This window comes from Pseudomonas sp. WS 5146, from assembly GCF_012985495.1.
Lineage (GTDB): Bacteria > Pseudomonadota > Gammaproteobacteria > Pseudomonadales > Pseudomonadaceae > Aquipseudomonas > Aquipseudomonas edaphica.
The window spans coordinates 230,687-287,242 of the sequence record NZ_JAAQWL010000007.1; the positions used below are offsets into that span (position 1 = coordinate 230,687).

The window sequence follows — 56,556 nt, forward strand, 5'->3', positions numbered from 1 at the left end:
GGCGCGGTAACGCAGTTGAGGATCACCCCACGCGCATCGGTGAGCAGCACCGCATGGCCGGCGCCGGAAAGTTGTTGATGCAGGCTGTTCATCTCACTGCCGGCAATGCGCAGCACTTGCTGCAAGCGCTCGCGACTTTCCAGCAGGCGCCCGTGTTCCAGCACGGTGGGCGCCATGGTCAGCGCGGGGTCGAGGTGATAGTCCTCAAGGCACCGCAACCAGGACCGGGCGATGGACGGGTCGCTGCCGGGGCCGTGGGCGAGGTCTTGCCCGCGGGTGACGGTGAGGACCTGTTGAGCATGGCGACTGAAATGATCGTTGTGCATGTTCTTATTATTCTCCCTGCGTGAGAGCAGCCAGCATCCCCCAGCCATCCGGCCATTGCAATCCCGCGCCGACCCACCGGTCACAGGGTGTATCGCTTATGGCACAAACTGTCACACCGACTGTGCCAGCCTTGTCACCGCAACACCTCGCAACAAAGCTCAAACCCTTGATTTAACAGGTGTGTAAAGCGATGGCCCAACCTTTGCTCTACGCTTTATCACGCGCAACACCGCTGTACTCCAATAAACATAAAAGCAGGAGATACCCACCATGCGTTACGCACATCCCGGCACCGAAGGCTCGATCGTTTCCTTCAAGGCCAAGTACGGCAACTTCATCGGCGGCGAGTTCGTTGCGCCGGTGGACGGCAACTATTTCACTAACACCTCGCCGGTCAACGGCAAGCCCATCGCCGAATTCCCGCGCTCCACTGCCAAAGACATCGACAAGGCACTGGATGCCGCCCACGCCGCCGCTGACGCCTGGGGCAAGACCTCGGCCCAGGACCGCTCGCTGGTGCTGCTGAAAATCGCCGACCGCATCGAACAGAACCTCGAACTGCTGGCCATCACCGAGACCTGGGACAACGGCAAGGCCGTGCGTGAAACCCTCAACGCCGACATCCCGTTGGCCGCCGACCACTTCCGCTACTTCGCCGGTTGCATCCGCGCCCAGGAAGGCACCAGCGCCGAGATCAACGAACTTACCGCGTCCTACCACTTCCACGAGCCGCTGGGTGTGGTCGGCCAGATCATCCCGTGGAACTTCCCGCTGCTGATGGCCGCGTGGAAACTCGCACCGGCCCTGGCCGCCGGTAACTGCGTGGTGCTCAAACCTGCCGAGCAGACCCCACTGGGCATCAACGTGCTGATGGAGTTGATCGGCGACCTGCTGCCGCCTGGCGTGCTGAACGTGGTGCACGGCTTCGGTAAAGAAGCGGGCGAAGCCCTGGCCACCAGCAAGCGCATCGCCAAGATCGCCTTCACCGGCTCCACGCCGGTGGGCTCGCACATCATGCACGCGGCGGCCGAAAACATTATTCCGTCCACCGTTGAGCTGGGCGGCAAGTCGCCGAACATCTTCTTTGCCGACATCATGAAAGCCGAACCTTCGTTTATCGAAAAAGCCGCCGAAGGCCTGGTGCTGGCGTTCTTTAACCAAGGCGAAGTGTGCACCTGCCCATCCCGTGCGCTGGTTGAAGAGTCGATCTACGACGACTTCATGAAAGTGGTGATGAAGAAGGTCGAGCAGATCAAACGCGGCGACCCGCTGGACACCGACACCATGGTCGGCGCCCAGGCGTCCGAGCAGCAGTTCGACAAGATCCTGTCCTACCTGGAAATCGCCAAGGGCGAAGGCGCGCAACTGCTCACCGGCGGCAAGGTCGAGCAACTGACCGGCGACATGGCCGGTGGTTATTACATCCAGCCGACGCTGCTCAAGGGCACCAATGAGATGCGCGTGTTCCAGGAAGAAATCTTCGGCCCGGTGGTGAGCATCACCACCTTCAAGGACGAAGCCGAAGCCCTGGCGATTGCCAACGACACCGAGTTCGGCCTCGGCGCCGGCGTGTGGACCCGCGACATCAACCGCGCCTACCGCATGGGCCGCGCGATCAAGGCGGGCCGCGTGTGGACCAACTGCTACCACCTGTACCCGGCGCATGCCGCGTTTGGTGGCTACAAGAAGTCCGGTGTGGGCCGTGAGACCCACAAGATGATGTTGGATCACTACCAGCAGACCAAGAACCTGCTGGTGAGCTACGACATTAATCCGTTGGGCTTTTTCTAACCCTCCCCGATCGTTCCCACGCTCTGCGTGGGAATGCCGCCTGGGACGCTCCGCGTCCCGATGTCTGCACAAGGCTCAAGCCGGGTGCAAGGTGACGCAGAGCGTCACGGGATGCATTCCCACGCAGAGCGTGGGAACGATCTCGCTTGCTACACACAATAATAACAACGGACGGTACTTCCCCATGCCTAGCGAACCCACTGGCTCTTCCGTCGACTTCGAAAAAGTCGGCACCGACTATTTCCAACAACGCGAACTGAAAAAAGGCGCCGCCGGCTGGGTGCTGCTGGTCGGCCTTGGCGTTGCCTATGTGATCTCCGGCGACTACGCCGGTTGGAACTTCGGCCTGGCCCAGGGCGGCTGGGGCGGCATGTTCCTCGCCACCTTGCTCATGGCCACCATGTACCTGTGCATGTGTTTCTCCCTGGCCGAACTGTCTTCCATGATTCCTACCGCTGGCGGTGGCTACGGCTTTGCCCGCAGCGCGTTTGGCCCTTGGGGCGGGTTCCTCACGGGCACCGCCATCCTTATCGAGTACGCGATTGCTCCTGCCGCCATCGCGGTGTTTATCGGCGCCTATTGCGAGTCGTTGTTCGGCATCGGCGGCTGGATGATTTACCTGGCGTTCTACATCATCTTTATCGGCATCCACATCTTTGGCGTGGGTGAAGCCTTGAAGCTGATGTTTGTGATCACCGCCGTCGCTGCGATTGCCTTGGGGGTGTTCCTGGTGTCGATGGTGCCGCACTTCAACGTCGCCAACTTGCTCGACATGCCGGTGACCGAGGCCAAGGGCGCCAGCACCTTCCTGCCGTTTGGCTATGTTGGCGTGTGGGCGGCGATTCCCTACGCGATCTGGTTTTTCCTCGCCGTCGAAGGCGTGCCCCTGGCCGCCGAAGAAACCAAGAACCCCAAGCGCGACCTGCCCCGCGGATTGATCGGCGCCATTGTGGTGCTGACCAGTTTTGCCCTGTTGATTCTGGTGATTGCGCCCGGCGGCGCCGGCACCTACGCGCTGATCAAATCGGGTAACCCGCTGGTTGAAGCACTGGCGTTGTCGTACGGCGGCTCGACCTGGATGGGCAGCTTCGTCAATCTGGTTGGCCTGGCCGGGCTGATCGCGAGCTTTTTCTCGATTATCTACGCCTATTCGCGGCAGATCTTTGCCTTGTCTCGCGCCGGCTACCTGCCGCGCAAGCTGTCGCAGACCAACAAAAGTAAAGCGCCGGTGCTGGCATTGGTGATCCCCGGCATCATCGGTTTCGGCCTGTCGCTGACCGGCCAGGGTGATTTGCTGATTCTGGTGGCGGTGTTCGGCGCGACCATTTCCTACGTACTGATGATGGCCGCGCACATCACCTTGCGCATCCGCCGCCCCAAAATGGACCGCCCGTACCGCACGCCGGGTGGCATTTTCACTTCCGGCATCGCCCTGATACTGGCCTGCGTGGCCGTGGTAGCGGGCTTTCTGGTGGACCCACGGGTGGTGATTGGCGCTGCGATCATCTATGGAGTATTAATTGCTTACTTTGCTTTCTACAGCCGGCATCACTTGGTAGCAGGCACGCCCGAAGAGGAATTCGCGGCGATCCAGGCCGCAGAGGCCGCCTTGCACTAACTGCCGTAAACCTCGATGCGGGCGCCTTACTCACGGGCAGCCCGCGTCGCCAAGGAGACACTGTATGGCAAGCTTTACCCACGCGGTAGGTACACAGACCTACCGCTTCGACAGCCTCAAAGACGTGATGGCCAAAGCCAGCCCGGCGCGTTCCGGCGACTTCCTCGCGGGCGTGGCGGCGCAGAACGACGGCGAGCGCGTCGCGGCGCAAATGGCGCTGGCGAATATCCCGTTGAAACACTTCCTCGAAGAAGTGCTGATCCCCTACGAAAGCGACGAAGTCACCCGGCTGATCATCGACACCCACGATAAACAGGCGTTCAGCGCCGTCAGCCACCTGACCGTCGGTGGCCTGCGCGACTGGTTGCTCAGCGATGCGGCCGACGAACATTCCCTGCGTGCCTTGGCGCCCGGGCTGACCCCGGAGATGGCCGCCGCCGTCTCCAAAATCATGCGTGTGCAGGACCTGGTGCTGGTGGCGCAGAAGATTCGCGTGGTCACCCAGTTTCGCGGCACCATGGGCCTGCGCGGGCGGTTGTCGACCCGCCTGCAACCCAACCACCCGACGGATGAACCGGCGGGCATCGCCGCCAGCATTCTCGACGGCCTGCTCTACGGCAACGGCGACGCCATGATCGGCATCAACCCGGCCACCGACAGCATCGCCTCGATCTGCGCCATGCTGGAGATGCTTGACGCGATCATCCAGCGCTACGAAATCCCCACCCAAGCCTGCGTGCTGACCCACGTGACCACCTCCATCGAGGCCATCAACCGTGGCGTGCCGCTGGACCTGGTGTTTCAGTCAATTGCCGGCACCGAGGCGGCCAACGCCAGTTTCGGCATCAGCCTGAGCGTGCTGCAAGAAGGCTACGAAGCGGGTTTGAGCCTGAATCGCGGCACCTTGGGCCAGAACCTGATGTATTTCGAAACCGGCCAGGGCAGCGCCTTGTCGGCCAACGCGCACTTTGGCGTCGACCAGCAAACCTGTGAAACCCGCGCCTACGCCGTGGCGCGGCATTTCAAGCCGTTTTTGGTCAACACGGTTGTAGGCTTTATCGGCCCGGAGTACCTGTACAACGGCAAACAGATCATCCGCGCCGGCCTCGAAGACCACTTCTGCGGCAAGCTGCTTGGCGTGCCGATGGGCTGTGATATCTGCTACACCAACCACGCCGAGGCCGACCAGGATGATATGGACACGCTGCTGACCCTGCTGGGCGTGGCCGGGATCAACTTCATCATGGGCATCCCCGGCTCCGACGACATCATGCTCAACTACCAGACCACCTCGTTCCACGACGCCCTGTACGCCCGGCAAACATTGGGGTTAAAGCCGGCGCCGGAGTTTGAGCAGTGGCTGGCGAAAATGGGCATCTTCACCCAAGCCGACGGCAAGGTGCACTTTGGCAACAGCCTGCCACCGGCGTTTCGCCACGCCTTGAAGCAATTAGGATGAAGGAGCCGCCTGTGCAACTCGACCTGCCTGACAACCCATGGCTGGAACTGCGCCGCCTCACGCCTGCGCGCATTGCCCTGGGCCGCACCGGCACCAGCATCCCCACCAACGCGCAGCTGGATTTTCAATTCGCCCACGCCCAGGCACGCGATGCGGTACACCTGCCCTTCGACCATGCGGGCCTGAGCAGCCAAATGGCCGAGCGCGGGCGTGACAGCCTGTTGCTGCACAGCGCTGCGGTGGACCGGCACATGTACCTGCAACGCCCGGATTTGGGCCGACGCCTGAGTGATGAGTCAGCCCAGAGCCTGCGCGACTATGCCGCCGCCAACCCAGGCGGCGTGGATTTGGCCGTGGTGGTGGCCGATGGCCTGTCGGCGCTGGCGGTGCATAAACATACGCTGCCGTTTCTTACACGCATGGAGGAACAGACCCAGGCTGAAGGCTGGTCTTTATCGCCAGTGATTCTGGTGGAACAGGGCCGCGTGGCAGTGGCCGATGAAGTCGGCCAATTGCTCGGGGCCAAGATGGTGGTGATTCTGATCGGCGAACGGCCGGGCCTCAGCTCGCCGGACAGCCTGGGGCTGTATTTCACCTACAACCCCAAGGTCGGACTCACCGATGCCTACCGCAACTGCATCTCCAACGTACGACTGGAGGGCCTGAGTTACGGCATGGCCGCCCATCGCCTGCTTTATTTGATGAAAGAGGCGTGTCGTCGGCAGCTGTCGGGGGTCAACCTCAAGGACGAGGCGCAGGTTCAGACCATTGAATCGGATGATCCTGACCTGATGAAAGGCAATTTCCTGCTCAGCCCACCCAATGACTGATAGCTGCACGATTGCGCTTTTTTGCGTCATTAGGCAGCATCGAGTCACGGCCGCTTGTGTGGTCATACACCCATTTGGAAGTTGAGGCCTGGCATGCGGATTACTCAAGCGACCCTGGAACACCTGGACCTGCTGACCCCGTTGTTCGTCAAGTACCGTGAGTTTTATGGCGCGCTGCCCTTCCCGGATTCGTCGCGGGCCTTTCTGGAAAAGCGCCTGCGCCGCAAAGAGTCGGTGATCTACCTCGCCCTGGCGGATGATGACGACAAAAGGTTGCTGGGATTCTGCCAGCTGTACCCGAGCTTTTCGTCGCTGTCGCTTAAACGCGTGTGGATCCTCAACGACATCTACGTGGCCGAAGATGCCCGCCGGCAGCTGGTGGCCGACAACCTGATACGCACCGCGAAGAAGATGGCCAAGGAGACCCAGGCCGTGCGGCTGCGGGTGTCGACCAGCAGTGACAATGAAGTGGCGCAGAAGACCTATGAGTCGATCGGCTTTCGGGAAGATACGGAGTTCAAGAACTACGTGCTGCCGATCAGTGAGGACTGAGAAAACACCAGCGCTCCACTGTGGGAGCTGGCTTGCCTGCGATAGCGAAGTATCAGCGGATGCATCATTTGCTGGCCCACCGCTATCGCAGGCAAGCCAGCTCCCACATTTACATCTGAGCAACATTTAGGTCGGTGTGGGGCCTTGCTACCAGCGACACTCCCCGCTACAAAACCAACACGCTTTTCACCTCTTAATCCGTATAATGCGGACCTCTCAGCGTTGTAAGAATCGCGACATAACCTTGTAGCCTAACTTACCCGTAGCTTCCGCACAGGCCCGCTGAGTCGGGCCATTCACACAGGTGCCATCCATGGATTTCAACCCGCTCGACCTTATTCTGCATCTCGACGTGTACCTCGACATGCTGGTAAGAAACTACGGAGTGTGGATCTACGCCATTCTGTTCCTGGTTATCTTTTGCGAAACCGGTTTGGTGGTCATGCCCTTCCTGCCCGGTGACTCCTTGCTGTTTATCGCCGGCGCCGTCGCCGCAGGCGGCGGCATGGACCCGGTCCTGCTGGGCGGCCTGCTAATGCTGGCAGCCATCCTCGGCGACAGTACCAACTACGTGATCGGACGAACGGCCGGGGAACGCTTGTTCAGCAACCCGAATTCGAAAATCTTCCGCCGCGACTACCTGCAAAAAACCCACGACTTCTACGACAAGCACGGCGGTAAAACCGTGACCCTGGCGCGCTTCCTGCCGATCCTGCGCACCTTTGCGCCATTCGTGGCCGGTATCGCCAAAATGCCTTACCCGCGCTTCTTTGGGTTCAGCGTGTTCGGCACCGTCCTGTGGGTTGGCGGCCTGGTCACCCTGGGTTACTTCTTCGGCAACGTGCCGTTTATCAAAAAGAACCTCTCGCTGCTGGTAGTGTTCATCATCCTGCTGTCGCTGGTGCCAATGATCATCGGCGTGGTCCGCAGCCGTTTCGGCCGCAGTTCCGAAGCCAAGCCGCAGTAACCCGCGATGTGGTCCCTCAGCGCCTGGCGTCGCCGGCGCCTGCTGGCCAAGCACCCGATTGCCGATGACACCTGGCAGCGGGTGCGCCACCACCTGACCTTCCTCGACGGCATCAGCGCCGAGCAGGACCAGTGGCTGCGCGAAGCCTGCGTGGTGTTCCTGAATGAAAAGCACCTCACCGCCCTGCCCGGCGTCGAGCTGCATCAGGAACAGCGCCTGCTGCTCGCCGCCCAGGCACAATTGCCGTTGATGAACCTGGGCGACCTCGACTGGTATCAGGGCTTTCACGAAATCGTGCTGTACCCCGACGACTTCCTCAGCCCCCAGCGCCATCGCGATGCCAGCGGCGTCGAGCACGAGTGGGACGGTGAGCACAGCGGCGAAGCCTGGCAGCAAGGCCCGGTGATCCTCGCCTGGCCCGGCGTACTGGCCAGCGGCCAGTGGGAAGGCTACAACCTGGTGATCCACGAGCTGGCGCACAAGCTGGACATGCTCAACGGCGACGCCAACGGCCTGCCGCCGCTGCACCACGACATGCGCGTGCAGGAATGGGCCAGCGTGATGCAAAGCGCCTTTGACGACCTCAACCGCCAACTGGATGCCAACCCGGACGCCGAGACCGACATCGACCCCTACGCCGCCGAAAACCCGGCGGAGTTCTTTGCCGTCACCAGTGAGTATTTCTTCAGTGCCCCGGATTTACTGGTCGGCACTTACCCCCAGGTGTACGCGCAACTGAGCCGCTTCTATCGCCAGGACCCGCTGGCCCGCCTGCACCAACTGCAAACCGGCGATGCCCGCTACCAGACTGAACCGCTGGCGCCACACGACGTCTGACGCATGGCATCGGCGTCAGAATATGCCTATAATCGCCGCCACTTTTAGGCCAATCCGGCCATGTTTCATGGCCAACTACGGGGGCACCGCCCAATGAGCTACAGCAAGATTCCGGCTGGCAAAGACCTGCCGAACGACATCTACGTCGCCATCGAAATTCCGGCCAACCACGCGCCGATCAAATACGAAATCGACAAAGACAGCGACTGCCTGTTCGTTGACCGTTTCATGGCCACCCCGATGTTCTACCCGGCCAACTACGGTTTTATCCCTAACACCCTGGCTGACGACGGTGACCCCCTCGACGTGCTGGTAGTAACCCCTTACCCGGTTACCCCAGGCTCGGTGATTCGCGCGCGCCCAGTCGGCATCCTGAACATGACCGACGACGGCGGCGGCGATGCCAAAGTTATCGCGGTGCCACACGACAAGCTGTCCCAGCTGTACGTGGACGTGAAGGAATACACCGACCTGCCGCCACTGCTGCTGGAACAGATCAAGCACTTCTTCGAGAACTACAAAGACCTCGAAAAAGGCAAATGGGTGAAGATCGACGGTTGGGGCAACGCAGACGCCGCCCGCGCCGAGATCATGAAGTCGGTCGCTGCCTACAAAGGCTGATACCCGCTCCTCATTGCCCCGGCAATCAAAAAAGCCCCGATGATTCGGGGCTTTTTTTGTGGGAAAAATTAAACGCCAAGTTCAATGTTTAATTCGATACGTTTAATAAGATTAGATAACTGAAATATCAGACTACAACTAAGCAAATCCCTACACGCGAAACTCAACGCATAGTTTATTTGATGTATTTTTCCGGCCAGTAAACTCTGCGTTTATGAATACATCAGGTGATCGACTAAAAGCGTTACTGCGGGAAGTTCATCTTTCCGCCTCCGACTTCGCCAAGAACCGTGGTGTCACGCCTCAACACGTGAACAACTGGTTCAAGCGCGGCGTGCCCATGGGCCGACTCAACGAGATCGCAGAACTGCTCTGCGTCTCAAGCCGTTGGCTGCGCACCGGCGAAGGCCTCAAACACCCTCCGGCCAACTTCCTGCTGGAAGGTCCGGACCCAAGAAAAGGCATCGCCACCCGCGAAGAAAGCGGCAAGTACCTCACGGGCCCCGTCCGTCTCCCGGAAAAAATCGACGTGGAGATTCCCCTCCACCCCACGTTCACTTCGACCGAGCGCATCCGCGTCTCCCTGCACACCCTCGAAACCCTCAACGTAAACCCCGACCGCGCGGTAGGCGCCTACATGGTCGACAACAGCATGATCGACATCATCCAGCAAGGCGCCACCCTCGCCATCGACCGAGGCCGCAGCCAAATCACCGACGGCGAAATATACGCCGTCGAACACGACGGCATGCTCCGCATCAAATACCTCTACAACCGCCCCGGCGGCGGCCTGCGCATGCGCAGCCACAACGCCGGCGAACACCCGGACGAATACCTCACCCACGAACAACGCTTTGAACAGAACTTCGGGATCGTCGGCTGGGTGTTCTGGTGGTCCACCCTCAACAACCGCAGGCCGGTGCCGCTGGACGAACACCTGCTGGGCTGGGAAGGCTCTAAATCGGACCCGGAGGTAGGCATATGAGGTGAATATGGGTATCATGCCGCCCACATTTGGCAGGGGGTGGCTTTGCGCTATCCACCCTGCTCGGCGATGCGGAGGAGTTCCCGCTGATGCCCCTACTATTCAGCCCGACTCGATGTGGGCTGAGCGATTTGAAGGCTGGTGAGGTTTGTCAAAAACAAGCTGAGGCAGTCCCCGAGAAGCCGGCCACAAGCCGGCTTTTTAATGTCTGTAAGAATTCACAATCCAGTAGTCCAACAATTGTTGGACTACTGGGGCCGCTTATTGCCTCACCCGCCTCTCTGGTGCGTTATCCAGGCTGCAAACACTCCACAGCCCGATCCGCCACCATCTTCGCCATCTCCACCAAATGCATTACCGCCCGATGCGGCGCACCCAGCGGTTCACCAAGCGCCTGCGATGTAGCCACCGCACACTGCAGCAGCTCGGCCACGCGCACCCAGGCATCTTCAAAGCTCAGTTCTTCATTAACAGTAAATGGCTTAGTCGCAGCCGATGACGGCGAATCCGATACAACGTTATCCATAGCAAAACTCCAATCGATAATTTGGAGCTGCCAAGATCCGCGACTAAACGAAAGGCGGCAGCTGTACGCAGGTTAGTCGACCGGTCGATTGGGAACCCGGCGCACCCGGAGGTGCCCTGCGCACAGCCACCATAAGATGCAGGCGAAGGGGGCCTGACTCATGAATTGCTTATGCGCCAATCGAATCCGGGCGACTAAACCCGATCACTGAAAAAGCAGTGACGGAACGCAGCCTAGTCGCGAGATTTTGCTGACGCAAGCGGCTGGGATTCTCTAGGAAACGTCCCGCAAATGAAAGGGATTCGCCCTGCTGGCCCTTGGAAATCACCCCTAATTCTCGACCGTATCCCCCCCACCCATCTGTTTCCCCAGGTGACACGCTTTCACCCTCCCCCCAGTCAACATCGCCCCAACGAAGCTTCCTACAAACATATCTAAACAGCCCGTTTAAAAACCGCTTGCCGCCGCGTTTAATATTTGGCCCAAAACCTGCTTATTGCACACCGTACAATAAAATCCGGTCTGAGCCGGGCCACCTCACTACTGCTGTGCAATACAGCTTGGGGAATGCTGATGTCTACACCACCGCTTCACTCTTCCAACCATGGCTTGGCGCGGTCGCTCAAGGAGCGGCATGTGATGTTGATTGCTATCGGCGGCATTATTGGGGCCGGTTTGTTTCTGGGGTCGGGCAAGGCAATTGCCACGGCGGGGCCGGCGTTGTTGCTGGCGTATGCGTTGTGTGGGGGGATGGTTTATTTGATTGCGCGGGCGCTGGGTGAGTTGTCGTTGTATCGGCCCGGTAGCGGGTCGTTTGCGACGTATGCGGAGGAGTTTTTGGGGCCGCGGGTGGCGTTTATCACGGGGTGGTCGTATTGGTTGATCTGGATTCTGGTGGGGGTGCTGGAGGTTACGGGGATCGGCTTGTTGATGAAATATTGGTTCCCGGAGTTGGCGCAGTGGATTCCGGCGTTGGTCACCACGGTGATGTTGATGGTGATCAATTTGTTTGCGGTGAAGACGTTTGGCGAGGTGGAGTTCTGGCTGGCGTTGATCAAGGTGGTGACGATTGTCGGGTTGATTGCCGCAGGCTTGGCGATTCTGATTTTCGGGCTGGATACATCGTCGCAAACTACCCCTTCGATCACCAACCTGTGGCGGCACGGCGGGTTTTTCCCGAATGGCTGGAGTGGCTTTTGGTACGCGATACCGTTGGCGGCGTTTACCTTTGCCGGGGTCGAGGTGATTGGCTTGGTGGCGGCGGAAACGGCCAACCCGGAGCGCACATTGCCGCGAGCGATCAATAGCATCATCTGGCGGATGGCAATTTTTTATATCGGGTCGATCGCGGTGATCATGGCCCTTTATCCCTGGAACCAGATCGATACCTCACAAAGCCCGTTTGTGAGGGTGTTCGACAGCATTGGCCTGGGGATTGCGGCCGGGCTGATCAACTTTGTGGTGATCAGTGCGCTGGCGTCGTCGTGCAATACCGGGTTGTTTGCCACCAGCCGGATGTTGTTTGCGCTGTCGCATATTCAGCAGGCACCCCGTCAATTGCAGGTGTTAAGCCCGCGCCAGGTGCCGGCGCGTTGCTTGATGGTGTCGACCGCGATTTTGCTGGTGGGGGTATTGCTGAACTATTTGATGCCGGAACGTATTTTCAACCTATTGATCACCGGCATTTTGGGCCTGTTGATTTGGGTGTGGGCGGTGATCATCACCACGCATATGGCGTATCGGTGCAAGGTGCAGCGGGGTGAGTTGCCGCTGATGGCGTATCGCTTGCCGTGGGCTCGGGGCAGCAGCGTGTTGGTACTGTTGTTTTTGGCTGGGTTGACGGTGCTGGTGATTCGCGACCCGGAGACGCGCACGGCGTTTTATGTGGCGGCGGCCTGGTTTGCGCTGTTGCTGCTGGTGTATCCAAAGCGCAACGCATCCAAGGAGGCGAGCGATGTTCACAGCGCCTGATAGGTCCGCGTTGCAGCGCTGCATCACACGCTATACCCATGCCAACCCCAACAGCGCCCGGCAACTGGACGTGGCCGCGCGGGTAATGCCGGGTGGCAATACGCGCTCAGTGCTGTTTTATGAGCCGTTTCCGTTGGTGATGTCGGGCGGGACGGGCTGTTTTCTGGATGACCTGGACGGGCATCGTTATGTCGACTTTCTCGCCGAATACACCGCAGCGCTGTATGGGCACTCCCACCCGGTGATCACCCAGGCACTGACGACGGCGATGGCAAACGGGCTGAACCTCAGCGCCCCTACGCAACTGGAAGCGCGGTTGGCAGCGTTGATCGTGGAGCGCTTTGGTTGTATCGAACAGGTGCGCTTTACCAATTCCGGTACCGAGGCGAATCTGCTCGCGCTGGCGGCGGCACGGGCCTACACCGGGCGCGATGGCGTCATCGCGTTTAACGGCGGTTATCACGGCGGCGTGCTGAGTTTTGCCGGGCCAGGCACGCCGATGAATGTGCCCCACCGCGTGTACCTGGCGGATTACAACGATCTACGCAGTGTCGAGCGTTTGCTGTTTGAGCACCCAGGCGCGTGTGCGGCGATCCTCGTGGAGCCGATGTTGGGCGCTGGTGGCTGTATCTGCGCCGCGCCGGGCTTTCTCGAGGGTTTGCGCGCGTTGAGCCGTGCGCATGGGGTACTGCTGGTGTTCGATGAGGTGATGACTTCACGCCTTGGCCCAGGCGGTTTACAGGAAAAACTCGGCATAACGCCTGACCTGATGACCCTGGGCAAATACCTCGGCGGTGGGATGCCCTGTGGCATGTTGGGTGGCCGACGAGACATCATGGCGCAGTTCGATCCGCGCCATGGCAGCCTCTCTCACGCAGGTACCTTTAACAACAACGTACTGACCATGGCGGCGGGTATCGCTGGATTGGAGCAGGTGTATACCCGTGAGCAAGCCCTTGCGTTGAATGCAAGGGGCGACCGGTTGCGCGAGCAACTGAACGAGGTGCTCGCCTGCATGCCGATGCAGTTTACCGGGCAGGGTTCAGTGATGAACCTGCATCCCACAGGCTTGCCGATTCTTCGGCCCACGGATATCCCAACGGACCGAAACCGCCTACGGGACCTGTTCTTTTTTCACCTGCTTGAATGTGGGATCTACAGTGCACGGCGCGGGCTGTTTGCGTTGAGCCTGCCGCTGACCGAGCACGAAATGAATCGGCTGGTTAACGCTACACAGGCATTTGTAGAACGCTATGGAGGCATGTTGACCAGAGACTGACGCCGCGCCTGGAAGAGCGACAGCGAATCGACGACCGGCTATCCTTTCGCCGTCGCTCAACCGGAACAACGTCCATGACCAGCAAAACCGCAAACCCACGAGGCAGGCGTAAAAAAACCGTTGGCGAAGACCCGCAAAACCAACTGAATAAAGACACGATTATCGCCGCCGCATTGGCGTTGATCGACCGCGAAGGCCTGGAAAAATGCAGCCTGCGCAACTTGGCAAATAGCCTGGGCGTGTACCCCACGGCCATTTACTGGTACGTCTCGTCACGTGAATTGCTGTTGAGCGAAGTGTTGGCCAAAGTCCTCGAACAGGTGGCACCGCAGCCTCAGGAGCGCTGGCAGGACTACCTTCGCGCCACTCTGGTTAATTGCCATAACGCTGTTCACCAGCACCCGAATGTGGCGCCGTTACTCGGTGCGCAACTGGTCTCCAACACCCGCACCGACTTCAAGTTGGTGGAAGGCGTATTGGCAGCGTTGCAGCAAGCGGGTTTCAGCGGGCCTTCATTGGCTGGCGCCTACAACACGTTTATCGCCGCCCTTGCCGGTTTCACCACCTTGGAGTTCGCCCCGCTGCCGGAGAACACCGAGGCGTGGCAGCAGCAAGTACAGGAAAGCCTGCAGGCCGTTGACGCCGAGCAGCACCCGACCCTTGCGCAGAACATGGACCAGCTCAGCAACCGAGGTTTCAGCCTGCGCTGGCAAAATGGTGTGCACGCGCCGCTGCATGAGAGCTTTGCGTTTTATGTCGACACCTTCCTCTGCGGCCTGGAAACCCTGGCATCGCGTCGCTGAAAAATCGCACAACATAATCAGAAAGCCCATCAATTGTACGTCGTACAATTTATCGCTACAGTCCGTCACGCATGAATACCCCATGACCCTAAAAACAAAAACGTCAGAGGTCTTTAATCGTGGCGACTGCATTCAACGAAGTGGTCCAGGGCCAACGGCTTTGGCAGCCCTCCCCTGAACATATCCAAACTACCCGCCTCACGCATTACCTGGCTTGGCTCAAACGCGAGCGCGGGCTGAGTTTTGTCGACTACCACGGGCTATGGCAGTGGTCGGTCGATGATCTGGACGCTTTCTGGCAATCGATCTGGGACCACTTCAAGGTGCAGACCAGTAGCCCCTACCACGCGGTGCTGGGTGATCGTAGGATGCCGGGTACTGAGTGGTTTCCCGGCGCGCAGCTGAATTTTGCCGAACACATTTTGCGCAACGAACGGCAAGGCGATGCGCTGCTCTACCTGAGCGAATCCGCTGCGTTGCAGGGCTTGCCATGGGTCGAGTTCTGCGACCAGGTACGCACGCTCGCCAGCTATCTGCGAGAGCTCGGCGTAGTGCCCGGTGATCGCGTGGTGGCTTACCTGCCAAACATTCCCGAGGCGATGATTGCGCTATGTGCCTGCGCAGCCATCGGTGCGATCTGGGCCAGTTGCTCGCCGGATTTCGGCAGCGAGGGTGTGCTGGATCGGGTGCGGCAATTAGCGCCGAAAGTGCTGTTGGCGGTGGACGGTTACCGGTATGGCGGCAAGGTGTTTGACCGGCGCGCCCAGGTCCGGCAGATCGTCGGCGAGTTGGGCAGTATCCAACAGGTGATTGTGCTGCCGGCGCTGTTTGCTGATGAGCCATTGACGCTGCCTAACGCCATCGACTGGCACAGCTTGCGCCTGCGCCCCAGCGTGCCCGCCGCCGATTTCCAGTGCGAGCAAGTCCCCTTCGATCATCCGTTATGGGTACTGTTCTCGTCCGGCACCACGGGGGTGCCCAAAGCCATCGTTCACAGCCATGGCGGGGTTCTGCTGGAACAGCTCAAAGCACTGCATCTGCACCTGGATTTTCGTGCGGGTGACACCGCCTTCATTTTCACCACCACCGGCTGGATGATGTGGAACACCTTGTTCAGTGCCTTGCTCTGCGGTGTACGCCCGGTGCTTTACGACGGCCATCCCACCTGGCCAGGCACCGATGCGCTGTGGCAAATCCTGCAAGACAGCCGCGCGAGTTTTTTCGGCACCAGCCCCACCTACATTGAACTGATGCAACGCGAGGGCGTGGTGCCCGGCGAGCGTTTTGACCTGCACGCACTGCGCACGGTAATGCCGGTGGGGTCGCCGGTTTCACCGCAATGTAATGCATGGTTTTACCGCAACCTGAACACGGCAGTGTGGGTCAACACGGGCAGCGGCGGTACGGATATCTGCACCGGTTTGGTCAGTGGCGTACCGACCTTGCCGGTGTATGCCGGCGAGATCCAGGCGCGCGCCCTGGGGGTGGATGCCCATGCGTTTGATGCGCACGGCCAACCGGTGATCGATCAAGTCGGCGAGCTGGTGGTGAGGTCGCCCATGCCGTCGATGCCGGTGTATTTCTGGAATGACCCCACGGGCGAGCGCTATCGCGACAGCTACTTTCAGCCGTGGCCGGGCGTGTGGCGCCATGGGGATTTCTTTTTGCTCAATGCTCGCGGCGGCTGCCAGGTGCTGGGGCGTTCCGATGCGACGCTGAACCGCTTTGGCGTGCGGATCGGCACGGCAGAGATTTACCGGGCGCTGGAGCACATCGCAGAAATCGAGGATGCACTGATCGTTAACCTTGATTTGCCCGAGGGCGGTTTCTTTATGCCGCTGTTTGTACAGCTGCGTGCCGACGCGGTGTTGGATGAGCCTTTGCAGCAACGCGTGAACGACTGCCTGCGCCTGGCGTGCACACCTCGGCATGTGCCGGACTGCATCCTGGCTGTACCGCTGATTCCCACCACCCTCACCGGGAAAAAAATGGAAGTGCCGGTACGCCGGATCCTGATGGGACACGACCCGCAGAAAGTCGCCAACCCCAGCGCCATGCGTGACCCGCAGGCGCTTGAGTTCTTTATCGAATACGCCGCCCGGAGCCGTCAGCCATGAGGGGTAAAGCTTATATCGTGGGTGCCTATGAACACCCTACCCGCCACGCCACGGACCGCTCCCTGGCGCAGTTGCATGCCGATGTGGCACGCGGCGCACTGGAGGATGCGGGGCTGAGCCTCAGTGATGTCGACGGCTATTTCTGCGCCAGCGATGTACCGGGCTGGGGAGCGCCAGGCGTAGGGCCGTTCTCCATGGTCGAGTACCTGGGTATCCAGCCACGGCACCTGGATACGACGGAAAGTTGGGGCTCGTCCTACATGCATCAAGTCGCCCAGGCTACACGCGCCATCGCCGATGGGCGCTGCCGTGTCGCCTTGATCACCCAGGCCGGGCGCCCGCGTGCCGAGCGCCAACGTCCGCAAAGCAGCGCATTAGACCCAGCGTACAGCGCCTGTGAAGCACCGTTTGAAACGCCCTATGGCGCTGCCGTGGTCAACCGCTACGCGATGTGCGCCATGCGCCATCAGTACGAACACGGCACCACGGCCGAGCAATTGGCCTGGATAAAAGTCGCGGCGTCGCACCATGCCCAGCACAACCCGCAGGCCATGTTGCGCAATGTGGTGACGGTGGAAGACGTTCTGAGTTCACCCTGGGTCGCCGCCCCTTTGCGGCGCTTGGACTGCTGCGTGATCAGCGACGGCGGCGGCGCCCTGGTGCTGGCACATCCGGCCATTGCCCGCTCGCTCAAACGGCCGCTGATTACGCCTATCGGTTCGGGCTATGCGATTAACCATCTGAACGGCGGTTACTTCGACCTGCTGACCTCAGGTGGCGCGCAATCCGGCGCCGATGCATTCGGCGAGGCGCGCCTCACACCTGGCGATATTGACTACGCCTCGCTGTACGACAGCTTCACCATCACCGTATTGATCCAGCTGGAAAACCTCGGTTTTTGCGCCCCTGGCCAGGGCGGCGCCTTTGTCAGCGACGGCAAGTTGATCAGCGGTGTCGGCCCCTTGGCGGTAAACACTGACGGCGGCGGCCTGTGCAATAACCACCCCGGCCATCGCGGCGGCATGGCCAGGCTGATCGAGGCTGTGCGCCAGTTGCGCGGCGAAGCACACCCGGCCGTTCAACGGCCTCATTGCGCACTGGCTCTGGCCCACGGCACCGGCGGCCTGCTGGGTTCACGCCACGGCAGCGCCACACTCATACTGGAGCGCCTTTGATATGCTACTGACCTCACCGCACATCACCGCGGAAAGTGCGCCCTTCTGGGCTGCCGTCAATCAAGACCAACTGTTGCTACGCCGTTGCCTGGACACCGGCAAGGCCTACTACTACCCCCGCGATCACAGCCCGTTCACCGGCAGCACCGCAACCGATTGGATCGTCGCCAGCGGTGGCGCCACCTTGTACAGCTTCAGCTATAGCGGGCGCGCAGACGACGTGCATTGCATTGCCTACGTGACGCTCGACGAAGGGCCAACGATATTGTCGGTCATCCAGTGTGAGGCTGCGCACCGCTTGTGCATCGGGCAACGGCTCAAGGTGGCGTTTGCGCCCACGCCGAGCGGCCAAAAAGTCCCCGTGTTTGTTCCGTCAGTTTGATTGTCCTTTTTAAGTTGACGGTAAGACACATGCCAGCCGATTTATCACGTCCAACCCACCCATTAATCTGTGCCCATGTTGAACGCAACGCCAAACCAACCCAATCAAAAAAGGACTTCAACCATGAGCACGCCAACCCTTAGCCGCTTGAACAAAGACGACGCCATTGTTCTGCTGATCGACCACCAAACCGGCCTGATCTCGCTGGTACAGGACTTCTCCCCCAACGAGTTCAAGAACAACGTGCTGGCCCTGGCGGACGTCGCCAAGTTCTTCAACTTGCCGACCATCCTCACCACCAGCTTCGAGCAAGGCCCCAACGGCCCGTTGGTGCCGGAGTTGAAGGAGATGTTCCCGCAGGCGCCGTATATCGCTCGCCCTGGTCAGATCAATGCGTGGGACAACGAGGATTTCGTCAAGGCGGTCAAGGCGACTGGGCGTAAGCAGATTGTCATTGCGGGTGTGGTGACGGATGTGTGTGTGACGTTCCCGACGTTGTCGGCGCTGGCGGAGGGGTTTGAGGTGTTTGTGGTGACGGATGCGTCGGGCACGTTTAATACGACGGTGCAGCAGGCGGCGTGGAGCCGGATGGTGCAAGCGGGGGCGCAGATGATGAATTGGTTTTCGGTGGCGTGTGAGTTGCAGGGTGACTGGCGCAACGATATCGAGGGGCTGGGGAATTTGTTGTCGCAGCGGATTCCTAACTATCGGAACTTGATGAACAGCTATTCGGTGCTGGCAGCGCGTCAGGGGTGAGGTTGAGCGGCTTTAACCTGTGGGAGCGGGCTTGCCCGCGATGGCGGTGAATCAGTCACTACATTCGGTGGCTGACATACCGTCATCGCGGGCAAGCCCGCTCCCACAATTGGTCTTTGCTGCGTTGCAATTGGGGTGGCTCAGTCGAGAATCAGGTGCGGTAGAAACCGGCTTGAGTCCTTGGTGATCAGGCTGTTGTCTTCGCGCACGCCGATGCCTGCGGCTTGGTCAGCGATGACCCAGGAGCCGATCAGTGTGTAGCTGTCGCCAAACCTCGGCAGCGGCGCAAATTCTTGAAGGATAAACGGCGCGTCCGTGTAGGGGCCGTCTTCTTTTACGATCAGGCCGTCGTCGGTTTGCAGTTCGATGTTGGCGCCTTCGCGGGAGAAGAACGGTTTGCGCACCCAGCCCTTTGGCACGGCTTTGCCGGGGTCGGGGTCCAGGTGGGAGGCAAGCAGGTTCGGGTGGCCTTTATTGAACTCCCACAGCAGCGGCAGGATGCCTTTGTTGGAGAGGATGGCTTTCCACGCGGGCTCGAAGAACTGGGTGTCGCTCTGGGCAATCGCGGCGCCGAAGGGTTCGTGGAAGATGAACTCCCAGGCGTGCAGTTTGAACAGGTGGGGAATCCAGCGATCCTCAAGGTCGACGAAGCGGCCTTCGCTGGTGAGGCCGATGTCTTCGATGTCGATGTGGCGGGATTCGATACCAACTTTTTCGGCGACCAGGCGCAGGTAGTCGGTGGTGCCTTTGTCTTCGATCGAGTCTTTCATCGAGGCGAAGTAGAACGGCTGGTTGAGCTGCAATTGGGCGAAGGCTTGATGCAGCTTGGTGTCGATGCTGTTGAACTGGTCGGCGTGCTTGGGCAGCAGGCCGCGTTCGATGCATTGCTCCAGCCAGCCCCATTGAAACGCCGCCGCTTCATAGAGGCTGGTGGGTGTGTCGTAGTTGAGCTCGAGCAGTTTGGCTGGCCCGCTGCCGTTGTAGGAGAAGTCCATGCGCCCGTACAGGTGCGGGTGGCCTTCGAGCCATGAAGTGCGGATCATGTCGAAGAACGGCGCGGGAATGCTCAGGCGTTCCAGCAGTTCCTCGTTCTGCACCACGCGGGCCACGAGGTCCATGCACATGTCATGGATCTCGGTGGTCGGGTCTTCGAGGTCGCGCTCGATTTGTTCGAGCGTGAACTGGTAGTACGCGCTTTCGTCCCAGTAAGGTTCGCCGTCGATGGTGTGGAACAGGAAACCGAGGCTGTCGGCGGTCTGTTTCCAGTCATGACGTTCTGCGCAGTGGATCTTCTTCATGGCCTGGCTTCCTTAACTGCTCGAACCGCCGCCGCCCCAGCCGCTACGGGCGCTGGCTTTGCTGCCGAAGCCGCCACGGGAGGTGGACGACGCGACGTTCACCGGCTTGCTGGAGGAGCGCAGCGTGTTGGAGTAGTTGCTGCTGCCGTATCGGGCCTGGTTGGAACGGCCAAAGGTCGCCCCGTTGGAGACACGCTGGTTGAGCGTCGAGTTGCCGTAATTGCCACGATCATCGCGGTAGCGGTACACCGGCTCGGAGCGGTAGCTGTTGCGATTGTTGCTGAGCATGTTGCCGATCAACAGGCCGGTCAGCAGGCTGCTGGTGGAGAAACCTGAGCCACCGCTGTTGGCTTGCGAACCGGCGACTTGGGCATTGGCCGCATCGACCTGGGATTGGGTCACCTGGCCTTCGGCGGTCAGTTCGAAACCGCCCAGCCTTGGGATGAACTTGCCGGAGGAGTCTTGCTGGCACCAGTCGGCGACAAAGTCGGCATCGCAATCGGTCTGGCTGTCGTACACCGGCGCGATGCGGCGGTGCTCGGCCATGGCGGTCATGTAGGCGTCGGAGCAGACGTCGACCGGTAGCTTTTCGTCGGCGCACTGCTGTACCGACTGGAAGTTGTACTTCTTCTGCAAATCGTAGGTTTTTTCGGTCGGCCCGCAGCCGGATATCGCCATGGCGACCGACGCTGCCAGCGACAGCTGGACGTATTTGCTTCGTTTCATCGAGAGCTCCGTGCGCAATCAGTACTGGGTGGGCGTCATGCACGCGGCGTTCAGCATGCCGACGCTTATAGCCACGGCGGCCACGTAGATGCCGGCCGCAACTTCGCCATTCTTGATGCGCTCGGACGTGCCTTTGAGCACCAGGCTGGTCAGCAGAAACGCCAGCAGTTGGACGACGGCGGCGATCACCGACCAGACGACAAAATCCAGCAGGCTGATGGAGTAGGCAATCACATTGCTGGCCGGAATAGCGAAGCCAATGATCGCGCCGCCCAGGGCGACCGACGCCGAAACGTTGCCGGCGCGGATCAGTTCGAACTCCTTGTGCGGAGTGATGCGGGTGTAGATGAACTGGAACAGCGCGAACAGCACCGCAGCCCCCAGGATGTAGATGACAAAGCCGAGCACGGCGGCTTTGTTCAGGGAAATGGAGAGAGCTTCTAGCATGGATGGCTTCCTTTTTTAGAGCGCAGTCAGGTCGGTTGTGTACAGCGAAATGCCCAGCGACGTGCTCAGGCTGATGCCACCCTCGGCATCTTCTTCGACGGAAAACAGCAGGAACTCGCGGCGATCGGTCAGGCCGGTGTCACGGGCGTACAGCATCGAACGGTGCTCGACGTTATAGGCGTCTTCCGGGTTTATCACGCGCTCGCTCATCGCCACCAGTTCGGTCTGGCCGGCTTCGCTGCCCCAAACACGGGTGTATTCGACGCCGTTGTGGGTGTAAGTCGGTAGCCCGATCAGGCTTTGTGGGCCTGCCAGCCTGCGCAGTTCCGCTTCGCTGCTGAGGGTGACGTAGCTCAAGTAATTGAACAGGATCACCGACTCGACCTGCCCGGCGACTTCGCCGGTGGTGTGTACTTGCAGCCAGTAATCTTCGTCGTTCATGTAGTAGCGCGACAGCCAGGTCGATTGCCCGAGGTCAACGGTGCCGTTGGCCCAGACTTCCTGGGAGCCGGGGATCACCACCGAGGTTTTCCCATCGAGCAACAATTTCAGGGTGGTGTCGAACATCACGCCTTTGCCGGGCGCCAGGCCTAGCGGGCCGGTGGTCGGCAGCGGCGATATTGACTCGGCATTCGTTTGTGGGGCCTCAAGCCCCATCAACTGTTTAAACCATCCCATTGGAGAGTTCCTTGAGGTGGGTGGAAGCGATAGAGAAGGGAATAGATGAGAAACAATAAAAGCGGAAGATGACGCCCGAGCGCCACACAAGAAAATTCGACATGTCGCCCCTGACTCCCTGGGTACTTGATTCCTGACGCCATCGCCTCAGCGTCGGTAGGCGCAAGTGCGTTCACCCGGCATTAAACCTGCTGCGCGGTGTTGAGAGAAGTACCTTGGCAGCAATAAAGCCGGCGAGCGCACCAAACAGATGCCCTTCGAAGGAAATCCCCTGGCGCGGCACAAACCCCATGATCAACCCGCCATAAAACACCGCCACCACACCGGCGACTAACAGGTTGCTCCAGCTCCTGTGGAACCAGGCGCGCGACAAGAGGTAGGCCCATAGCCCAAAGACCCAGCCGCTGGCACCGACGTGTACGCCGGTAAACCCGAACAGCCAGACCAGCGAACCGCCCAGCAGGATAATAATCGCGCTGACGGTTATGAAACGGTTGAGCCCTTCAGCCATGACCAGGGTGCCCAGCACTACAAACGCAATCAGGTTTGCGCCCAGGTGGGCAAAGGAGGCGTGCAGAAACGGTGAGGTGAGGATGCCGAACAGGCCCTGCACGGTCCTCGGGATCAGACCGAATGCCATGAGGCTGTAACCGGTGGCGACATTGAGCAGTTGCAGCGCGACCATGAACACGGCCAGGCCTGCGATTGTCTTGAAACCCTTCAGGGCGTCCATCCTGACCTCGACGTAAAAAGGGCACAGTCAATGCCCGCCCGCTTAGAAAGAACACGGTCACTGTGGCGAGGGAGCTTGCTCCCGCTGGGCTGCGCAGCGGCTCTAAAAATGGGACTGCTACGCAGTCCAGCGGGAGCAAGCTCCCTCGCCACGGGTCGGGCAGTGGAAGCGCTACTCGGCCGACTTTTGCTTCAGACGCTCCAGAATCGCATTAGCGCTGCCGGTGTCCGGGGTGATGCCGGCTTCGCGCAGTTTGCGTTCCAGGTCAGTACCGGTCGATGCCTCGGCCAGTTCATCCTGGGCTTGCAGCTCAGCGGCACGTTGCTGCTGCTTGGCTTGCAGGCGGTTAAGCGTACCCACCGCAGTCTCCAGCTTGCCGTTGGCGCCGCCGCTGGCGACGGACGCGCTGACCTGGGCCTTTTGCACGCTTTCGCGGGCCTTGGCCATGTCCACTTGCTGGCGCAGGCTTTTGATCCGGCTTTCGGCCTTGGTGATGTCCTTGCGCATGCTGTCGGCGTAGCCACCGAACTCGGCGGTCTGCTTTTGCTCGGCGTCGCGTTCGTTGGTCAGGGTCGAAATGGCTTCGGCCACTTCCAGGGCCAGGTCTTCACGGTTGGCCTGGATAGCGGCCATCGCCTTGGATTCCAGGTCTTTGATCTTGGCGTCGTACTCGCCTACGCGATCCGCTGCCAGCTTGTGCTTGGCCATGATGCTCACCAGCTCACGCTTGGCGTTGGCCAATGCTGTGTCGGCGTCGCGAATTTCTTGATCAAGGATGCGCAGGGCCTGTTGGTCGACGATCGATTCGCCGACTTCGCTGGCACCGCCACGCAGCGCGGTGAACAATTTGCTCCAGATGGACTGAGTCATTGGATACTCCCGAATACTTAATTGAAGAAACGTTCGAAGGCTTCGCTGGCGCGCTGCACGTTATCGACCAGGGTTTTCACCTCGGTCACGATGTTGGTCAGGCTGGAGTCGGAACTCAGCGCACCAAACATGTTGTAAACAACCTGCCCGTTCGGCATGGACTCGATACCGATCGACGACAACGGGAACATCTCCCGGCTGCGCAGCACGGCGTCATTGAAGGCGGTTACGTCGTTGATGGACTCGACGTCGACCAGCACGGTATCGACGATGATCTGCTCGCCCACCACCGCGATGTAAATCGGCAAGCCCCCGAAGTCGTTCATTTCCAGTTTGATGCTGGACTCGGAACCTTGAACCAGAGAAAGCGTAATGTCTTTGGCGACCACTTCGTCCAGGGCTTGCAGCGCGCTGAAGAGGCGGTCGATGTTCCAGTTGGTACCTGCGCTCATGAAATTCTCCGACATGAATGAGCCAGCCAGAATCGGTTGGCGAAGCTGTTTCTCCATTTGCTTGAGCAGGCTTCGGTTTTCGGGAAGCACCCAAGTCTCGTGTTTCACATAACCGGCGGCCGCCAGCCCCGCGCGCATCTGCTTCATGTAAAAGCTCGACGGCTTTTTAACCGGCGGTTTCAAGCGCTCTCCCTTGCGGCTTGCTGAATCGGTATCGGGCTCTGCGGGCGGGCTCGATGGAGAGCTGCTTTTCATGGTACTGGCCTCGTTGTGAAAATCTCACGCGTGAGAAAATCTACAGGCAATTTCCGCCAGGCTCAATAGCTCACGCGTGAGATTTTTTGTCTCACTTTTTCCCGCACCACCCAGCAGCGCCCATCGCTCAAGGCTGAGGCTCGATTGTTCCAACCTGATGAACGGTTAAATGCCGTTGTTGGCGCGCCCACACTTGCCTCGCCACGCTCTAGCGCAAGCGCACCGTGCCCACCGGGCTTTTTTTCGGGCACCGGCCTTACTGCATAAATGTTCCGAAATCACCTTGGCGTTGTGAATTGTTGTGAAGGCGTTACGAATCAGCCAAAACTCCGTGCTAAGTTCAGTAACTCAGTAACGTAGTTCCGTAACGTAGTTCCGTGACGTAGTTCCGTGACGTTGCGATTCACAGCACTCATACACAGCGGCCACCCAACTAAGGCCGCCCTCTTGTTATCAAATAAACAGCCTCGGGTAGTTAACCAGGAAGTTGTACGGCCCTGCGCGCCTTAAAAATAGCCGGGCCACACTTACATCAGGAGAATAACCATGGTAGCGAAGGTAGAAACGACCCCAAAGGACGCCGCGGTCACTAATAAGAGCTCTGTCGCTGCCTGGGAAAAGTCCGTCAAAAAAGCCGCCGCCGCGCCCAAAGATGAGTTGGGCAAAGGCCAGAAACGCCCCGAAGGTGACACCCGCTCGGCCCAGCAAATCATCGATGACACGCCCCTGCTTGCCCAACTGGGCAATCAAAGCGGGGTGAAGGACAACCTTAAAAAACAGGTCGGTGATTTTGATAAAGATGCGGATGCCGCCTATCGCGCCTCCAAGGTGCTGGAGCACGTGGAATACATCGACGAAGACGGCAAGCTCACCGATGGCAAGGAGGTCGGCAACCACAGCATCGACGGTTTCACCAAGGACGGCGAAGCCCGGCATGGCACCGAGGCGGGCCGTTTGCAGGACTTTGGCAAGTATGGGTATTCGAGCCTGCGCGGCGAAGTGGTCAAGTCGGACCTGGGCGACAAGCAGAAACGCCCCGACGGTGACACGCGTTCGGCCAAGGAGATTATCGACGCCACGCCCCTGCTGAAAAACCTCGGCAACCAGAGCGATGTGAAGGACAACCTCAAGAAGCAAGTGGGCGACTTCGAGACCGACGCCGACGCCGCGTACCGCGCCACCCAGGTGTTGGAACATGTAGTCAGCATCGATGAAAACGGCAAGTTGCTGACCGGTTATGACGCGCGTAACAAAGACAACGACAGCATTGATGGCTTCACCAAAGACAAAGAAGCCCGGCACGGCACCGAGGCCGGCCGCTTGCAGGATTTCGGCAAGTACGGCTACTCAAGCCTCAAGGGCGACCTGATGCACGTCAAGGACGCGACCCATACCGACAAGGCCGCGCCGCCTGATGAGCCACAGGACGTGCAGGCCCTGCGCGACAAATACAACATCCCCACCTTCGGTGCCGAAGGGCTGATGGACATGGAACTGCCCAACGACAAGACCGTGGGCGGCCAGACGGCCGAGAACTTTGTGCAGGGCATCCGCGATGACATCAAGAGCGGCAAGCTGACCGAGGACTCGGATGAGGCCAAGATCGTCAAGCTGATGGACGCCCAGGCCGCACTCGACAGTGGCTATGACCTGTACGGCTATGCCGAGAGTATCAACCTGGGCAGCGGCACTTACCGTGAAACGGATAAGAGCCCGACCAAGTTGAACGGCAAGGACGTCAAGGAGATGGTCGACGAGGACAAACTCGCCAAAGAAATTTCCACACTCATGGGCAAAGAAGGCATTAAAGACCGTTACGACGTAGAACTTAAGAACAGTGTCGGCAGCTTGTCGCAAGATCGCTTGAATGAAGTTCGCGAGCAAGTGTTCCCGGCACTGTTCAAAGACGGCACGCGTGATGCCAACTTGAACTTCGAAGACTATGTAATTGCCATGAATGACTCTGGCGACCCAAAGAAATCCGAAATGGCCGAGTTAGACGTAGACCGTTATTTTGAATCGCTGCGCATCCTCGAACCGGACAGTTACACCGCACGCCGTCAGACATTCGACCAGAACATGATGACGCACCAGCTCAACACCTACATGGAGAACCCCGACAAGGTTTCGCCGGAAAATGCCGAAAGTGGGTTGAAAGCCTCGTTCACGATGATCAAGGGCGGTATCAACGCCGTCCTCGGTGGCTTGGACAAAGGCGACAAAACCTACGACATGTACAAAAAGATGAAGGATGAGATCGACATCCTCGACGGCCATATCAAAGGGCTGACGCCGGCCGAAAACAAACAGATCGCAGCGGCCATTCGTCTCGCAGCCGCCAGCGGCGACCCGAAAGCCATCGACAAGGTGGTCGACACCCAGTTGAAGGGCTTGGGCGACAAACGCGAGGCGGCCGCCGGCTCCCTGAAGACGGTGTTGCACACCGCCAGTTCCACCGGCGGGCTGAGTGCCATGGCGGGCACCATGAACCTGGTCAGCGGCGCCCTGCAGCTCGCCAATGGCGGCGGCAACATGACCGACGACCAGAAAATCGCCGCCGCCAAAGACCTGGTCGCCGGCTTGAGCTTTACTAACGACTTCCTCAAGTTCGGTTCGAACATTGTGGAAACCCTGGGAGGCACTAAACCCTATGAACCTGACGTGGATAAAGACGGCAAAGGCCCGGCAAAAATCAAAGCCACTGAATGGCTGGGGCTGATCGACGAAAACCTGCCGGATATCTGGGGCAAGAAAGCCACCGAAAAATCCGACGCACTGGCTGCCTCCATCAGCACCCAGGTTAAAGAGTCGTCCGAAACCCTCAAGAAACTCGACGTGGGCAACCTGTCGGCCGATGAGGTCAAGGAGTACGACAACGCGGCCAAATCCCTTGGCGAACACATGGGTGTCAAGGACATTCCCGGCAAAGGTAGCCCGGCGTCAAAATCCGAGATTGCGATCGCCTCCGGGCGCTCGTTCCTGCGCTTTATGGGCGGCGCCGGCCTGGATTTGACCGGCGGCGTGATGGACATCGTTTCCGGCGCACGCAAACTCAAAAATGCCAAGACCGCACTGGAAAAAACCGACGCAGCCTTCACCCTGGGCGGGGGTGCATCCGGTACCGGTATGGCCATTGCCAATACCATCGCGATGTTCGCCCCCAAAGGCGCTCACCTGGCTGGCAAACTGGCCGGTGATGTTGCCGCCACCGTGGTACGCGGGCTCGCCATCGGCGCCCGTATTGCTGGCCCGGTTTTCGCCGTGGCCGGTGTGATCTTCGGGGTGGCAGGCACCTTGATCGCAGAGGCGGTCGAGCATGCCAAAATGCAAAAGCTCACCGACTCCCAAGGCAAGTTCTTCAAAGACCTCGCCGCTGCCGGCGTGACCAAGGACGACTGGGGCGACAAGCTCGAATACGCGCGTTATGCCACCTATATGTACGGCGGTCGCGACACGCCGGACGACAAATCGATGTTCGAGTACCAGTCGGACGAATGGAAACACTTCAAGGAAACCGAAGACAAAAAAGGCAGCTCCCTGACGCGGCTGGCGCCCTACCTGCACAAGGACAGCGACCCCGACAGCAAGAACTTGTGGGAAAAATTCCTGGCCGGCGGCACCAGCTCCAGCGGCCCCCATGGCAGTGAACGGCATACCGATGACTGGCGGCCCTGGGGTAGCACGGACATGGACGCGGGCAAGCAGGAAAGGGCCTGACTTTATCCATTCAACGGTTGCAGCCTGCCTGATCGGCAGGCTGTAACGGTTAAACGCACCTAACCCGCCAGCTCCCGCTCAATCTGCTCAATGCTTGGCAAACTGGTTTGTAGCTCTGCCGGTAAAGATTCCACCAACTGATACTCCGCCACGCCGATCGGCCGGTTGTTGTCGCGCAATGCGTATTCAGCCACCACTTCATTTTTGCTCTTGCACAACAACAGGCCAATGGTGGGACCGTCCTGTGGGTGTTTAAGCTGAACATCCACTGCCGACAGGTAAAAACTCAGCTTGCCGAGGTGTTCGGGCTTGAACTTGCCTGTCTTGAGTTCGATCACTACGTAGCAGCGCAGCTTCAGGTGATAGAACAACAGGTCGACGAAAAACTCATCACCGCCTACATCCAGCAACACCTGCTGCCCAACAAAGGCGAAGCCGGCGCCCAGTTCAAGCAGGAAGTCGGTGACGTGCTTGATTAACGCGTTTTCTATATCGCGCTCCTGCGCATCCAAAGCCAGGCTGAGGAAGTCGAAGCGATAAGGATCCTTGAGCGATTCGCGCGCCAGGTCGGATTGGGGCTTGGGCAAATGGTCTTCAAAATTGCTGACGGCCTTGCCACTGCGCTCCAGCAGGCGATGCTCGATTTGCATCACGAGCGTGCTACGTGACCAGTTGTGTTCAATTGCCTGGGCGACGTACCACCGGCGCGTTTCGGGGCCGGGGAGTTTGTCTAGAAGCACCACATTGTGGCCCCACGGCAATTGTGCAGCAGCCTGTTGCACAAATTCGGCATTCGGCCACGCCTCGGCAAAAGCGCGCATATATTTGAGGTTGCGCGGCGAAAAGCCCTTCATCTTGGGGAAGGCCGCGCGCAAGTCTTGGGCAAGGCGATCAACCACCTTGCTGCCCCAACCCTGCGCGGCCTGGCGGGTCAGAATATCGTGGCCGATCTGCCAGTAAAGCAGCACCAGTTCGCGGTTCACCGCCAGCGTTGCTCGCTGCTGGGCCGTATGGATGCGCAGTTTAAGGTCGCTCAACCAGTCGCTGTAGCCCACAGGAGGCGTGATCAAGCCGATGGAGGTTTCGCTCATGCCCGTTTCACTCTTGACTGGAGAGGCACAGGCTAGTCAGTGGTTTTTACCGTCACAAGGGGCCGCGAGCGCTTCAGGAAGGGCCTTGCACAGATCACAGAAACGTCCTGCTGGCCTTTGCAAATCGACGCATTGCTGGGCCGTGCCTTGACTCTCCCCTATACAGCACACCCTACCCTGAAAGGCCCACTTTCAGGCTTCGGCACCATGACTCAGCGCATCCTGCTCATTCTCGGCCACCCCTCCAGCACCAGTTTTTGCTCAGCCGTCGCTGATACCTACATCCACGCGGCGACAATCGCCGGCCACGAGGTACGCGTCCTGCGGCTAGGCGAACTGGCTTTCGACCCGGTCCTGCATAACGGCTATGCCCTGCCCCAAGCCTTGGAACCCGATTTGCTCAGCGCCCAAGCCGATATCCTCTGGGCGACTCATCTGGCGTGGGTTTTCCCGATCTGGTGGGGCGGCATCCCGGCATTGATGAAAGGCTTCATCGACCGTATTTTCCTACCCGGCTTTGCCTTCAAATACCGTAAGGGCAAGGCTTTCCCGGATAAGCTGCTGCAGGGCCGCACCGCCCATTTGTTGGTGACCCTGGACACGCCGCCGTGGTATTACCGCTGGGTCTATCGCATGCCGGGGATTCATCAGATGCGCAGCACGACCCTGGCCTTTTGCGGCATCAAGCCGACCAAGACGCTGATGTTCGGACCTGTACTGGGATCAACCGCAACGCAGCGCGACACGTGGCTGAAACAGGTCGGCGCACTATTTGAAAAAAGGAGTTTTCATGTACATCGGCAAAGCCGCGCAGTTGTCGGGCACGACCATCAAGGCGATTCGTCATTATGAAGCGATTGGCCTGCTGCCAGCGCCACAGCGTGCGGGGCGTTATCGAGTTTACTCGGCGCAGAGTGTCGAATTGCTGACGCTGATCAAATGCGCCCAGCAGTTGGGGTTCAAGCTCAAGGAGTTGCAGGGGATTTTGCACGGGCACGAGGGCGATGCGTTGCCTTGGGAAAGGGCAGACCAGGCCATCGCCAGCAAGAAGTGCGAACTGGCCGGGCAGATTGCCGGGCTGCAGAAAATGCAGGCCGGGTTGATGGCATTTGAAGCGCAGCTCAAGGACGCACAGGGGCAATACTGCGGTATGCGCTGAGCCGAATAAAATGCCTAATCGGCTCACGAAATGAGCCGAATAAGCATTTTATTCGGCTCAACGGCAGACCAGTGACAGCCCCGCTCATTTGCCCAGAATCCCCATGTCTGCTAGTGTCGCGCCGGTTTACCGTCTACCGGATTAGCCGCCATGGCCCGCAAAAAAGTTGCACTCGATTTCGAACAATCCCTCGCCGACCTGCAAACCCTGGTTGAGCGTCTGGAGAACGGCGAGTTGTCGCTGGAAGACTCGTTGACGGCGTTTGAGCAAGGCATCGGCCTGACTCGCGACTGCCAGAGCGCGTTGGCGCAGGCAGAGCAGAAGGTGCAGGTGTTGCTGGAGCGCGACGGGGAGTTGGCCGAAGAACCTTTCGATGCGGAACAGCCCGAATGATCGATGCGTATCAGGCCAGCAGCCAGGCCCGGGTCAATGCGGCACTCGAACCTTTGTTCGTAGCGCCAGGCCCGCAGATGAAGCGCTTGTATGAAGCCATGCGCTACAGCGTGATGAATGGCGGCAAACGTGTGCGCCCGCTGCTGGCGTATGCGGCCTGTGAAGCCCTGGGTGCGCCGGCCGAGCACGCCAATGGCGCGGCGTGTGCGGTTGAGCTGATTCATGCCTATTCCCTGGTGCATGACGATTTACCGGCCATGGACGATGACGATCTGCGTCGCGGCCAGCCCACCACCCATAAAGCCTTTGACGAAGCCTACGCGATCCTCGCCGGTGACGGCTTGCAGAGCCTGGCGTTCAGCGCCTTGCTGGACCCACGCCTGAACAGCGTGAATGCCGAGATCAGCCTGCGCATGGTCACGGCCCTGGCCTTGGCCGCAGGCCCGGCCGGTATGGTCGGCGGGCAGGCCATCGACATGGGTTCGGTCAGCCTCAAGCTCGACCAAAAAGCCCTCGAACATATGCACCGTCACAAGACCGGCGCGCTGATCGAAGCCGCCGTACACTTGGGCGCCCTGGCCAGTGGCCGCGCCGAAGCTGCGCAATTGGCGGCCCTGCAGACTTACTCCCGGGCCATCGGCCTGGCGTTTCAGGTGCAGGACGACATTCTCGACGTGGAAAGTGACACTGCCACCCTGGGCAAACGCCAAGGCGCGGATATCGCACGAGACAAACCGACTTATCCGGCGTTGCTGGGCCTTGATGCCGCCAAGGCTTACGCCCTGGAACTGCGCGACCAGGCCCTGGACGCCCTGCGACCTTTCGACGCGGCGGCCGAGCCACTGCGCGACCTGGCGCGGTATATCGTCGAACGCCGCCACTGATAACCGCGGCCTTTCGCGCCGCATATCGGCCAAGTTCGGCGCCCTGCGTGGGCAGTTTGCACCGCTTGAGGTAAACTGCCGCCTCTTCTATACCTATAACGATTCGCCTGATGCCCACGACGTTTCAAGAGATTCCCCGCAAGCGCCCGTCCACGCCCCTGCTCGACCGTGCTGTCACGCCGGTCGGCCTGCGTCGACTGGGTGAAGCCGAGCTGGAAACCCTGGCCGATGAGTTGCGCCTGGAATTGCTCTACACGGTCGGCCAGACCGGTGGGCATTTCGGTGCCGGGCTGGGCGTCATCGAGCTGACCATCGCCTTGCACTACGTGTTCGACACCCCGGACGACCGGCTGGTGTGGGACGTGGGCCATCAGGCGTATCCGCATAAAATCCTAACAGGCCGCCGCGAGCGCATGGGCAGCCTGCGCCAGAAGGACGGCCTGGCCGCCTTCCCGCGCCGCTCCGAAAGCGAGTACGACACCTTTGGCGTCGGCCACTCCAGCACCTCCATCAGCGCCGCGCTGGGCATGGCAATTGCCGCCCGCCTGCAAGGCAGCGATCGCAAGGCGATTGCGGTGATTGGTGATGGCGCGCTGACCGCCGGCATGGCCTTTGAAGCACTGAACCACGCGCCGGAAGTGGACGCCAACATGTTGGTGATCCTCAACGACAACGACATGTCGATTTCGCGCAATGTGGGTGGCCTGTCCAATTACCTGGCAAAAATCCTTTCGAGCCGCACCTACGCCAGCATGCGCGAAGGCAGCAAGAAGGTGCTCTCGCGCCTGCCCGGCGCGTGGGAAATTGCCCGGCGTACCGAAGAATATGCCAAGGGCATGCTGGTACCCGGCACCCTGTTTGAAGAGCTGGGCTGGAATTACATCGGCCCGATCGACGGCCATGACCTGCCGACCCTGATCGCCACGCTGCGCAATATGCGTGACCTCAAGGGCCCGCAGTTCCTGCATATCGTCACCAAAAAAGGCAAAGGCTTCGCTCCGGCAGAAGTCGACCCGATTGGTTACCACGCCATCACCAAGCTCGAACCCGTGGATGCGCCCGCCGCTGCGCCGAAAAAAGCCAGCGGGCCGAAGTATTCCGGCGTGTTTGGCGAATGGCTGTGCGACATGGCCGCCGCCGACCCGCGCCTGGTGGGCATCACCCCGGCGATGAAGGAAGGCTCCGACCTGGTGGCGTTCAGCGAGCGTTTCCCGCTGCGCTACTTCGATGTGGCAATTGCCGAGCAACACGCGGTGACCTTCGCCGCCGGCATGGCCTGTGAAGGCGCCAAGCCGGTGGTCGCGATTTACTCCACCTTCCTGCAACGCGGCTATGACCAGCTTGTTCACGATGTGGCGGTGCAGAACCTCGACGTGCTGTTCGCCATCGACCGCGCAGGTTTGGTCGGCGAAGACGGCCCGACTCACGCCGGCAGCTTCGATTTGTCCTACCTGCGCTGCATCCCCGGCATGCTGGTGATGACCCCGAGCGACGAAAACGAACTGCGCAAGATGCTCAGCACCGGCCACCTGTACAACGGCCCGGCTGCCGTGCGCTACCCGCGCGGCAACGGCCCGAATGCGGTAATCGAGAAAAACCTCGAGCCGATCGAGATTGGCAAAGGCATCGTGCGCCGCCAGGGCAGCAAGGTCGCGTTTCTGGTGTTCGGCGTGCAAGTGGCCGAAGCCCTGAAGGTCGCCGAGAAAATCGACGCTACCGTGGTCGACATGCGCTTCGTCAAACCGCTGGATGAGACCTTAGTGCGTGAAATCGCCGCCAGCCACGAGCTGCTGGTGACCGTCGAAGAAAACGCCATTATGGGTGGCGCAGGTGCGGCAGTCAGTGAGTTCCTGGCCCGGGAGAACATCCTCAAGTCGGTGCTGCACCTGGGCTTGCCGGATGTGTATGTGGAACACGCCAAACCGGCGCAGATGCTGGCCGAATGTGGCCTGGATGAGGCCGGGATCGAGGCTTCGGTGCGCGCGCGCATGGCGCTGCTCGGCCTGTAAAACACTCATAACATGTGGGAGCTGGCTTGCCTGCGATAGCATCACCTCGGTCTTACTGAAAAACCGAGGTGACCGCATCGCAGGCAAGCCAGCTCCCACATTGTTTTTGTATTGCTGCTCAATGCTATGGACAGCCCATGAATCGCCTTCGCTTTGCCCTGCCCCTGCTGCTGCTCCCCGCCACTGCCGTGCTGGCCGACAGCTTCGAGCGCGACGACGCCCTCAAACTCTCCGACGTGGTGATCAGTGCCAACCGCCAGGTGCAGGCGCGTAACGACAGCAGCGCCGCCAACAGCGTGTTTACCCGCGACGACATCGACCGCTTGCAGCCCTCCAGCGTGAGCGACTTGCTCAGCCGTGTGCCCGGTGTGCAGGTGGCGCAAAGTGGTGGCCGTGGCAGCGTGACCAACGTGTATGTGCGCGGCACGTCCACCGCCCAGAGCCTGGTGTTGGTGGATGGTCAGCGCATCAGCAGCTCCACCACCGGCACCAGCAACCTGCAATACCTCAACATCGACCAGATCGAGCGCGTAGAAGTGTTGCGCGGTTCGCGCTCGGCGATCTACGGCAGCGATGCGATTGGCGGGGTGATTCAGATCTTCACCCGGCGCAACACCGAGTCGGGCCTGCAACCGCGCCTGCACGTGGGCTTTGGCAGCAATCAGACGTGGGAGCGCAGCCTGGGACTGTCCGGCGGCGACCAGCAAACCCGCTTCAGCCTTGGCGCCAGTCTGGATGACACGGCGGGGATCAACCGCACACGCACGTCGTACCCGAGCGATGGCGACCACGATGCTTATCGCAACCAAGCCATCAGTTTCAGCCTGAGCCATGCCTTCACCGATGAGATCGACGCTGGCGTGAATGTGCTGGATAACCGTGGCAAAAGCGAATTCGACAACCCTTTTGGTCGCTATGACTCGCTCAATTATCAGAGCTTCCAGCAACAACCCTATACAGACTTCACCGTCAGCAGCGTCAGCAGTTATGTCGACGCGCGCCTCAACGATGCGTGGAAGTCTCGCCTGGAGCTGGGTCACAGCGAAAACCGCGAAAAAACCCTGGATAAACTCAGCGACGACCGCAGTGTGTTCAACACCTACCGCGACTCGCTGACCTGGCAGAACGACTTGACCCTCAATGATCAGAACAGCCTGATCCTGGGCGGCGACTGGTACGAAGACCGGGTCAACAGCAGTACGGTGCTCGCCGAAGACAGCCGCTGGAACCGCGCCGCGTTTATCCAGCACCGCTTTGAAACACAGTATTTTTCCACCGAGCTGGGCCTGCGCCGCGACCAGAACCAGCAATTCGGCGGTCACAACAGCTGGAGCGGCACCCTGACCCTGCCGGTGAACCCGGATAACGACCTGTTGTTCAGTTACAGCGAAGGCTTCCGCGCACCGACCTTCAACGACCTTTATTACCCGGACGAATACGGCTTCAAAAACGCCAACCCAAACCTGAAACCCGAAACCTCCAAAAGCTATGAACTGCAATGGCGCAGCCAGCTCAGCGACACCAGCCGCCTGGAGGCGTCGCTGTACCGCACCGATATTCAGGACGCCATCGTGTTCGGCAGCGACGGCCCACAAAACGTCAGCTCGGCCCGCATCAATGGCTTCGAAGCAGCGCTCAAGCAAGAACTGTTCGGCTGGCAAGGCAGCCTCGGGCTGGCGATGATTGACCCACGCGACCGCGACACCGGCCGCACATTGGCCCGCCGCGCCAGACGCACGGTGAGCCTGGATCTGGATCGCCAATTCGATCAGTTTGGCGTCGGCGCCAGCTGGCAAGCGGTAAGCAGCAGCTACGATGACCCGAAAAACCAGCAACGGTTGGGTGGTTACGGGTTGCTGGGGCTTCGCGCCAGTTGGGCGGTGAACCGTGAAGTAACATTGAACATGAAGGTCGATAACCTGCTGAACAAAGACTACAGCCGGGCGCTGTATCAGTATCAAGGCCAACAATACGGCTACCGGGAAGAAGGCCGGGCGCTGTTGTTCGGAGTGACCTGGACGCCGGAACTGTAACCCAGCGCGCACTATCAATGGTCAGTACTGCCTCTTGATCCGCTCGTTAGACGTCAGACCGCCTGCTGCCACCTCCTTGCTGCACGTTGAGTAGCCCCAGGCATTTGCCCAACCCTGGGAGGTGAACGAGACGAAATAATCGGCTCTTTTACCATCGCGCTCCAACGCGTAATCAAAGCACTGGGAGGTGCCGCCACGGATCGAGGTGATTTTCGCAGGCTTCTGGATAGTGAGGAGGTCTTGCTGGGTGCTGTCCACCGTTGCGGTCCTGTCCACCACAGGGTGATTACCAAATGTCCTCAGTTCGGAAATTCTTTGGGAAATATCGCACCCGCTTATAAGCGCCAATGCGAAAGCGGCGCCGGCCATCGCCAATAGATAACGCATGATGTGTCCTTGATCAGCTCGAATGGGAGAGCCGCGAAACTAGCACTCCTAGGCGGGTAGATCGCCAGGCAAAATCCGATGGTTTTGACAGACTAATCGCACCGCAGCAGACGAAAACACAGCGACTCTCAGCGCTGGGCAGCCATTGCCTGACAGAGCTTCGCGATGGCCTCAACCATCTGCCCGCTGGGCCGCTCCAGCCCCTTGTCGGGCACGACCTGCAAACGACCTTCAGCCACCGCCGCGATCTGAGGCCAGGCCTTCCACTCGTCGAGTTGCGCCTGATCACCCGCCAGGATCAGCTGGGGATTGCGCTGCAACACTGACTCGACGCTGACCTGCGGCGCGGGCAGCTTGAGGTCGGCAAACACGTTGCGTGCGCCACATACCTCCAAGGCATCACTGATGATCTGCCCGCCGCCCACGGTGTACAGCGGCTGGTTCCATACCTGATAAAACACACGTAACGGTTCGGCGCGCTGATAGCGTTGGCGCAGTTCGGCCAAGCGTTGGCGTAACTGCGCGGCCAGCGTGCGCCCCGCCGCTTCGCGGCCCAATTGTTGAGCGATGGCTTGTACCTGGGCCGTCAGCTGTTCAAGGCTATGGGGTTCAGCCACATAAACCGGGATATTCAGGCGCTGCAATTGCTCGCGCTGGGCCGGGCCAACACTGCCGGGCCAGAGCAGAATGAGGTCGGGCTTGAGGCTGAGCAAGCGCTCCATATTCAGTTGGCCGTATTGCCCAACCGACGGCACTTGGGCCAATGCCGCCGGGCGCTCGCCGCCGTCGAGCACGCCCACCAGCAGGTCGGCGGCGCCCAGTTCGACCACGATTTCGGAGAGAGACGGCGCCAGGCTGACGACGCGTTCAACCGCAATCGCCTGGGCACTGAATGCCAGCACCAGAAGCGACAGCCAAACACGCATCATCCCAGCTGACGCGGGATGCGATAGAGATAGAACAGCACCAGTGTCGACAGCGCCAGCAGGCACAGCGGCACCGCTTCCAGGCCGACGAACACGGCCAACGCGCCGATCCAGGCCGGCAGTGCGGCTACCAGCAAAGCCGCACGCCGACGGGCCGCGAGGGTAATCCACGCAGCCGGTTCTTCGGGCGTATCGAGAGCTTTGGAAGTGGCGATCAGTGCGTGTTTATAGCCATGAAAATAACGCAGGCTCAGAAACATCGAGGCCACGCCGGCAATAAAGAACGGCATGGCCAACACAGGAAGCAGGGATTGGGCTTGCCCGAACACCAGGTTAAGCACGAACAACGGGAGCAATGCCAGGGCCAGGTACTGCCACCAGTTGAAGGACAGTCGCCGTTTTACCTGGCCACGGGTCACGCGCGGTCGACCTCGCCCTGATGCTCGTTGCCCATCATGTGGTCGAGCTTGCTGGCTTTGGTGGCCAGGTAGAGCTTGTTGTGCGGGTTTTGCCCGGTGTGCAGCGGCACGCGCTCGGCCACGGTGATGCCCATCTCGGTCAAGGCTTTGACTTTGCGCGGGTTGTTGGTCATCAGGCGCAGGGATTTGACGCCCAAATGCTCCAGCATCGGCAGGCATATCGCGTAGTCGCGCTGGTCGGCGGCAAAACCCAGGCGCTCGTTGGCTTCGACGGTATCGGCGCCACCATCTTGCAGCTCGTAGGCGCGAATCTTGTTCATCAGGCCAATGCCACGGCCTTCCTGGCGCAAGTACAGCAGCACACCACGGCCTTCACGGGCAATGGCGCGCATCGCCGCTTCCAGTTGCGAGCCGCAGTCGCAGCGCTGGCTGAACAAGGCGTCGCCGGTCAGGCATTCGGAATGCACGCGGCCGAGCACCGGCGCGCCGTCGGCGATATCACCCAGGCTGAGCACGACGTGCTCGCGGCCAGTGGCCTCTTCTAGAAAGCCGTTCATGGTGAACGTGGCAAAAGGGGTAGGCAGCTTGGAAGCGGCGACGAAAACGACGGGCACCGTGTGCTCCTGATTTCAGATTTCACAGAGGGCGTCATTGTAACAGCAGGTTCCTACAGACGCTTAAGCTGAATTATCGCTGATAAAGATCAATAGGTTCGATTGGCCTTCGTCCTGGTTCTATGCAGGTCAGAACGGGTACGGTTGTTTCCAGTGCTCGAAAATCGCTTTCAACTCGCCGCTCTTCACCAGCGTGGCCATGCGTTGCTCATAAACCCCCATCAATGCCCGCCCACGCTCGGTGTCGGCAAAGCCTATGTAGAGCGGCAGTTCGGCTATATGAGTGAGCTTGAATTGCGCCGGGTCATCCGACTGGCTGAGCACGTATTTGGCTTCAGTGAGGGCATCAATATAGAAGTCGGCGCGGCCGTGTTGCAGCATCGGCAGGATGCCACTCCGACGTTCTATCGGGTTGAAGCGGCGCACATTCGGCAGGTATTCCTCGTACTTGTAGCCGCGCACCCAGGCCAAACGATAATTGCCCAGCGTGGCGATGCTCGGTGCAGGTGTGGCTGCCAGCCCTAGGGCGTAGATGTGGTCGGAGTCGAAATTCCAGTGCGGGTACAACACGCCACTGGCTTCGTCGCGATAGGAACCGACCCAGCCATCCACCTCGCCACGCTGGGCCAGGCCGACCGAACGGGTATAGGGCACGCTGCGGGTTTGCACGGTAATGCCCACCGGCTCGAAGATCTTTCGCAACACATCCCAGGCCAGGCCGCTGCCATCTTTGTTGGTGTAGTCGTTCCACTGCTCACTGGCCAGCATGATCTTGCCAGGGACAGGTGCTTCATCGGCGAGAATCTGGGTTGCGAGAGCGCACAACACTATCAGCAGCCAACGGCGCACACCCATGGTGACTACCTCCTGTACAGGGATAACCGTATAGAGGGTAGCGCAGGTCTGTCGCTTACGGCGTGTCGCGAAAATGCTGATAGCCGCGCACGGCTGGCGTGATGTCTTGCCCGGCGGCGTCAATCAGCGTCACGCCCTGCCCCGCCGCGACCCGGCCGATCACGTGAATCGGCCAGCCGTCCGCCAACAGCGGCGCCAGCTCGGCCGGTGGCAGGGTGAACGCCAACACATAGTCGTCGCCCCCGCTCAACGCGGCCACACGGGCACCGTCATCGCCAACAAACGCCAGCAACGCCTGGGATAACGGCAGTTTCTCACGCTCAATGACCAGCCTGACAGCCGATGCCTTGGCGATATGCCCACAATCGGCCAGCAGGCCGTCGGAGATGTCCATCGCAGACGTGGCCTTACCCCGAAGCGCGAGGCCCAGCGCCAACTGCGGTTGCGGCGACCAGTAATGGGCGAGCAGCGGATCAGCGATAGCTGCGTCCGCCGTGCGTTGCCCCAATACCAGCGGCAAAGCGCCGGCAGCGTTACCCAGCTCACCACCCACACACAGCAAATCACCCGGCTGCGCACCGCTGCGAACCAGCGCCTGCCCGGCCGGCACACGGCCAAACACGGTCAGGGTCAGGCTCAGCGGCCCGCGCGTGGTATCGCCGCCCACCAGCCCCACGCCGCAGCTTTGCGCCATGGCGTTCAAACCCTGGGCGTAGCGTTGCAGCCAATCGGCATCGACGGTGGGTGTGGTGAGTGCAAGGGTAAAGGCCAGAGGATGGGCGCCCATGGCGGCCAGGTCGCTGACTGCCACGGCCAACGAGCGCTGGCCGAGCAGGAACGGGTCACAGGGGTCGGCGAAGTGCACGCCAGCCACCAGCGTATCGGTGGAGATTGCCAACTGCTCCCCGGCAGGGAGCGCCAGCAGGGCGCAGTCGTCGCCGATCCCCAAGGCAATGCCTTCACCGCCCTGCGCACAAGGCGCGGCAGCGAAGTAATTGCGGATCAGCTCGAACTCACCCATTCAGGACTCAAGCGACTTAGCGCTTGTGTTCCTTCACTTCAGCTTCGCGCAGGCGCGGGGCCAGCTTGTCGAGCACGCCGTTGACGAACTTGTGGCCGTCGGTCGAACCGTAGACTTTCGCCAGCTCGATACCTTCGTTGATCACCACGCGGTAAGGCACGTCGACGCGCTTGAGCAACTCCCAGGTGGACAGGCGCATCACGCACAGTTCAACCGGGTCGAGTTCTTCAATGGTCAGGTCCAGGCATGGCGCCAGAGCCGTGTCGATCTCGGTCAGGTTGGCATGCACACCGTGCAGGATATCGTGGAAGTAGCTCTGGTCGGCAAACGTGAAGTCGTTGTCGACGCGAAACTGCGCTTCGATTTCGTTCAGCGAGGCACCGGCCATCAGGCGCTGGTACAGCGCCTGGGTCGCGAGTTGACGCGCCTTACGGCGCTTCTCGCTTTTGGATGGCTTGCCGGCATCGGCTGGACGCGGATCCTGTGGGTTGAACTGATCGCTCTCGTCGGAAATCACTTGGCCTCCAACTGCGACAGCAGGCTAACCATTTCCAGTGCGGACAAGGCAGCTTCTGCGCCCTTGTTACCGGCCTTGGTGCCGGAGCGCTCGATGGCTTGCTCGATGGAATCTACGGTCAGTACGCCGAAAGCGACTGGCACGCCGAACTCCATGGACACCTGGGCCAGGCCCTTGGTGCATTCGCCAGCCACGTATTCGAAGTGCGGAGTACCGCCCCGAATGACCGCGCCCAGGGCGATGATCGCCGCGTATTCACCCTGCTGTGCAACTTTTTGCGCAACCAGTGGAATTTCGAAGGCGCCAGGGGCGCGGATGATAGTGATGTCGCTCTCGCTCACACCGTGGCGAACCAGGGCATCCACGGCACCGCTTACCAGGCTTTCAACCACGAAGCTGTTGAAGCGGCCAACCACCAGGGCATAGCGGCCTTTGGGGGCGATGAAGGTACCTTCGATGGTCTTCAGGGTCATTCGACAAATCTCTTAAAGAGCCGGGACGCGAAAAGTGCGTCCCTCAGTGATGATTTAACCGCGAACAAGGGGCAGAAAACGCCAGCCTTTATTCGGAGGGCACGTATTCTACAACTTCCAGGTCGAATCCGGATATCGCATTAAATTTCATCGGTGCGCTCATCAGGCGCATTTTGCGCACACCGAGGTCACGCAGAATCTGCGAACCGGCACCGACGATGCTGTAGGTGGTCGGTGTTTTGACCTGGGTGTGCTCGGCGGTTTCACGAATATGCGCGAGCAATACGTCGCCATCCACCGGGTTGCCCAGCAGCAACACCACACCGCTGCCGGCCTCGGAAACCGCGGCCATGGCGGCGCGCAGGCTCCAGCGGCCCGGCTGCTTGACCATCAGCAGGTCGCGCAGCGGGTCCATGTTATGCACGCGCACCAGGGTCGGTTCTTCAGCGCAAATGCTCCCCAAGGTGAGGGCCATGTGCACATCGCCTTCGACTGAATCACGGTAGGTCACCAGGTTGAACTGGCCCAGTTCGCTGTCCAGCGGCTGCTCGGCAATCCGCTGAACGGTACGTTCGTGGATCATGCGGTAGTGAATCAGGTCGGCAATGGTGCCGATCTTGATGCCGTGTTCGGCAGCAAACGCCTCGAGTTCGGCGCGACGGGCCATGGTGCCGTCGTCGTTCATCACTTCGCAGATCACGCCGCTTGGCTCGAAACCGGCCATGCGCGCCAGGTCACAGGCCGCCTCGGTGTGGCCGGCGCGAGCGAGGGTGCCGCCCGGTTGGGCCATCAGCGGGAAAATGTGGCCGGGGCTGACAATGTCTTCGGCCTTGGCGTCTTTGGCCGCAGCGGCTTGCACCGTGCGGGCGCGGTCGGCGGCGGAAATGCCGGTGGTGACGCCGATGGTCGCTTCAATCGATACGGTGAACTTGGTACCAAAACCCGAGCCATTGCGCGGCGCCATCAACGGCAGCTTGAGCAGCTCGCAGCGCTCGCGACTCATGGGCATGCAGATCAGCCCACGGGCGTGCTTGGCCATAAAGTTGATGTGCTCGGGCTTGCACGCCTCGGCGGCCATGATGATATCGCCTTCGTTCTCGCGATCTTCGTCATCCATCAGGATGACCATCTTGCCTTGGCGGATGTCTTCAACCAGTTCTTCGATGCTATTGAGCGCCACGCGGCACCCCCTTGGTCAGGATTTCAGGTAGCCGTTAGCGGCCAGAAAACTTTCAGTGATGTTCCCGGATGCTGGCTCTGCGGCCTTATCGCCCATCAGCAGGCGCTCCAGGTAACGGGCAAGCAAGTCGACTTCCAGGTTCACCCGGCGACCTGGCTGGTACGACGCCATGATGGTTTCGCTCAGGGTGTGCGGGATGATGGTCAGTTCGAATTCGGCGCCATTCACGGCGTTCACGGTCAGGCTGGTGCCGTCGACGGTGATCGAGCCTTTGTGGGCGATGTACTTGGCCAGCTCTTTCGGCGCGCGGATACGGAATTCCACGGCGCGCGCGTTTTCGCTGCGTGCAACCACCTCGCCGACGCCGTCGACGTGGCCGCTGACCAGGTGGCCGCCCAAACGGGTGGTCGGGGTCAGGGCTTTTTCCAGGTTGACCGGGCTGCCGGCTTTGAGGTCATTCATCGCGGTGCAGTCCAGGGTTTCCCGGCTTACGTCGGCGGCAAAGCCGTTACCCGGCAACTCGATGACGGTCAGGCACACGCCGCTGACAGCGATGCTGTCGCCCAGCTTGACGTCGCCGAGGTCGAGCTTGCCGGTTTCAACCAGCAGGCGTACGTCGCCGCCCTTTGGGGTCATGGCGCGGATGCTGCCGATGGATTCGATAATGCCGGTGAACATGGCCTTCTCCTGGAAAACGGGACGGGCGCTGGAGCGCCCGGTCGGAATTATACGCTCGCTGGTGGTAGCGGGATGGCAGTGACTCGCCAGTCGTCGCCTACAGCGCGCATTTCAGTGATCTTGAGTTGGGGGGCGTCGGCCAGTTTCTCAAGCGGCCAGTCGAGCAAAGGCCGGGCGGCGGAGCCCAGGAACTTGCCGGCGACGAAAATCACGTATTCGTCGACCAGGCCTTGCTGGGCAAACGCGCCCGCCAGGCTTGGGCCGGCTTCCACCAGCACTTCGTTGACGCCACGGGCTGCCAGCGCCAGCAGCGCCGAACGCAGGTCGACCTGGCCTTCAACGCCCGGCACCACCAGGCATTCCGGGCCACGCGGGAACTGGTTTTCCGCGGTGACGCAGGTGATGACCAGCGCCGGGCCGGCCTTGAAGAACGGCGCGTTGAGCGGCACCCGCAGGCGACCGTCGATCAACACGCGCAATGGCGGGCGCGACATGGCCAGAGCGGTGGCTTCTTCGTCCAGACCAAGCTCAGCGGCGCGCACAGTAAGGCGCGCACCGTCGGCCAGCACCGTATCGGCGCCGGACAGCACTACACTGGCCTCGGCGCGCAGGCGCTGCACGGCGGCGCGGGCAGCCGGCCCGGTAATCCATTGGCTTTCGCCGCTGGCCATCGCGGTACGGCCGTCCAGGCTCATCGCCAGCTTGACCCGCACAAACGGCAGGCCGTGTTCCATACGCTTGAGGAAGCCGGGGTTCAGCGCGCGCGCTTGTTGTTCGAGTACGCCGCTGTGGGTTTCGATGCCGGCTTGAGCCAAGCGCTGCAGTCCGCGCCCGGCCACTTCCGGATTCGGGTCCTGCATCCCGGCCACTACGCGTGCCACACCGGCGGTCACCAGCGCATCGGCGCAAGGCGGCGTGCGCCCATGGTGGCTGCACGGTTCGAGGGTCACGTACACCGTGGCGCCACGGGCCTTTTCACCAGCGGCGCGCAGGGCGTTCGGCTCGGCATGGGGCTCGCCGGTGCGCTCATGCCAGCCTTCGCCGACAATCTGCCCATCCCGCACAATCACGCAGCCCACTCGTGGGTTGGGGTGGGTGGTGTACAGGCCTTTGCGCGCCAATTCGAGGGCGCGGGCCATGTAATGGGCGTCGAGGACGGCTTGTTCGGCAGACGGTGGGTTCATTCTTTGGCAGGCTCACGGGCCAGGCGGTCGATCTCTTCGCGGAACTCATTGAGGTCCTGGAAGCGTCGATACACGGAGGCGAAACGGATATAGGCGACTTCGTCGAGCTTTTGCAGCTCGCCCATCACCAGTTCTCCAACCACCAGGCTCTTGACCTCGCGCTCGCCGGTGGCGCGCAGCTTGTGCTTGATATGCACCAGCGCCGCCTCCAGTCGCTCGACACTCACCGGGCGTTTTTCCAGGGCGCGCTGCATACCGGCGCGCAGTTTTTCTTCGTCGAAAGGCTGGCGGCTGCCGTCGGACTTGATCAGACGTGGCAACACCAGTTCGGCGGTTTCGAAGGTGGTGAAACGTTCACCGCAGCCAGAGGCCAGGCATTCGCGCCGGCGGCGTACTTGATCGCCCTCGGCGACCAGACGCGAGTCAATGACCTTGGTGTCGTTGGCACCGCAGAAGGGACAGTGCATGGTTGGCAGGCAACAAAAAATGGGAGGGCCATGGTAGCGCATCCCCGTGGCAAGACAAGCCATAGCCTTTACGGTATATAGGCTGACTATTATGTTTCATATTTTTTAAGCCACGGATTTTGTCCTTTCTGGAGCCGTACATGCAGTTACGACCACTTGTTTTACTCGCCCTGTTCAGTTTTCTGGTCGCCTGTAGCAGCGAAGCCCCAAAACCGTCGACACCACAACCCGCGCCTGCCCAAGAGAAAAAAGTCCCCGGCATTGAAGACCTCGGCCCCTTGCCGGCTTACCAGCGGGAAATCAACGGCAGCCTGAATGGCGTGCCAGCCAATGCCGAAGTCGAACTGGCCCTGCTGGTAATCGATGAGCGCAACCGCCCGCAACAACTGCTCGCCAGCAGCGTACTCACCGGCAACGGCAAGCCACTGGCCTTCCGCCTGCGTTTTAACCCAGAGGCTTTCCCAGCCGGTGCACGGGTTGAACTGCGCGGTCGCGCCAGCCAGTCCGGCCAGTTGATCCTGCACCTGCCTGCGGTGCGTATCACCCAGGCGATCACCCAGACCACCGGCCCTCTGCAACTCGTCCGGGCACCATGACGCCACCGCTGGGCCTGCAACGTGCCCTGAGCGAACTGATCGGCGACGCACAACTGGTGCCCTGCCCGCTGCCGGGCACCGAGCTGTCGTTGTGGCTGCTGGACGCAGGCAACATGGACCGTGCCTTCAGCCAGGAAGAGACCCGGCGCATCCTGCATGAACCGCCGTACTGGAGTTTTTGCTGGGCCAGCGGTTTGGCACTGGCGCGCTACCTGGCAGCGAATCCCGAGTGGGTGGCGGGCAAACGCGTGCTGGATTTTGGCGCAGGTTCCGGTGTGGCTGCGATTGCTGCGGCTAAAGCGGGCGCGCTGGAAGTGGTGGCCTGCGACCTCGACCCGCTGGCTTTGGCCGCTTGCCGGGCAAACGCCGAACTCAATGGTGTAGCGCTGAGTTATTCAGCCGACTTTTTTGCCGAGGCCGACCGCTTCGACCTGATCCTGGTGGCCGACGTACTCTACGACCGTGCCAACCTGCCGCTGCTCGACCACTTCCTGACGCGTGGCCATGAAGCGCTGGTGGCCGACTCCCGGGTGCGCGACTTCCAGCACCCGGCGTATCAGCGCCTGGACATCCTCGATGCGCTGACGCTGCCGGACCTGGCCGAGCCTTGGGAGTTTCGCAAAGTGAGCCTGTACCATTCGCGGCGCGCTTGAGGCCATTGCGGCATAGGTATCTACACAACCGGCTAACACGAAGTCTGTTGTAAGTGGGCTGTTGTGGCGAGCAGGCTTGTCGAATCGTCGCACCGCCTGCGTTGGGCTGCGAAGCGGCCCCAGTAAAGGCACTGCATTTTTCCTGAAAGAACTCAGCGACTGGGTTTGGGGCTGCTTCGCAGCCCAACGCAGGGCAAGCCTGCTCGCCACAGTGGAGCGCATTCTCCAGTAGGGGCTGGCTTGAACTCATCATGCTTTCAGCCAACCTCGCCAGCCCTTATAGTTGCCCCATTCCCGCTTTATTCGAGACGCCCCATGAGTGAGCCCACGCCGTACATCTTCGACGCCACCACTGCTACGTTCGACCAGGCAGTGATTCAGAACTCATTCGAAAAACCCGTGCTGGTGGATTTCTGGGCCGAGTGGTGCGCGCCGTGCAAGGCATTGATGCCGATGCTGGCGAAAATTGCCGAGAGTTATCAGGGCGAGTTGCTGCTGGCCAAGGTCGATTGCGAGGCCGAGCAGGACATCGTCGCGCGTTTTGGCATTCAAAGCCTGCCCACGGTGGTGCTGTTCAAGGACGGCCAGCCGGTGGATGGATTTGCCGGGGCACAACCGGAGTCGGCCGTGCGAGCGATGCTCGAGCCCCACGTGAAGATGCCGCCACCGAAGGCGGCTGACCCGCTGGAACAGGCCCAGGCGTTGTTTGCCGAAGGCCGTATCAGCGATGCAGAGGCCGTGCTGGTGGCGCTGCTGGGCGAGGACAACACCAATGCTGGCGCGCTGATTCTGTATGCACGCTGCCTGGCCGAACGCGGCGAACTGAGCGAAGCCCAAACCGTGCTCGACGCGGTGAAAAGCGACGACCACAAAGCCGCCCTCGCCGGCGCCAAGGCGCAAATCACCTTCCTGCGCCAGGCCGCCGACCTGCCGGATGCCGCCGACTTGAAAAGCCGCCTGGCGCAAGACCCGCAGGACGATGAAGCAGCCTATCAGCTGGCGATTCAGCAACTGGCGCGGCAGCAATACGACGCCGCGCTGGAAGGCCTGCTCAAGCTGTTTATCCGCAACCGCAGCTACAGCGAAGGCCTGCCGCACAAGACGTTGCTGCAGGTGTTCGAACTGCTGGGCAATGACCACCCGCTGGTCACGGTGTACCGTCGCAAGTTGTTCGCCGCGCTGTATTAATCGCCGATCCAGCTGTACAGCGGCGTATCCCCGCCGCTGGCCACTTTCACACTGGCACTGTGGCGCAGCCGTACCAGCAGGCGTTTGCCTGAGGCTGCATCACCGGCCAAGCCTTCAAGCTGATCAAGCAACTCAAGCCCATTGAGTTGCCCGGCCTTGCGCAACAGATCCTGGGCGTTCTGCCACAAATCATCGTTGTGTTTGACCGGCGCAACAGCGGGCGCACCCGGCGCCGGTGTTGCCTGCAAGTGCTCGCCCAGGCGCGCCCAATCGCCGTCATCGAGTTCCAGGGTCAAATCCACCGGCAAGTCACCGACGGTTCCACGAATTCGCAACATCGCTCTTACTCCCGCAGTTTTCCGACCCGCATGCTCCCACGCGACTTGCGCAACGCCAAGCGGGCGTTCAAACTGGCGCGAATATTGTTATAAGATCACATAACAAAACTTTCATCTTATGGAGCTTTCTCATGCGCCGTCTGCTGCTTGCCTTGCCGTTTGCCCTGCTGCCCCTGGCCATCGCCCACGCCGCCGATGAACACGATCATGAGCATGAACACGGCAGCCTCGGTGCCCACGAACATGGTGTCGGCCGCCTCAATGCGGTACTCGACGGCCAGGCGCTTGAGCTGGAATTCGACAGCCCGGCCATGAACCTTGTGGGCTTTGAACACAAGGCCACCACGCCTGCCGACAAAGCCAAGGTCGCCGCCGCACGCAAGCAGCTGGAAAACCCACAGGCGTTGTTCAAGCTGCCCAAATCTGCCGGTTGTGTGATCAGCACCCAGGAACTCAACAGCCCGTTGTTTGGCGATAAGCCTGAAGCCGACCATGATGAGGACGATGACGACCACGCCACCGACGGCAAAGGCGCTGCCGCCCACGAACATCATCACGACCACAGCGAAATCCACGCGCACTACCAGTTCACCTGCGCCACGCCGACCGCGCTGAGCAACCTCGACCTGACCCAAGTGTTCAAGACCTTCCCTGCCACCCAGAAGATTCAGGTACAACTGATCGGCCCAAGTGGCCAGCAAGGTGTTGAAGCGACGGCCGCCGCAGCCACCCTGAAATTCTGATTTGAAACACGGTCAATGTGGGAGCTGGCTTGCCTGCGATAGCGGTATAACAGACACATCGATATTGAATGTGCCGCCGTCATCGCAGGCAAGCCAGCTCCCACATGGGATCGGTGCCATCATCCAAATCAAACCAGACCACTGATGCCCTATGACCCAAGCACTGATCGAACTGTCTGACCTGGGCTTCAACTGGCCCGGCCACCCGCAGTTGCTGGATATCCCCGCGTTCCGCCTGGAAGCGGGGGAAACTTTGTTTCTCAAAGGCCCGAGCGGCAGTGGCAAAACCACCTTGCTCGGGCTGTTGGGCGGCGTACAGAAACCCAGCCGTGGCAGCATTCGCCTGCTCGGCCAGGAGCTGACCGAACTCTCGGCCGGTGCCCGCGACCGCTTCCGCGTCGATCACACCGGCTATATTTTTCAGCAATTCAACCTGCTGCCGTTTCTCTCAGTGCGCGAGAACGTCGAACTGCCGTGTCACTTTTCCAGGCTGCGTGCGCAGCGGGCGACTCAGCGTCACGGCAGCGTCGACCAGGCCGCCGCGACCTTGCTGGCGCATTTGGGCTTGAAGGACAAAGACCTGCTGGAACGCCGTGCCGACTCGCTGTCCATCGGCCAGCAACAACGCGTTGCCGCCGCCCGCGCCTTGATCGGCCAACCGGAACTGGTGATCGCCGACGAACCCACCTCGGCCCTCGATTACGACGCCCGCGAAGCGTTTATCCGGCTGTTGTTTGCCGAATGCCGCGAAGCCGGTGCCAGCCTGTTGTTTGTCAGCCATGACCAGAGCCTCGCGCCGCTGTTCGACCGCCACCTGTCGCTGGCCGAACTCAATCGCGCCGCCACGCCCGCAGAGGTTTGAGATGTATTTGTTCCGTCTAGCCATGGCCAGCCTGGCTAACCGCCGCTTTACCGCGATCCTCACCGCCTTCGCCATCGCGCTTTCGGTGTGCCTGTTGCTCGCCGTGGAACGCGTGCGTGTGGAAGCGCGCAACAGTTTCGCCAGCACCATCAGCGGCACTGACCTGATCGTCGGCGCCCGTTCCGGCTCGGTCAACTTGCTGCTGTACTCGGTATTCCGCATCGGCAACGCCACCAATAACATCCGTTGGGACAGCTTCGAGCACTTCGCCGCCAGCCCGCAGGTGAAATGGGCGATCCCGATTTCCCTCGGCGACTCGCACCGTGGCTATCGGGTGATGGGCACCAACGCGTCCTACTTCGAGCATTACCAATATGGCCGCAAGCAGAACCTCGAACTGGCCAGCGGCCGTGCTTTCGCCACTGACCCATTCGAAGTGGTGCTCGGCGCCGAAGTGGCGGATGCGCTGCACTACAAGCTCGGCGACAAGCTGGTGCTGGCCCACGGTGTAGCAGTGGTTAGCCTGGTCAAACACGACGATAAACCGTTTACCGTGGTCGGCATTCTCAAGCGCACCGGCACGCCGGTGGACCGCACGCTGCACATCAGCCTCGGCGGTATGGAGGCGATCCATATCGACTGGCACAACGGCGTGCCGGCCCAGGGCAAAGGCCGTATCAGTGCCGACCAGGCACGCAACATGGACCTCACGCCGCAAGCGATCACTGCGTTTATGCTCGGCCTGAACAACAAGATTTCCACCTTCGCGCTGCAACGCGAGATCAATGAATTCCGAGGCGAGCCGATGCTGGCGATCCTGCCGGGCGTGGCGCTGCAAGAGCTGTGGAGCATGATGGGCACGGCCGAAAAAGCGCTGTTCGTGATCTCGCTGTTCGTGGTACTGACGGGCTTGATCGGTATGCTTACGGCGATCCTCACCAGCCTCAATGAACGCCGCCGCGAGATGGCGATTTTGCGCTCGGTGGGCGCACGGCCGTGGCACATTGCGACACTGCTGATCTTCGAAGCCTTCGCGCTGGCTTTGTCGGGCGTCGTGGCGGGCGTGGGTCTGCTGTACGTGTGCATCGCCGCGTCGCGCGGGTATTTGCAGGCCAACTACGGCCTGGACCTGCCGATGTCGTGGCCGAGTGAATATGAATGGACCTTGCTCGCCGGTATCCTGGCCGCCGCGCTGTTGATGGGCAGCGTGCCCGCGTGGCGCGCCTATCGGCAATCGTTGGCCGATGGCCTGTCCATACGTTTATGAGGAAGCAGTCGATGCGTCGTGCCCTGTTTGCGCTGTTGCTGCTGGTGGTGGTGCCCGCCTGGGCCGACGAGCAGCCCAAGGACCTGTCGTGGCAGGAAATGATTCCACCGGACGCGCCGCCGGAAATCCCCAATATGAAACCGCTGCACGACCTGTCGAACATGGCTGATGCGCTCTCGGTGGAAGCGGCGCCTGCGGCCAAACAGGAACTGCCCAACGCGCCGGTGGTGCAGAGCCTGAACGGCAAGCACATCCGTTTGCCGGGCTATATCGTGCCGCTGGAAGTCAGCGAAGAAGGCCGCACCACCGAGTTTTTGCTGGTGCCGTATTTCGGCGCGTGCATCCACGTACCGCCGCCGCCGTCGAACCAGATCGTGCATGTAAAAAGCGAAGTCGGCGTGAAGCTTGATGAGCTGTATCAGCCGTATTGGATCGAAGGTGCGATGCAGGTCAAGCCGTCTTCCAGTGAGCTGGCCGACGCCGGTTACCAGATGGATGCCGAGAAGATTTACGTCTACGAACTGCAGGAGTAACGCTGATCGAGCTTTCATTGAGCTGAGTCAAAAGATCGAACGGAACGATCTTTACCATTGGACGTACAACTTTTAAACGTCCTTTTGGAGCTCCCATGAACAAGTCTCTGCTCGGCGCGTCCCTCTTCGCGCTTGCCCTCGCCGCCCCTGTCGCACACGCTCACGAAGCGGGTGACATTCTGATTCGTGCCGGTGCAATCACCGTGAACCCGAAAGCAGACAGTGGCCATGTGAAGGTTGACCAGGGGCCATTGGCCGGCACCAACCTGGGCGGCAAGGCGACCATGAGCAGCGACACCCAACTGGGCCTCAACTTCGCCTACATGATCACCAACCACATCGGTATCGAACTGCTGGCCGCCACGCCGTTCGAGCATGACGTGAAGATCAAGAACACCGCCCTGGGCGCCGCCAACGGCAAGCTCGGTACGCTCAAGCACCTGCCGCCGACCTTGAGCGTCGTGTACTACCCGCTGGACAACAAGTCCGCGTTCCAGCCGTATGTAGGCGCCGGTATCAACTACACCTGGATCTACGACGAGCACGTTGGCAGCCGCGCCGAACAAGCTGGCTTCAGCAACTTCAAGGCTGAAAACTCCTGGGGCTGGGCCGCGCAGATCGGCGCCGACTACATGATCAACGACAAGTGGATGATCAACGCCCAGGCGCGTTACATCGACATCAGCACCAAGGCGACTGTGGATAACAATGCGCTGGGCCAAGGCACACGCGCCAAGGTCAATGTGGATGTTGACCCGATGGTTTACATGGTGGGTATTGGTTACAAGTTCTAAACAACACGGCATATGCCAATGTGGGAGCTGGGCTTGTGTGGGAGTCGGGCTTGCCCGCGATACAGGCACCTCGGTGTATCAGTGATACCGGGGTGATGCTATCGCAGGCAAGCCAGCTCCCACACAAGCCCAGCTCCCACATTTTTTTGTGTTGCCTTCAGCTATGTCGGTAGAACCGATCCAGCAACGCCGGCAACCCCGCCCGCCACGCCCGTGGTTTGATGCCGAAGGTGTGGAGGATTTTCTTGCAGGCCAGCACCGCGTGCTGCGGCTCGTCCGCCGCATCCGGCCGGGCCGCGTGGGCCTGGGCGGTGGGAGATTCGATCGCCAGCGGATGGAAATTGCGCGCTTCGGTAAGGATCGCCTGGCCCAGCGCCAACGGCGTGGTCGCTTCGTGGCCGGCGTAGTGATAGGTGCCCCACAGCGGCGCCGCGCAATCGAGTTGCTTGAGCACCGAAATGATCACCCGCGCCGCGTCGTCCACCGGCGTCGGGTTGCCGCGCCGGTCATCGGCCATCAGCAATTCATCCGGCTTCTCGGCACGGGCCAGGAAGCGCCCGAGGGTGCCATCGACACTGTCATCCAGCAGCCAGCCAAAGCGCAGCAGCACATGTTGCGGGCAAGTGGCGCGCACGCTCTGCTCGATCCGCCATAACGCCTGACCGCGCAGGCCCAGGGGCACCGGCTCGTCTTTTTCGCTGTAGGCGGTGGCGCGGGAGCCATCGAACACGCGGTAGCTGGACGGTTGCAGCAAGGTGATGTTGTGGTGCTGGCACAGTTCGGCCAGGCGTTCGATGGCGAACTCCTGGGCGGCCAAACGTGTTTCGCTGACCGCTTCGGCCTGGAACCAGTCGAAATAGTAGGCGAGGTTGATCAGCGCATCGGGACGGGTGTCGTCGAGCAATTGGGTGAGGCTCGCGGCATCCCAGCCGTCTTGGGGCGGTTTAGGTGCGAGGAAACCGATGTCTTCCTCTGCACCGAGGCGAATCAGCGCCTGCCCGAGGGCATTCCCGCCGCCCAGTAACATAAGGCGCATTCGCATAGATTGAGCAGGCCCGGTCTGTTTGGAACGATGGTTATTATCGGCAGGCGTGTGCGCCTTGCCGTAGGTTGTTGCCAGAATCGTTGCATTTTGCGGGTTTGTAGCGCAACCGTCACGGACAAAGTACCTGATTGCAACTTGTTGGCATGGGCAGTATCAATCAATAGATGAACCTTCCTGAATCAACCGACACGGTATTGGACGGCTTCCACCCCGCCGTCAGTGCCTGGTTCGGCAACACCTTTCCCTCGGTGACCGGCGCCCAGGCCCAGGCGTGGCCGCTGATCCGCCAACGCCGCTCAACCTTGATCGCCGCGCCCACAGGCTCCGGCAAGACCCTGACTGCGTTCCTGGCGGTGCTCGATGACCTGGTCCACCAAGGCCTGGCCAACGGCGGTCAACTGCCGGACGAAACGCTGGTGGTGTACGTGTCGCCGCTCAAGGCGCTGTCCAACGATATCCAGATCAACCTGCAAAACCCGCTGGCCGGCATCACCGCGCAATTACAGGCGCTGGGTTTGCCACCGCTGACTATCCGCACCGCCGTGCGTACCGGCGACACCCCGCAAAAAGACCGCGCACTCATGCGCAAACGGCCGCCACATATCCTCGTCACCACGCCGGAATCCCTCTACGTGCTGCTGGGCTCGGACTCCGGTCGGCAGATGCTGGCCAGCACGCGCACGGTGATCGTCGACGAAATCCACGCCATCGCCGCCGGCAAGCGCGGCAGCCACCTAGCTCTGAGCCTGGAGCGCCTGCAAGGGTTATGCAGCGAGCCATTGACCCGCGTCGGCCTGTCGGCCACGCAAAAGCCTATCGAGGCGGTGTCGCGATTTTTGGTCGGCAGCGGGCGTGAGTGCGCCATCGTCGATATCGGCCACGCGCGCCCCCGCGACCTGGATATCGAAGTACCACCAGTGCCGCTCTCGGCGGTGATGGCCAACGATGTGTGGGAATTGGTCTACGACCGCCTCGCCACGCTGGCCCGCGAACACCGCACTACGCTGGTGTTTGTCAACACCCGGCGCCTGGCCGAACGCTTGGCCCGGCACTTGAGCGAGCGTTTGGGCAAGACCGCTGTGGCCGCGCACCACGGCAGCCTGGCCAAAGAGCTGCGCCTGGACGCCGAGCAACGGCTCAAGACCGGTGAACTGCAAGTGCTGATCGCCACCGCGTCGCTGGAGTTGGGGATTGATATCGGTGAGGTCGACCTGGTGTGCCAGATCGGCTCGCCCGGTTCCATCAACGGTTTTCTGCAAAGGGTCGGGCGTTCCGGTCACCAGGTCGGCGGCACGCCCAAGGGGCGACTGTTCGCCACCACCCGTGATGATTTGATCGAATGCGCCGCCCTGCTCGACTGCGTGCGGCGCGGCGAACTGGACACCTTGCACATCCCCATCGCCCCGCTGGACGTGCTGGCCCAACAAATCATCGCCGAAGTCAGCGCCCGCGAATGGCCGGAACAGGCATTGCTGGACCTCATCCGTCGCGCCTCACCCTACGCCGCACTCGATGAACGCCACTACCAGGCGCTGCTGCACATGCTCGCCGACGGCTATAACGGCCGCCAGGGCATCCGCAGTGCCTACCTGCACCGTGACGCCGTGACCCACACCCTGCGCGCCCGCCGTGGCGCCAAACTCACCGCCGTGACCAGCGGTGGCACCATCCCCGACAACGCCGACTACAGCGTATTGCTGGAGCCTCAGAGCCTGAACATCGGCAGCGTCAACGAAGACTTCGCGGTGGAGAGCATCGCCGGGGATATCTTTCAGCTCGGTAATACGTCCTATAGAATCCTGCAGGTAGAAAGCGGCAAGGTGCGCGTCGAAGATGCCCACGGCCAGCCGCCGACCATCCCCTTCTGGCTGGGTGAAGCACCGGGGCGCAGCAACGAGTTGTCGGCGGCAGTCGCACGTTTTCAGGGGCAGTTGGACGCTCTGCTCAGCACCAAGCCCGGTGACCTGCAACCCGCGCAAGACTGGCTCACCGCCAGCCTTGGCCTGAACCGCGCCAGCGCCGAGCAGATCCTTGATTACCTGGCCCGTGCGCGCCTGGCGCTGAGCGCATTACCGTCCCAGGACACATTGATCATGGAACGGTTTTTCGATGAGTCCGGCGGCACTCAGTTGATCATCCACACGCCGTTCGGCAGCCGCATCAACCGTGCGTGGGGCCTGGCGCTGCGCAAGCGTTTTTGCCGCACGTTCAACTTTGAATTGCAGGCAGCCGCCAGTGAGAATGCAATCGTGCTGTCGCTGTCCACCAGCCACAGTTTTGAGCTGGATGAAGTGTGGCGCTATGTGAACAGCAACAGCGCCGAACACCTGCTGATTCAGGCCGTATTGGATGCACCGCTGTTTGGCGTGCGCTGGCGCTGGAATGCCGGTGTGGCCCTGGCGTTGCCGCGCTACACCGGCGGGCGCAAGGTGGCGCCGCAGATCCAGCGCATGAAAAGCGAAGACCTGATCGCCAGCGTGTTTCCCGACCAGATTGCCTGCCTGGAAAACCTCGCCGGTGAACGCGAAGTACCCGAACACCCGCTGGTTGAGCAAACCCTCGACGACTGCCTGCACGAAGCCATGGACAGCGAAGGTTGGCTGACGCTGTTGCGGCGCATGGAGCGCGGCGAAGTGCGCCTGATCAGCCGCGACCTGCCTGCGCCCTCGCCCATGGCCGCCGAAATTCTCAGCGCGCGGCCCTACACTTTTCTCGACGACGCACCGCTGGAGGAACGCCGCACCCAGGCCGTGCTCAACCGTCGCTGGAGCGACCCTCGCAGTACCGACGACCTCGGCGCGCTGGACGCCGAGGCCATTGCCGGCGTGCGTGAAGAAGCCTGGCCCGCGCCCAATGGCCTGGATGAAATGCATGAAGCGCTGATGAGCCTGGCCTGTATCGCCGACAACGAAGTCACGCCGCAATGGGCCGAGTGGTTGCATGCCTTGGCCAAGGGCGGGCGCGCCCATCAACTGGACAATGGCCTGTGGGTAGCGGTGGAACGCCTGAGTTGCCTGCAAGCGATCTATCCGAATGACTTGCCGTTGTTGCCGGGCTTCGATGAGCCCTGGACCTTTGACGATGCACTGGCCGAAGTGCTGCGCGCGCGCCTCGGCGGTTTCGGCCCATTGAGCCTGGTCGAGATCGCCACGCCGTTGGCGCTGCCGGTCGCGGATATCAGCCAGGCACTCGCGCGTCTGGAGCAGGAAGGCTATGTGCTGCGCGGCCATTTCAGCCCCGGCGCCACCCAGGAACAATGGTGCGAGCGGCATTTGCTCGCGCGTATCCATCGCTACACAGTCAAGCGTCTGCGCCGGGAAATCGAGCCGGTGGCGCTGCAGGACTTCATGCGCTTTCTGTTCGATTGGCAGCACCTGTCCGACGGCACCCGTGGCCAGGGCAGCGCAATGTTGCCGCAGATTGTCGGGCAGTTCGAAGGTTACGCCGCCGCCACCTCGGCCTGGGACAGCGACTTGCTCAGTGCGCGGCTCAAGAACTATTCCTCCACCTGGCTCGACGAGCTGTGCCGCAGCGGCAAACTGGTATGGACGCGCCTGAGCAACAAGGCCGGTGCCCTGGCACTGCGCAGTACGCCGGTGGTGTTGCTGCCGCGCAGCCAAGTGCCGTTGTGGAGCGGGCTGACCGAACCGACCGACAGCACCACGCTGTCGCCCAAGGCGCAAAAAGTCCACCTGGCGCTGCGTGAACACGGCGCGCTGTTTTTCGACGAACTGGTGCACGAAGCCCATCTGCTGCGCAGCGAACTGGAAACCGCCTTGCAGGAACTGGTGGGCGCAGGGCTGGTGAATGCCGACAGCTTTGCCGGGCTGCGAGCCTTGACCACGCCCGCCAGCAAACGCCAGGCCCGCAGTAGCCGGCGTGGGCGCGGGGCGTTTATTGGCGGTATGGACGACGCCGGGCGCTGGGCCTTGTTGCGCCGCTCGCCCAGCGCCGCCGGCTCGCATTCGGCCGAGACCCTGGAGCATGTGGCGATGACCCTGCTGCGCCGTTATGGCGTGGTGTTCTGGCGGTTGCTGGAGCGGGAGCCCGACTGGCTGCCAAGCTGGCGCGAATT

At 60.9% G+C, this 56,556-nt stretch carries 56 protein-coding genes (2 of these 56 only partly in view); 32 read left to right on the top strand and 24 right to left on the bottom strand.

Translation table 11 applies throughout. The features are described 5' to 3' along the window. Nucleotides 1–326 carry the 5' portion of a sigma-54-dependent Fis family transcriptional regulator gene (locus HBO41_RS19315; protein WP_169987403.1) on the bottom strand. 1,585 nt of this gene lie to the left of the window's left edge, so the window shows 326 of its 1,911 coding nt (coding positions 1–326); it begins with the start codon at nt 324–326; the stop codon falls past the left edge of the window. A 271-nt stretch (nt 327–597) separates the two neighbouring features. On the opposite strand from HBO41_RS19315, the gene HBO41_RS19320 reads away from it, so the two are divergent. The 9 genes from HBO41_RS19320 to HBO41_RS19360 all read left to right on the top strand — a co-directional run bounded on the left by HBO41_RS19320 (nt 598) and on the right by HBO41_RS19360 (nt 9,987). After that, nucleotides 598–2,118, top strand: coding sequence for an aldehyde dehydrogenase family protein (locus HBO41_RS19320; RefSeq protein WP_058420203.1), 1,521 nt, complete (start codon nt 598–600; stop codon nt 2,116–2,118). Between the two features lie 184 nt (nt 2,119–2,302). After that, a complete protein-coding gene (eat, locus tag HBO41_RS19325; RefSeq protein WP_017136030.1) occupies nt 2,303–3,736 on the top strand; it encodes an ethanolamine permease in 1,434 nt (477 codons plus the stop codon). A gap of 64 nt (nt 3,737–3,800) precedes the next feature. Next, nucleotides 3,801–5,195, top strand: coding sequence for an ethanolamine ammonia-lyase subunit EutB (locus tag HBO41_RS19330; protein WP_017136029.1), 1,395 nt, complete (start codon nt 3,801–3,803; stop codon nt 5,193–5,195). Then, nucleotides 5,192–6,025: an ethanolamine ammonia-lyase subunit EutC gene (eutC, locus tag HBO41_RS19335; RefSeq protein WP_017136028.1), complete on the top strand. Its 834-nt coding sequence runs from the start codon at nt 5,192–5,194 to the stop codon at nt 6,023–6,025. The genes HBO41_RS19330 and eutC overlap by 4 nt, the downstream gene beginning before the upstream one ends. A gap of 93 nt (nt 6,026–6,118) precedes the next feature. Further along, nucleotides 6,119–6,577: an N-acetyltransferase gene (locus HBO41_RS19340; protein ID WP_099547578.1), complete on the top strand. Its 459-nt coding sequence runs from the start codon at nt 6,119–6,121 to the stop codon at nt 6,575–6,577. Nucleotides 6,578–6,890: 313 nt separating this feature from the next. Then, nucleotides 6,891–7,544 carry a DedA family protein gene (locus HBO41_RS19345; protein ID WP_099547577.1) on the top strand — a complete coding sequence of 218 codons (654 nt, stop codon included), beginning with the start codon at nt 6,891–6,893 and terminating at the stop codon, nt 7,542–7,544. Nucleotides 7,545–7,550: 6 nt separating this feature from the next. Further along, the gene (locus HBO41_RS19350) at nt 7,551–8,381 is read left to right on the top strand and encodes a zinc-dependent peptidase (protein WP_099547576.1); all 831 of its coding nucleotides are present in this window, start codon (nt 7,551–7,553) and stop codon (nt 8,379–8,381) included. Nucleotides 8,382–8,474: 93 nt separating this feature from the next. Next, nucleotides 8,475–9,002 carry an inorganic diphosphatase gene (gene ppa, locus HBO41_RS19355; protein ID WP_003176323.1) on the top strand — a complete coding sequence of 176 codons (528 nt, stop codon included), beginning with the start codon at nt 8,475–8,477 and terminating at the stop codon, nt 9,000–9,002. Between the two features lie 214 nt (nt 9,003–9,216). After that, the gene (locus HBO41_RS19360) at nt 9,217–9,987 is read left to right on the top strand and encodes a helix-turn-helix transcriptional regulator (RefSeq protein ID WP_169987405.1); all 771 of its coding nucleotides are present in this window, start codon (nt 9,217–9,219) and stop codon (nt 9,985–9,987) included. 289 nt (nt 9,988–10,276) lie between these two features. On the opposite strand, the gene HBO41_RS19365 is transcribed toward HBO41_RS19360, so the two are convergent. Next, the gene (locus HBO41_RS19365) at nt 10,277–10,513 is read right to left on the bottom strand and encodes a DUF6124 family protein (protein WP_169987407.1); all 237 of its coding nucleotides are present in this window, start codon (nt 10,511–10,513) and stop codon (nt 10,277–10,279) included. A gap of 573 nt (nt 10,514–11,086) precedes the next feature. Here HBO41_RS19365 and HBO41_RS19370 point away from each other — a divergent pair. The 7 genes from HBO41_RS19370 to ycaC all read left to right on the top strand — a co-directional run bounded on the left by HBO41_RS19370 (nt 11,087) and on the right by ycaC (nt 18,996). Beyond that, entirely contained in the window at nt 11,087–12,484 is a 1,398-nt protein-coding gene (locus tag HBO41_RS19370; protein WP_169987409.1) for an amino acid permease, read from the top strand. Next, nucleotides 12,468–13,763 (top strand): aspartate aminotransferase family protein, encoded by a 1,296-nt coding sequence (locus tag HBO41_RS19375; RefSeq protein WP_169987411.1) that lies wholly within the window; start codon nt 12,468–12,470, stop codon nt 13,761–13,763. The genes HBO41_RS19370 and HBO41_RS19375 overlap by 17 nt, the downstream gene beginning before the upstream one ends. Before the next feature lie 74 nt (nt 13,764–13,837). After that, on the top strand, nt 13,838–14,566 hold the full coding sequence (locus HBO41_RS19380) for a TetR/AcrR family transcriptional regulator C-terminal domain-containing protein (RefSeq protein ID WP_099547572.1): 729 nt from the start codon (nt 13,838–13,840) through the stop codon (nt 14,564–14,566). A 119-nt stretch (nt 14,567–14,685) separates the two neighbouring features. Further along, nucleotides 14,686–16,683 carry an acetoacetate--CoA ligase gene (locus HBO41_RS19385; RefSeq protein WP_099547571.1) on the top strand — a complete coding sequence of 666 codons (1,998 nt, stop codon included), beginning with the start codon at nt 14,686–14,688 and terminating at the stop codon, nt 16,681–16,683. Then, nucleotides 16,680–17,858: a thiolase domain-containing protein gene (locus tag HBO41_RS19390; RefSeq protein ID WP_099547570.1), complete on the top strand. Its 1,179-nt coding sequence runs from the start codon at nt 16,680–16,682 to the stop codon at nt 17,856–17,858. Before HBO41_RS19385 ends, HBO41_RS19390 begins: the two co-directional genes overlap by 4 nt. Before the next feature lies 1 nt (nt 17,859). Beyond that, entirely contained in the window at nt 17,860–18,240 is a 381-nt protein-coding gene (locus tag HBO41_RS19395; protein ID WP_099547569.1) for a Zn-ribbon domain-containing OB-fold protein, read from the top strand. 123 nt (nt 18,241–18,363) lie between these two features. Next, a complete protein-coding gene (gene ycaC / locus HBO41_RS19400; protein ID WP_099547568.1) occupies nt 18,364–18,996 on the top strand; it encodes an isochorismate family cysteine hydrolase YcaC in 633 nt (210 codons plus the stop codon). A 140-nt stretch (nt 18,997–19,136) separates the two neighbouring features. Here ycaC and HBO41_RS19405 read toward each other — a convergent pair whose 3' ends face one another. From HBO41_RS19405 to HBO41_RS19435, 7 genes are all read right to left on the bottom strand, one after another. Continuing rightward, the gene (locus tag HBO41_RS19405; protein WP_169987413.1) at nt 19,137–20,294 is read right to left on the bottom strand and encodes a glutathionylspermidine synthase family protein; all 1,158 of its coding nucleotides are present in this window, start codon (nt 20,292–20,294) and stop codon (nt 19,137–19,139) included. 12 nt (nt 20,295–20,306) lie between these two features. After that, nucleotides 20,307–21,020, bottom strand: a complete 714-nt coding sequence (locus tag HBO41_RS19410) for a DUF1190 domain-containing protein (RefSeq protein ID WP_017136014.1) — start codon at nt 21,018–21,020, stop codon at nt 20,307–20,309. An 18-nt stretch (nt 21,021–21,038) separates the two neighbouring features. Further along, a complete protein-coding gene (locus HBO41_RS19415) occupies nt 21,039–21,467 on the bottom strand; it encodes a DUF350 domain-containing protein (RefSeq protein ID WP_017136013.1) in 429 nt (142 codons plus the stop codon). Nucleotides 21,468–21,482: 15 nt separating this feature from the next. Beyond that, nucleotides 21,483–22,145 (bottom strand): DUF2491 family protein, encoded by a 663-nt coding sequence (locus HBO41_RS19420; RefSeq protein WP_099547566.1) that lies wholly within the window; start codon nt 22,143–22,145, stop codon nt 21,483–21,485. A gap of 172 nt (nt 22,146–22,317) precedes the next feature. Beyond that, nucleotides 22,318–22,878 (bottom strand): rhomboid family intramembrane serine protease, encoded by a 561-nt coding sequence (locus tag HBO41_RS19425; protein WP_099547565.1) that lies wholly within the window; start codon nt 22,876–22,878, stop codon nt 22,318–22,320. 171 nt (nt 22,879–23,049) lie between these two features. Continuing rightward, nucleotides 23,050–23,748 carry a PspA/IM30 family protein gene (locus HBO41_RS19430; RefSeq protein WP_017136010.1) on the bottom strand — a complete coding sequence of 233 codons (699 nt, stop codon included), beginning with the start codon at nt 23,746–23,748 and terminating at the stop codon, nt 23,050–23,052. Between the two features lie 17 nt (nt 23,749–23,765). Next, entirely contained in the window at nt 23,766–24,347 is a 582-nt protein-coding gene (locus HBO41_RS19435) for a YjfI family protein (RefSeq protein WP_032865490.1), read from the bottom strand. 654 nt (nt 24,348–25,001) lie between these two features. On the opposite strand from HBO41_RS19435, the gene HBO41_RS19440 reads away from it, so the two are divergent. After that, nucleotides 25,002–28,172 (top strand): hypothetical protein, encoded by a 3,171-nt coding sequence (locus HBO41_RS19440; protein ID WP_169987415.1) that lies wholly within the window; start codon nt 25,002–25,004, stop codon nt 28,170–28,172. A 59-nt stretch (nt 28,173–28,231) separates the two neighbouring features. Here the strand turns inward: HBO41_RS19440 and HBO41_RS19445 are convergent, their stop codons facing one another. Next, the gene (locus tag HBO41_RS19445; RefSeq protein ID WP_169987417.1) at nt 28,232–29,263 is read right to left on the bottom strand and encodes a YhcG family protein; all 1,032 of its coding nucleotides are present in this window, start codon (nt 29,261–29,263) and stop codon (nt 28,232–28,234) included. 207 nt (nt 29,264–29,470) lie between these two features. On the opposite strand from HBO41_RS19445, the gene HBO41_RS19450 reads away from it, so the two are divergent. From HBO41_RS19450 to HBO41_RS19475, 6 genes are all read left to right on the top strand, one after another. Further along, the gene (locus tag HBO41_RS19450; RefSeq protein ID WP_099547562.1) at nt 29,471–30,115 is read left to right on the top strand and encodes an NAD(P)H-dependent oxidoreductase; all 645 of its coding nucleotides are present in this window, start codon (nt 29,471–29,473) and stop codon (nt 30,113–30,115) included. Further along, complete coding sequence (locus tag HBO41_RS19455; protein ID WP_017136005.1) at nt 30,054–30,422, top strand: MerR family transcriptional regulator; 369 nt, start codon at nt 30,054–30,056, stop codon at nt 30,420–30,422. The genes HBO41_RS19450 and HBO41_RS19455 overlap by 62 nt, the downstream gene beginning before the upstream one ends. A gap of 150 nt (nt 30,423–30,572) precedes the next feature. Beyond that, on the top strand, nt 30,573–30,815 hold the full coding sequence (locus HBO41_RS19460) for an exodeoxyribonuclease VII small subunit (protein ID WP_003176346.1): 243 nt from the start codon (nt 30,573–30,575) through the stop codon (nt 30,813–30,815). Further along, nucleotides 30,812–31,699 (top strand): polyprenyl synthetase family protein, encoded by an 888-nt coding sequence (locus HBO41_RS19465; protein ID WP_138452003.1) that lies wholly within the window; start codon nt 30,812–30,814, stop codon nt 31,697–31,699. Before HBO41_RS19460 ends, HBO41_RS19465 begins: the two co-directional genes overlap by 4 nt. Nucleotides 31,700–31,809: 110 nt before the next feature. Beyond that, entirely contained in the window at nt 31,810–33,708 is a 1,899-nt protein-coding gene (gene dxs, locus HBO41_RS19470) for a 1-deoxy-D-xylulose-5-phosphate synthase (protein ID WP_017136004.1), read from the top strand. Nucleotides 33,709–33,845: 137 nt separating this feature from the next. Beyond that, complete coding sequence (locus tag HBO41_RS19475) at nt 33,846–35,741, top strand: TonB-dependent receptor domain-containing protein (RefSeq protein WP_169987419.1); 1,896 nt, start codon at nt 33,846–33,848, stop codon at nt 35,739–35,741. A 21-nt stretch (nt 35,742–35,762) separates the two neighbouring features. Here HBO41_RS19475 and HBO41_RS19480 read toward each other — a convergent pair whose 3' ends face one another. The 12 genes from HBO41_RS19480 to nrdR all read right to left on the bottom strand — a co-directional run bounded on the left by HBO41_RS19480 (nt 35,763) and on the right by nrdR (nt 44,462). After that, nucleotides 35,763–36,128: a hypothetical protein gene (locus tag HBO41_RS19480; protein WP_099547558.1), complete on the bottom strand. Its 366-nt coding sequence runs from the start codon at nt 36,126–36,128 to the stop codon at nt 35,763–35,765. 128 nt (nt 36,129–36,256) lie between these two features. Continuing rightward, nucleotides 36,257–37,057 carry a cobalamin-binding protein gene (locus HBO41_RS19485; RefSeq protein WP_138451027.1) on the bottom strand — a complete coding sequence of 267 codons (801 nt, stop codon included), beginning with the start codon at nt 37,055–37,057 and terminating at the stop codon, nt 36,257–36,259. After that, nucleotides 37,054–37,473, bottom strand: coding sequence for a nuclear FMR1 interacting 1 family protein (locus HBO41_RS19490; RefSeq protein WP_056861922.1), 420 nt, complete (start codon nt 37,471–37,473; stop codon nt 37,054–37,056). Before HBO41_RS19490 ends, HBO41_RS19485 begins: the two co-directional genes overlap by 4 nt. Then, entirely contained in the window at nt 37,470–38,087 is a 618-nt protein-coding gene (gene ribA, locus HBO41_RS19495; protein WP_017135999.1) for a GTP cyclohydrolase II, read from the bottom strand. Before ribA ends, HBO41_RS19490 begins: the two co-directional genes overlap by 4 nt. A 129-nt stretch (nt 38,088–38,216) precedes the next feature. Continuing rightward, entirely contained in the window at nt 38,217–38,942 is a 726-nt protein-coding gene (locus HBO41_RS19500) for an ABC transporter substrate-binding protein (protein WP_099547555.1), read from the bottom strand. Nucleotides 38,943–38,997: 55 nt separating this feature from the next. Next, the gene (thiL, locus tag HBO41_RS19505; RefSeq protein WP_169987421.1) at nt 38,998–39,963 is read right to left on the bottom strand and encodes a thiamine-phosphate kinase; all 966 of its coding nucleotides are present in this window, start codon (nt 39,961–39,963) and stop codon (nt 38,998–39,000) included. 16 nt (nt 39,964–39,979) lie between these two features. Continuing rightward, nucleotides 39,980–40,480, bottom strand: a complete 501-nt coding sequence (gene nusB / locus HBO41_RS19510) for a transcription antitermination factor NusB (RefSeq protein WP_017135996.1) — start codon at nt 40,478–40,480, stop codon at nt 39,980–39,982. After that, complete coding sequence (gene ribE / locus HBO41_RS19515) at nt 40,477–40,953, bottom strand: 6,7-dimethyl-8-ribityllumazine synthase (RefSeq protein WP_003176356.1); 477 nt, start codon at nt 40,951–40,953, stop codon at nt 40,477–40,479. Before ribE ends, nusB begins: the two co-directional genes overlap by 4 nt. Before the next feature lie 88 nt (nt 40,954–41,041). After that, the gene (ribBA, locus tag HBO41_RS19520; protein WP_169987423.1) at nt 41,042–42,133 is read right to left on the bottom strand and encodes a bifunctional 3,4-dihydroxy-2-butanone-4-phosphate synthase/GTP cyclohydrolase II; all 1,092 of its coding nucleotides are present in this window, start codon (nt 42,131–42,133) and stop codon (nt 41,042–41,044) included. A 15-nt stretch (nt 42,134–42,148) separates the two neighbouring features. Further along, complete coding sequence (locus HBO41_RS19525; protein ID WP_017135994.1) at nt 42,149–42,811, bottom strand: riboflavin synthase; 663 nt, start codon at nt 42,809–42,811, stop codon at nt 42,149–42,151. 47 nt (nt 42,812–42,858) lie between these two features. After that, nucleotides 42,859–43,995, bottom strand: a complete 1,137-nt coding sequence (gene ribD, locus HBO41_RS19530; protein WP_169987425.1) for a bifunctional diaminohydroxyphosphoribosylaminopyrimidine deaminase/5-amino-6-(5-phosphoribosylamino)uracil reductase RibD — start codon at nt 43,993–43,995, stop codon at nt 42,859–42,861. Beyond that, on the bottom strand, nt 43,992–44,462 hold the full coding sequence (nrdR, locus tag HBO41_RS19535; protein WP_015886108.1) for a transcriptional regulator NrdR: 471 nt from the start codon (nt 44,460–44,462) through the stop codon (nt 43,992–43,994). Before nrdR ends, ribD begins: the two co-directional genes overlap by 4 nt. Before the next feature lie 140 nt (nt 44,463–44,602). Between nrdR and HBO41_RS19540 the strand changes: the two genes are divergently transcribed. From HBO41_RS19540 to trxA, 3 genes are all read left to right on the top strand, one after another. Beyond that, nucleotides 44,603–45,058 carry a YbaY family lipoprotein gene (locus tag HBO41_RS19540; protein ID WP_017135991.1) on the top strand — a complete coding sequence of 152 codons (456 nt, stop codon included), beginning with the start codon at nt 44,603–44,605 and terminating at the stop codon, nt 45,056–45,058. After that, nucleotides 45,055–45,711 carry a methyltransferase gene (locus HBO41_RS19545; protein WP_169987427.1) on the top strand — a complete coding sequence of 219 codons (657 nt, stop codon included), beginning with the start codon at nt 45,055–45,057 and terminating at the stop codon, nt 45,709–45,711. Before HBO41_RS19540 ends, HBO41_RS19545 begins: the two co-directional genes overlap by 4 nt. Before the next feature lie 315 nt (nt 45,712–46,026). Continuing rightward, the gene (gene trxA, locus HBO41_RS19550) at nt 46,027–46,899 is read left to right on the top strand and encodes a thioredoxin (RefSeq protein WP_017135989.1); all 873 of its coding nucleotides are present in this window, start codon (nt 46,027–46,029) and stop codon (nt 46,897–46,899) included. Here trxA and HBO41_RS19555 read toward each other — a convergent pair. Continuing rightward, nucleotides 46,896–47,237, bottom strand: coding sequence for a hypothetical protein (locus tag HBO41_RS19555; RefSeq protein ID WP_099547551.1), 342 nt, complete (start codon nt 47,235–47,237; stop codon nt 46,896–46,898). The two genes, trxA and HBO41_RS19555, sit on opposite strands and share 4 nt — an antisense overlap. Nucleotides 47,238–47,368: 131 nt before the next feature. Here HBO41_RS19555 and HBO41_RS19560 point away from each other — a divergent pair, with 131 nt between their 5' ends. The 5 genes from HBO41_RS19560 to HBO41_RS19580 all read left to right on the top strand — a co-directional run bounded on the left by HBO41_RS19560 (nt 47,369) and on the right by HBO41_RS19580 (nt 51,436). Then, nucleotides 47,369–47,980, top strand: coding sequence for a DUF2796 domain-containing protein (locus HBO41_RS19560; RefSeq protein ID WP_099547550.1), 612 nt, complete (start codon nt 47,369–47,371; stop codon nt 47,978–47,980). A 151-nt stretch (nt 47,981–48,131) separates the two neighbouring features. Next, nucleotides 48,132–48,842: an ABC transporter ATP-binding protein gene (locus tag HBO41_RS19565; RefSeq protein WP_169987430.1), complete on the top strand. Its 711-nt coding sequence runs from the start codon at nt 48,132–48,134 to the stop codon at nt 48,840–48,842. A gap of 1 nt (nt 48,843) precedes the next feature. Next, nucleotides 48,844–50,109 (top strand): ABC transporter permease, encoded by a 1,266-nt coding sequence (locus HBO41_RS19570; protein WP_056861908.1) that lies wholly within the window; start codon nt 48,844–48,846, stop codon nt 50,107–50,109. Nucleotides 50,110–50,120: 11 nt separating this feature from the next. After that, nucleotides 50,121–50,642, top strand: coding sequence for a DUF3299 domain-containing protein (locus HBO41_RS19575; protein WP_056861907.1), 522 nt, complete (start codon nt 50,121–50,123; stop codon nt 50,640–50,642). Nucleotides 50,643–50,737: 95 nt separating this feature from the next. Then, nucleotides 50,738–51,436 (top strand): OmpW family protein, encoded by a 699-nt coding sequence (locus HBO41_RS19580; protein WP_017135983.1) that lies wholly within the window; start codon nt 50,738–50,740, stop codon nt 51,434–51,436. A gap of 157 nt (nt 51,437–51,593) precedes the next feature. Here the strand turns inward: HBO41_RS19580 and HBO41_RS19585 are convergent, their stop codons facing one another. Then, nucleotides 51,594–52,478 carry a sugar nucleotide-binding protein gene (locus tag HBO41_RS19585; RefSeq protein WP_017135982.1) on the bottom strand — a complete coding sequence of 295 codons (885 nt, stop codon included), beginning with the start codon at nt 52,476–52,478 and terminating at the stop codon, nt 51,594–51,596. A gap of 167 nt (nt 52,479–52,645) precedes the next feature. On the opposite strand from HBO41_RS19585, the gene HBO41_RS19590 reads away from it, so the two are divergent. After that, nucleotides 52,646–56,556, top strand: partial view of a DEAD/DEAH box helicase gene (locus HBO41_RS19590; protein WP_169987432.1) — the 5' portion only. The gene runs 337 nt beyond the window's last position; only the first 3,911 of its 4,248 coding nucleotides appear in the window; its start codon is at nt 52,646–52,648; its stop codon lies off the right edge, out of view.

Bases quoted from the DNA above. Each gene is read 5' to 3' on its own strand.
- HBO41_RS19320 (WP_058420203.1), top strand. From the start codon at position 598: ATGCGTTACGCACATCCCGGCACCGAAGGCTCGATCGTTTCCTTCAAG.
- eat (WP_017136030.1), top strand. From the start codon at position 2,303: ATGCCTAGCGAACCCACTGGCTCTTCCGTCGACTTCGAAAAAGTCGGC.
- HBO41_RS19330 (WP_017136029.1), top strand. From the start codon at position 3,801: ATGGCAAGCTTTACCCACGCGGTAGGTACACAGACCTACCGCTTCGAC.
- eutC (WP_017136028.1), top strand. From the start codon at position 5,192: ATGAAGGAGCCGCCTGTGCAACTCGACCTGCCTGACAACCCATGGCTG.
- HBO41_RS19340 (WP_099547578.1), top strand. From the start codon at position 6,119: ATGCGGATTACTCAAGCGACCCTGGAACACCTGGACCTGCTGACCCCG.
- HBO41_RS19345 (WP_099547577.1), top strand. From the start codon at position 6,891: ATGGATTTCAACCCGCTCGACCTTATTCTGCATCTCGACGTGTACCTC.
- HBO41_RS19350 (WP_099547576.1), top strand. From the start codon at position 7,551: ATGTGGTCCCTCAGCGCCTGGCGTCGCCGGCGCCTGCTGGCCAAGCAC.
- ppa (WP_003176323.1), top strand. From the start codon at position 8,475: ATGAGCTACAGCAAGATTCCGGCTGGCAAAGACCTGCCGAACGACATC.
- HBO41_RS19360 (WP_169987405.1), top strand. From the start codon at position 9,217: ATGAATACATCAGGTGATCGACTAAAAGCGTTACTGCGGGAAGTTCAT.
- HBO41_RS19365 (WP_169987407.1), bottom strand. From the start codon at position 10,513: ATGGATAACGTTGTATCGGATTCGCCGTCATCGGCTGCGACTAAGCCA.
- HBO41_RS19370 (WP_169987409.1), top strand. From the start codon at position 11,087: ATGTCTACACCACCGCTTCACTCTTCCAACCATGGCTTGGCGCGGTCG.
- HBO41_RS19375 (WP_169987411.1), top strand. From the start codon at position 12,468: ATGTTCACAGCGCCTGATAGGTCCGCGTTGCAGCGCTGCATCACACGC.
- HBO41_RS19380 (WP_099547572.1), top strand. From the start codon at position 13,838: ATGACCAGCAAAACCGCAAACCCACGAGGCAGGCGTAAAAAAACCGTT.
- HBO41_RS19390 (WP_099547570.1), top strand. From the start codon at position 16,680: ATGAGGGGTAAAGCTTATATCGTGGGTGCCTATGAACACCCTACCCGC.
- HBO41_RS19395 (WP_099547569.1), top strand. From the start codon at position 17,860: ATGCTACTGACCTCACCGCACATCACCGCGGAAAGTGCGCCCTTCTGG.
- ycaC (WP_099547568.1), top strand. From the start codon at position 18,364: ATGAGCACGCCAACCCTTAGCCGCTTGAACAAAGACGACGCCATTGTT.
- HBO41_RS19405 (WP_169987413.1), bottom strand. From the start codon at position 20,294: ATGAAGAAGATCCACTGCGCAGAACGTCATGACTGGAAACAGACCGCC.
- HBO41_RS19410 (WP_017136014.1), bottom strand. From the start codon at position 21,020: ATGAAACGAAGCAAATACGTCCAGCTGTCGCTGGCAGCGTCGGTCGCC.
- HBO41_RS19415 (WP_017136013.1), bottom strand. From the start codon at position 21,467: ATGCTAGAAGCTCTCTCCATTTCCCTGAACAAAGCCGCCGTGCTCGGC.
- HBO41_RS19420 (WP_099547566.1), bottom strand. From the start codon at position 22,145: ATGGGATGGTTTAAACAGTTGATGGGGCTTGAGGCCCCACAAACGAAT.
- HBO41_RS19425 (WP_099547565.1), bottom strand. From the start codon at position 22,878: ATGGACGCCCTGAAGGGTTTCAAGACAATCGCAGGCCTGGCCGTGTTC.
- HBO41_RS19430 (WP_017136010.1), bottom strand. From the start codon at position 23,748: ATGACTCAGTCCATCTGGAGCAAATTGTTCACCGCGCTGCGTGGCGGT.
- HBO41_RS19435 (WP_032865490.1), bottom strand. From the start codon at position 24,347: ATGAAGCAGATGCGCGCGGGGCTGGCGGCCGCCGGTTATGTGAAACAC.
- HBO41_RS19440 (WP_169987415.1), top strand. From the start codon at position 25,002: ATGGTAGCGAAGGTAGAAACGACCCCAAAGGACGCCGCGGTCACTAAT.
- HBO41_RS19445 (WP_169987417.1), bottom strand. From the start codon at position 29,263: ATGAGCGAAACCTCCATCGGCTTGATCACGCCTCCTGTGGGCTACAGC.
- HBO41_RS19450 (WP_099547562.1), top strand. From the start codon at position 29,471: ATGACTCAGCGCATCCTGCTCATTCTCGGCCACCCCTCCAGCACCAGT.
- HBO41_RS19455 (WP_017136005.1), top strand. From the start codon at position 30,054: ATGTACATCGGCAAAGCCGCGCAGTTGTCGGGCACGACCATCAAGGCG.
- HBO41_RS19460 (WP_003176346.1), top strand. From the start codon at position 30,573: ATGGCCCGCAAAAAAGTTGCACTCGATTTCGAACAATCCCTCGCCGAC.
- HBO41_RS19465 (WP_138452003.1), top strand. From the start codon at position 30,812: ATGATCGATGCGTATCAGGCCAGCAGCCAGGCCCGGGTCAATGCGGCA.
- dxs (WP_017136004.1), top strand. From the start codon at position 31,810: ATGCCCACGACGTTTCAAGAGATTCCCCGCAAGCGCCCGTCCACGCCC.
- HBO41_RS19475 (WP_169987419.1), top strand. From the start codon at position 33,846: ATGAATCGCCTTCGCTTTGCCCTGCCCCTGCTGCTGCTCCCCGCCACT.
- HBO41_RS19480 (WP_099547558.1), bottom strand. From the start codon at position 36,128: ATGCGTTATCTATTGGCGATGGCCGGCGCCGCTTTCGCATTGGCGCTT.
- HBO41_RS19485 (WP_138451027.1), bottom strand. From the start codon at position 37,057: ATGATGCGTGTTTGGCTGTCGCTTCTGGTGCTGGCATTCAGTGCCCAG.
- HBO41_RS19500 (WP_099547555.1), bottom strand. From the start codon at position 38,942: ATGGGTGTGCGCCGTTGGCTGCTGATAGTGTTGTGCGCTCTCGCAACC.
- thiL (WP_169987421.1), bottom strand. From the start codon at position 39,963: ATGGGTGAGTTCGAGCTGATCCGCAATTACTTCGCTGCCGCGCCTTGT.
- ribE (WP_003176356.1), bottom strand. From the start codon at position 40,953: ATGACCCTGAAGACCATCGAAGGTACCTTCATCGCCCCCAAAGGCCGC.
- HBO41_RS19525 (WP_017135994.1), bottom strand. From the start codon at position 42,811: ATGTTCACCGGCATTATCGAATCCATCGGCAGCATCCGCGCCATGACC.
- ribD (WP_169987425.1), bottom strand. From the start codon at position 43,995: ATGAACCCACCGTCTGCCGAACAAGCCGTCCTCGACGCCCATTACATG.
- nrdR (WP_015886108.1), bottom strand. From the start codon at position 44,462: ATGCACTGTCCCTTCTGCGGTGCCAACGACACCAAGGTCATTGACTCG.
- HBO41_RS19540 (WP_017135991.1), top strand. From the start codon at position 44,603: ATGCAGTTACGACCACTTGTTTTACTCGCCCTGTTCAGTTTTCTGGTC.
- HBO41_RS19545 (WP_169987427.1), top strand. From the start codon at position 45,055: ATGACGCCACCGCTGGGCCTGCAACGTGCCCTGAGCGAACTGATCGGC.
- trxA (WP_017135989.1), top strand. From the start codon at position 46,027: ATGAGTGAGCCCACGCCGTACATCTTCGACGCCACCACTGCTACGTTC.
- HBO41_RS19555 (WP_099547551.1), bottom strand. From the start codon at position 47,237: ATGTTGCGAATTCGTGGAACCGTCGGTGACTTGCCGGTGGATTTGACC.
- HBO41_RS19560 (WP_099547550.1), top strand. From the start codon at position 47,369: ATGCGCCGTCTGCTGCTTGCCTTGCCGTTTGCCCTGCTGCCCCTGGCC.
- HBO41_RS19565 (WP_169987430.1), top strand. From the start codon at position 48,132: ATGACCCAAGCACTGATCGAACTGTCTGACCTGGGCTTCAACTGGCCC.
- HBO41_RS19570 (WP_056861908.1), top strand. From the start codon at position 48,844: ATGTATTTGTTCCGTCTAGCCATGGCCAGCCTGGCTAACCGCCGCTTT.
- HBO41_RS19575 (WP_056861907.1), top strand. From the start codon at position 50,121: ATGCGTCGTGCCCTGTTTGCGCTGTTGCTGCTGGTGGTGGTGCCCGCC.
- HBO41_RS19580 (WP_017135983.1), top strand. From the start codon at position 50,738: ATGAACAAGTCTCTGCTCGGCGCGTCCCTCTTCGCGCTTGCCCTCGCC.
- HBO41_RS19585 (WP_017135982.1), bottom strand. From the start codon at position 52,478: ATGCGAATGCGCCTTATGTTACTGGGCGGCGGGAATGCCCTCGGGCAG.